Here is a 57,671-nt window from a genome sequence, read left to right on the forward strand (position 1 = left end):
AGTGGCGCGACGCGATCTCCGGTGTCGTGGCCTCGGCGCTGTACTTCGAGAACTGGCACCTGGCGCTCAACTCGGTCGACTACCTCGCGCAGAACAGCGGGGCGGGCCCGGTGCAGCACTTCTGGTCGCTGTCGGTCCAGGGCCAGCTCTACCTGCTGTGGCCGGTGCTCATCGCCGCCGCGGCCGCCCTGGGCCGGGCCGCGGGACTGCCGCTGCGGGGCGCGGCCGCGGCGGCCCTGGCGCTGGTCTTCGCCGCCTCGCTGGCCTACTCCGTGGCCATCACCCGCGCCGACCAGCCCTGGGCCTACTTCGACACCGGCGCCCGCCTGTGGGAGCTGGCGCTGGGCGGGCTGCTCGCGCTGGCTCTGCCCTACCTGCGCCTGCACCGCGCGCTGCGGATCCTCCTCGGCTGGGCCGGGCTGGCGGCGCTGGTGTCCTGCGGCCTGCTGCTCCAGGTCTCCACGCTCTTCCCGGGCTACGTGGCTCTGTGGCCCACCCTCGCCGGAGCCGCGGTGATCGCCGCGGGCACCACCGGCTCCCCGCTGGCCGCCGACCGGCTGCTCAACCTGCGGCCCCTGCACTACGTCGGCGACCACGCCTACGCGCTCTACCTCTGGCACTGGCCGGTGCTGGTCTGCTATCTGTCCGTCACCGACCGCACCCAGCCCAGCCTGACCGGCGGCTGCCTCATCCTGGCCCTGTCCATGGCCCTGGCGGTGGCGACGCGGTGGGTCGCCGAGACCGGCGTCGAGGCGTTCACCCGCGCCCGCCCGAGCAACCTGTGGTCGCTGTCGGTGGGTGCGGCCTTCATCGTCCCGGTGCTGGCCGCCGCGGGCGTGTGGTCGGGCTACCTGGCCGAGCAGCAGCGCCAGCAGGAGCTGGCCGCCGCCCAGGCGACCGACTACCCCGGTGCCGCGGCGCTGGGCGCCCCCTCCGCCGAGCCGGTGGAGAACAGCGCGCCCATCAACCCCGACCCCGCCAACGCCGCCGCGGACGTCCCGGTGACCTACGCCGACGGCTGCAACCAGGAGATCCGCGGCTCGGAGGTGCTGACCTGCACGTACGGCCCCCGGGAGTACGAGCGCACCGTCGCGCTGATCGGGGGCTCGCACGCGGCCCACTGGTTCCCGGCCCTGCAGGAGATCGCCGCCGAGAAGCGCTGGCGCCTGGTCAACATCATCAAGGGGTCGTGCCTGTTCACCGGTGTCGAGCAGTACCGCGCCGGGCAGGTCTACCACTCGTGCATGGAGTGGAACGCCGGCGTCATGGCCGAGCTGGCCGAGCTGCGCCCCGACGCGGTGTTCACGACGGCCACCAGCACCAACGTCGACCCGGGCGCCGGCCCTGTCGGCGAGAAGGTCGTGGAGGGCTACGTCGAGCGCTGGCGCGAGCTCGACGCGATGGGCATCACCGTCATCGCCGTCCGCGACACCCCGCGGCTGGAGTTCAGCGCCCCCGACTGCCTGGCGGAGGCCCGCCCCGCGGACTGCGTCGGCCGCCGCTCGCCCTCCATGGACCGGGTGTCGCCGCTGAAGAGACTTCAGGGCGTGCCCGGCAACGTCGCGCTCCTGGACCTCACCGACCAGCTGTGCCAGGGCCGGAAGTGCCCGACCGTGATCGGCAACATCCTCGTCTACTGGGACCGCGGCCACATCACCGCCACATACATGCGCACCCTGGCCCCGGTCCTGCGCGACCGCATCGAGGCCGCCACCGACCTCTGAACAGGAAAGTTCCTGCACGGGCGAATTGCGCAGAGGTCGATGACTGCGGCGATTCGGCCGGGGTTCAGCGCTGGGCGTCCCGTTCTCTGCGTTGGAGGAGGCGCAGGGCCTTCTGCTTCTCGAAGTCCATGGCGCGGGCCGGGGCGGGGGCGAGGCGGCCTACGCGTTCGCCGAAGGAGCGGACCCGGGCGAGGACCGCGGGCTCGGCCAGGACGCGGAGGGCGAAGGCCAGGGCCGCCGGCGGGATGCCGTAGGCGCGTTCGAGTTCCAGGCCGGCGGAGACCGCGCTGAGGTCGTTCTCGCTGAACCGGCGGTGGCGGTGGCCGCGGCCGGTGGGCTGCTCCTTGGTCGGCGGGACCAGTCCCAGCGCCTCGCGGTAGCGCAGCATCCGCGCGGTCGTGCCCAGGCGCTCCGCTGCGGCCGAGATCGGCAGTGCGGGCGGCGCCTCGCCGCCCGCGCCGGGGCGCGGCGCCGACGCGTGCCGGGGGGCCGCGGAGTGCCCGACGTGAGCGGAGTCACTCACCTCGGCGGCGGGGTGGCGGCCGGTCGGGTCCGAGGGCGCGGAACCGGAGGTTGTCGCGCGGTTGTCTGGGTGCGCCATGGGTAGTCACTGTAGCCCTTTCCCGGCCTTTCGGGCGAGTGAATCTGACACTGCGGCGTCAGATTCGGCTTCGTGGTCGTGCTTCGGGCGGCCGCCCCGTTCTAGACTCGGTGCGCATCCACCCAGGAGGAGTAAAGACGCATGTCCTTCGACTACAAAGTCGCTGACCTGTCCCTCGCCGAGTTCGGGCGCAAGGAGATCCGGCTCGCCGAGCACGAGATGCCGGGGCTCATGGCCACCCGCGCCGAGTACGGCTCCTCGCAGCCGCTCAAGGGCGCCAAGATCATGGGCTCGCTGCACATGACCGTGCAGACGGCCGTGCTCATCGAGACCCTCGTCGCCCTCGGCGCGGAGGTCCGCTGGGTCAGCTGCAACATCTTCTCCACCCAGGACCACGCCGCCGCCGCTGTGGTGGTGGGCCCCAACGGCACCCCCGACAATCCCCAGGGAGTCCCGGTCTACGCCTGGAAGGGCGAGACGCTCGAGGACTACTGGTGGTGCACCGAGCAGGCGCTGACCTGGCCCGGCGGCGACGGCCCCAACATGATCCTCGACGACGGCGGCGACGCCACCATGCTCGTGCACAAGGGCGCGGAGTTCGAGAAGGCCGGCGCCGTGCCGTCCCCCTCGGAGGACGACGCCGAGGAGTTCAAGGTCTTCCTGCGGCTGCTGAAGAACAGCGTGGCGGCCGACCCGCAGAAGTGGACCCGCATCGCCTCGCGCATCAAGGGCGTCACCGAGGAGACCACCACCGGTGTGCACCGCCTCTACGAGATGCACCGCGAGGGCAAGCTGCTCTTCCCGGCGATCAACGTCAACGACTCGGTCACCAAGAGCAAGTTCGACAACAAGTACGGCATCCGCCACTCGCTGCCGGACGGCATCATGCGCGCCACCGACGTCCTCATCGGCGGCAAGGTCGCGCTGGTCGCCGGCTACGGCGACGTCGGCAAGGGCTCGGCCGACGCGCTGCGCGGCCAGGGCGCCCGCGTGGTGGTCACCGAGATCGACCCGATCAACGCCCTCCAGGCCGCCATGGACGGCTACGAGGTCGCCCGGGTCGAGGACTACGTCGAGACCGCCGACATCTTCATCACGACCACCGGCAACTTCAACATCTTCACCGCCGAGCACATGCAGCGGATGAAGCACCAGGCCATCGTCGGCAACGTCGGCCACTTCGACAACGAGATCGACATGGCCGGCCTGGAGAAGATCCCGGGCATCAAGAAGACCGAGATCAAGCCGCAGGTGCACGAGTACACCTTCCCCGACGGCCACTCCATCCTGGTGCTGTCGGAGGGCCGCCTGCTCAACCTGGGCAACGCGACCGGCCACCCCAGCTTCGTGATGTCCAACAGCTTCACCAACCAGACGATCGCCCAGATCGAGCTGTTCACCAAGACCGACGAGTACCCCCTCGACGTCTACGTGCTGCCCAAGCTCCTCGACGAGAAGGTCGCCCGGCTGCACCTGGACGCCCTCGGCGTCCGGCTGACCGAGCTGACCAAGGAGCAGGCCGCCTACATCGGCGTGGACGTGGCCGGCCCCTACAAGCCCGACCACTACCGCTACTAAGCGGTACCCGATCACGCGGAATCTGGGAAACTCCCCGGATGGCACTCCCAGACAGTGATGTCGCGGACCTCGGCCTGGCCCAGGCCGGGGTCCGCCGCGTCGAATGGGCCGAACGCGCGATGCCGGTGCTGCGCAAGGTGCACGACCGCTTCGCCGCGGAACGGCCGCTGGCGGGCATGCGCGTCGCCGCCTGCATGCACGTCACGGCCGAGACGGCCAACCTGCTGCGGGCGCTGAGCGGCGGCGGCGCCGAGATCGCGCTCGCGGCCTCCAACCCGCTGTCCACCCAGGACGACACCGCGGCCGCCCTGGTCGCCGAGTACGGGATCTCGGTCTACGCGCGGGCCGGCATGGACCCCGCCTCCTACGACCGGAACCTCGCCACCGTCCTGGAGCGCCGCCCCCACCTGGTGCTGGACGACGGGTGCGATCTGATCAACCTCGCCCACATGGAGCGGCCGGAACTGCTCGGCCATGCCGTCGGCGGCTGCGAGCAGACCACCACCGGAGTCATCCGGCTGCGGCGGATGAGCGCCGAGGGCGTGCTGAAGCTGCCCATGGTGGCGGTCAACGACACCGCCACCAAGCGCATGTTCGACAACCGCTACGGCACCGGCCAGTCCACCCTCGACGGGATCATGCGCGCCACCAACGCGATGATCGCCGGGCGCACGGTGGTGGTCGCCGGGTTCGGCTTCTGCGGGCGGGGCCTGGCCGAGCGCGCCCGCGGCCTGGGCGCCCGGGTCATCGTCACCGAGGTCGACCCGGTCAAGGCTCTCGACGCGGTGATGCAGGGCTACACGGTGCTGCCCATGGACCAGGCGGCGCCCGCGGGCGACGTGCTGGTGACCGTGACCGGCAACCGCGACGTGATCCGCGCCGAGCACCTGGCCTCACTCAAGGACGGCGCCGTGCTGGCCAACTCCGGCCACTTCGACGTCGAGATCGACCTGCCGGCGCTGGAGGCGATGGCGGTGGACATCCGGCGCGAGGTCCGCCCGCAGGCCGACGAGTACGTGCTCGCCGACGGCCGCCGCATCGTCCTGCTCGCCGAGGGGCGGCTGGTCAACCTGGGCGCGGCCGAGGGCCACCCGGCGGCGGTGATGGACATGTCGTTCTCGGTGCAGGCGCTGACCGTCGCCTGGCTGGCCCGCGCCAGCGGCGACCTGGCGCCCGGCGTGCTCGACGTGCCCGCCGGCATCGACACCCAGGTGGCCGGCCTGGAGCTGGAGGCCCTGGGCGTGGGCATCGACCGCCTCACCCCCGACCAGGAGGACTACCTCAGCTCCTGGCGGGAGTAAGCGGAGCCCGCGCCCGCACCGGCCGCTACCCGAACGGATGCTGCCGGCCGGCGCCGCTGGAATCCGCGCCGGGCGGCGGACCGTACCCGCCGCCGCGGTCCCACGGCTGCTGCGGGGCGCCCGGCTGCCCCTGCGGCGGCGCGCCGCCGGGCCCGTAGCCGTAGCCGTCCGCGGGCGCGCCGGCTCCCGGCCAACCGCCCTGGGCGGCGGCGCGGCGCCGGGCCAGCCGCTCCTCCTCGCGGCGGCGGCGCTCGGCCAGCACCGCCGCGAGGTATTCCGGGGGAGTGGTTCCGGGCGGCGGTGGCGGGCTCACCGCCGCGGCGACCAGGTCGGCGATGCGCACCCCCATCCGGTAGCGCGGCTCCTCGGACAGCTCGTCGAAGCGCAGCAGGTACTGCCGCGCCATGGCCGCGGTCTCCGCCGAGAGCTGCGACAGCTCGGCGCCGCGCGCCCACTCGGCCAGGTGCGGCGGCATCGCGAAGGCGTCGTCGGGGCGCCGCGCGGCGCGCTCCTGCACCACCAGCGTCCCCGCCACGAAGTCGCCCACCCGGCGGCCGTCGCGGTGGATCAGCGAGGCGATCAGCGCGACGACCGGCAGCGTCCAGATCTCGACGACCGCGGTAAGCGCGCGCCCCAGGGCCTGGCGGAACCGCTCCGGCGAGCCGTCGGTGCCCACCACCCGCAGCCCCAGCGCCATCTTGCCCAGCGAGCGCCCGCGGGTCAGCGACTCCATGGTCGCGGGGTAGCCGACCAGCACCAGCACTGTCAGCGCGAGGTTGACCGCGGCGGTGGCCGCCGCGTCGAGGCCCCGCCCGATCAGCGCCACCAGCACCACGCCGGCCAGTAGTCCGGCCAACTGCACCACCGCGTCGACGATGAACGCCGCCATGCGGGTCGCGAAGCCCGCCGGGCGCAGGTCCAGCACGACGGCGTCGCCGGTGACCACCGACGACTGCTCGTCGGGATGTGCACCGCCCGGGTATGCCACCGTTGTCCGCCTCCGTAGGTCCGCACGGCCGCGCCGCTGTGCCTGTGCCGTTCTCCCCCAGTCTGTCAGGAGACGGCGGCGGCCCCGCACCCTCCCGAGGTCCGCCCCCGTCCAGCACCGCCCCGCCGGGCGGCCCGGTAGAGTCGCCCGCGTGGATCTGGACGTCTTCGCCGCCGCGCACCGGCCGGACTGGGAGCGCCTCGACGCCCTCGTGCGCAGGCGCCGCCGCCTCAGCGGCCCGGAGGTCGACGAACTCGTCGAGCTCTACCAGCGTGTGTCCACCCATCTGTCGGTGGTGCGCTCCTCGGGCCAGGACCCCCGGCTGGTGGGCTATCTCTCCGGACTGGTGGCCCGGGCGCGCTCGGCGGTCACCGGCGCCCACGAGGCCGCGTGGCGCGACGCCGCGCGCTTCTTCACCGAGACCTTCCCCGCCGTGCTGTACCGGTTGCGGTGGTGGTGGATCGCCGCGGGCCTGGGCACCGTGGCCTTCTCCGCCGCGCTGGCGGTGTGGCTCGTGGCCGACCCGCGGGTGCTCAGCGCCGTGGGCACGCCCGAGCAGATCCGCGCCTACGTCGAGAACGACTTCGCGAACTACTACGTGGAGCACCCCGGGGCGTCCTTCGCGGCACAGGTGTGGACCAACAACGCCTGGGCGGCCGCGCTGGCGCTGATCTTCGGCGTGTTCCTGTGCCTGCCCACCGTCTACATCCTGGCGCTCAACGGCGCCAACCTGGGGGTGGCGGCCGGAGCGATGTTCGCCCACGGCAAGGGCGACGTCTTCCTCGGGCTGATTCTGCCGCACGGCCTGCTGGAGCTCACCGCGGTGTTCGTGGCCGCCGGAGTGGGGCTCAAGCTCGGCTGGACCCTCATCGCGCCCGGTCCGCGCCCCCGGCTGCGGGCGCTGGGCGAGGAGGCCCGCCCGGCCCTCGCCGTCGCGCTGGGCCTGGTGCTCGTGCTGTTCGTCTCCGGGCTGATCGAAGGGTTCGTGACCGGCTGGGTGCACATCACCTGGCTGCGCATCGGCATCGGCGTGCTGGCCGAGCTGCTCTTCCTCGCCTACGTCTTCGTGGTCGGCCGGGCCGCCCACAACCGCGGCGTCACCGGCGACATCGCCGCGGCCCCGCAGGCGGCCCCGGTCGCGGGCTGACGCGCGGGCGGCCGGAGCAGCCGTCCGCCGGCGTCAGCCGGTCTGCGGCCCGCCTCCTCCTACAGCCTCCCTTGGGCCTTCAAGGCGATGTAGGCGTCGGCCAGCGCCGGGGCGATGTGCTCGGGGTCGGCGTCGACGACCTCCACGCCGTGCCGGCGCAGCTCGGCCGTGATACGGCTGCGCTCGCCGAGGGTGCGCTCGGCCGCGGCCGCGTCGTACACCGACCGTGCGCTGCCGCGCGCGGCGGCCATCTCCGTGACGCGGGGATCGCCCACGGCGGCCACCATCAGCAGGTGGCGCGAAGTGAGCGCGGGCAGCCGCGGGAGCAGGCCCTCCTCCAGCGAGGCGGCGTTCAGGTCGGTCAGCAGTACCACGAGTTGGCGGGTGCGGCTGTGCCCGCTGAGGACGGTGGCGACCAGGCCCGCGGGGTCGGACTCCACCAGCTCGGCCTCCAGCGGGGCCATGGCCTGCACGATCTGCGGGATGCGGCTGCCGCGGCCGTGGCTGCGCACCTGGGCGCGCACCCGGCGGTCGTAGGCGAGCAGGTCCACCCGGTCCCCGGCCCTGCCCGCCAGCGCCGCGAGCAGCAGGGCGGCGTCCATCGCGTGGTCCAGGCGGGGCACGTCGCCGACCCGCCCGGCCGAGGTGCGGCCGGTGTCGAGAACGATCAGGATCCTGCGGTCGCGCTCGGGCCGCCACGTGCGCACCACGACCGCGTCGCGGCGGGCGGTGGCGCGCCAGTCGATCGAGCGCACGTCGTCGCCGGGGACGTACTCGCGCAGCGAGTCGAACTCGCTGCCCTGCCCGCGCACCAGCGCCGCCTGCCGGCCGTCGAGCTCGCGCAGCCGCGACAGCTTGCCCGGCAGGTGGCGGCGGCTGTGGAACGGCGGCAGCGCCCGCACGGTCCAGGGCACGGAGTGGGTCGCCTGGCGCGCGGCCAGGCCCAGCGGGCCGACGCTGCGCACGGTGACCCCGGCCGCCGCCTGGTCGCCGCGGCGGGTCGGCGTGAGCGCGGTGGTCAGCCGCACCCGGCCGCCCCCGGGCACCCGGATCCGCCGGCGCCGCGGTTCGGCGCACGCGCTGGGCGCCCACGCGTCGCGCAGCAGGCCCCGCACCGCGCGGCGCGCGGGGTTGGCCACCACCAAGGCGACCTCGGCGCGCTCCCCGAGCCGGACCGAGGTGTCGCCGGAGCGCTCGAAGCGCAGCGCACGCGGGCTGGGCGCCAGCAGCACGTCGGCCAGGACCGCCGCCGCCAGCAGCACCAGCACCGCGGTGACCAGCCAGGTGAAGACCGACCCCGCGACGAGCACCACGAGCGCGGCGGCGAAGGCGGCCAGCACCGCCCGCCCCGTGATCGCCATCCTCGCTCCCCTCCGTCGCTGTTGCCTGTGCGTCGAGCCGCCTCGCGGCCCCGGACTCCGGCCCGCTGCCGGACTTTCGCCTCAGCGGGGGACCGGCACCGATGCCAGCACGCCGTCGAGCACGCCCGCGCTCGTGGCGCCCTCCAGTTCGGCCTCGGGGCGCAGCGCGACCCGGTGCCGCAGTGTCGCCTTGGCCAGCGCCTTGACGTCGTCGGGGGTGACGTAGTCGCGGCCCGACAGCCACGCCCACGCGCGGCTGGTGCGCAGCAGCGCGGTCGCACCGCGGGGCGAGGCGCCCAGCTGCAGCGACGGCGACATGCGGGTGGCGCGGCAGATGTCGACGATGTATCCCAGCACCTCCGGGGCGACGGCGGTGGCGGCCACGGCCGCGCGGGCGGTGCGCAGGTCCTCCGCGCCGGCCACCGGGCGCAGGCCGGCCGCGTCCAGGTCGCCGGGGTCGAAACCCTGGGCGTGGCGGCCGAGCATGTCGACCTCCTGGCCGCGTTCGGGCAGCGCCACCATCAGCTTGAGCAGGAACCGGTCGAGCTGCGCTTCGGGCAGCGGGTAGGTGCCCTCGTACTCCACGGGGTTCTGGGTGGCGGCCACCACGAAGGGATCGGGCAGGGCCTTGGGCTCGCCCGCCACGCTCACCTGGCGCTCCTCCATGGCCTCCAGCAGCGCCGCCTGGGTCTTGGGCGGCGTCCGGTTGATCTCGTCGGCCAGGAACAGGTTGGTGAACACCGGGCCCTCGTGGAACTCGAACTTGGCGGTGCGCGAGTCGTAGACCAGGGAACCGGTGACGTCGCCCGGCATCAGGTCCGGCGTGAACTGGATGCGCTTGTGGTCCAGCGACAGCGCTGCGGAGACCGCGCGCACCAGCAGCGTCTTGGCGACGCCCGGCACGCCCTCCATCAGCACGTGGCCGCGGCACAGCAGCGCGACGACCATGCCGGTCACGGTCTCTTCCTGGCCCACGACGGCCTTGGCGACCTCGTGGCGCAGCGCGGTCAGCGCGGCTCGGGCCCGTTCGGCCTGCTCGGGCGCCGGGCGGCCGTCGGCGGGGAAGGCGGTCAATTGGGGTCTCCCTCGGTCAGCGGAGTCGGCAACTGCGGTCTCGGGGGTGAGGGCGGCGGCGCGCCCGGGCGGACGGGTGTCACCGCAGGCGCTCCTCCAGTCCGTCCAGTTCCTCGGCCAGCCGCACCAGCCCGTGGTCGTCGGCGGTGTAGGGATCGGCGGCGCCCGGCTCGCCGGGGCCGTGCAGCAGCGCGCCGAGCCGTGCGGGGGCCTCGCCCGAGCGTGCGGCGGCCGCGGCCACCACCGCGGCGGGGGCGGCGTCGGGGCCCAGCCCCAGGCCGGGGCGGATCCGGCGCAGGGTCCCCGAACGCAGCGCGGCCGCGGCGCGGTCGCGGGCCCGCCGCGACGCATACAGCCCGGCGCGCCCCTCGGTGGTCTCCGACGCGCGCACCACCACGGGCAGCCGCTCGGTGACCAGCGGGCCCAGCCGGCGGCCCTGCCACAGGGCCAGCAGCACCAGCGCGGCGCCCAGCGGGACCAGGCTCATCCGCAGCGATCGGGGAACCAGCTCCCACAGGCCGGTCCGGCCCGCCTCGGGGACGGGGTCGGGGCGCAGCCAGACGACGTCGCGCTCGCCGATCAGCGAGAGCGCGAGCGCGGCGTTGCCCTCCTCGTCCAGGCGGTCGTTGGTCAGCGGTGCGGGACTGCCCAGCACGGTGGCCGTGTGGCCGCCCGCGGAGGCGCGCACCAGGGCGTGGCCGCCGGCGGCGGGGTAGCAGGCCCGCCCGCGCGGGGCGGTGTAGACCTCGCCGCCGGTATCGGCCGCGCCCGCCGCCTGCGCGGCGTCGAGCCGGCACCGGGGGTCCAGGGTCTCCTCCTCGGTGCGGCCGGTCATCCGCACGCCCGGGGCCAGCGCGCGCAGCACCGGTGTGGTGGGGCGGACGAGGATGCGGTCGCCCAGGCCCCCGGCCAGCCGGTCGACGTGCGCGGGCGGGAGCCGGTGCGAACCGACCACAACGGTGACCGTGCCGGGGCCGGCGGCCTCCAGCGCGTCGGCGGTCGTGCGGGCCACGGCGACCTCGTTGCCGCGCTCCCGCAGGATCTCCACGAGGGCGCGGGTGCCCTGGGGGCCGGGGTTCTCCGGCTCCAGCGGCCCTTCGCGCGGCTGCCGGGCGCCCAGCGACACCAGCACCGCGAGCACCAGGAGTCCGGCGATAAACGCGGCGGGGCCGCGCGCTCTCCGCCACAGTTCCCCGGCCCCCGGCGAACTGGGCGCGGACGGTGCGGAGGGGGGTGCGGGCGCGGTGGCGGGGGCGCTCACAGGCGGCCTCCCGGCGTCTGCGCGGCGGGGGTCGCGGCGTCCGCGGGCCGGGCCCGGCGCACCTGCTCGTCGAGGTCGGCCAGGAGCGCGTAGCCCTCGGCGGTGGCCGTGCGCTGCCCGTAGGCGGAGTCGTTGAAGGTGTCGGCGGCGGCGTGGAGTCCTTCGCGCAGGTGGGGCAGCACCGCCGCGGTCTCGGCGGCGAGCTCGGTGGCGGTGCGGCCGGGGCGCGGGGTGATCACGGCGCCGTCTTCGAGTTCGCGGGTGATGGCGCGCAGGCGCTCGCGGATCGCGGCGCCGAAGTCGCCCTGCCGGGCGTGCTGTTCGGCGGCGGCGCGGTGGTCGGCGGCCGTCAGCGGCGCGCTTTCGTCGATGGGCGCCCGGCGCCGGGAGCGGCGGGCGGGGCGCAGGTATACCACCAGGGCCACGAGCAGGAGCGCCAGCACGACCAGCACCGGGCCGAGCACCCACCAGCCGCTGGGCCCGGGGACCTGCAGCCCTTCGAGCCATTCCGCGATGCGCTGCCGGAGGAGTTCGAGCAGGCTCGGCTCGGCCTCGCCGTAGATGCGCTCGGACAGCTCCTCGCGGGCCAACCGCTGCCCCTCCCCGCGCTCGACGACGGCCGCCGGGAGCAGGAGGGTGCCCATCAGGAGAGGGCTCCGGTACCGCCCTGGCCGTAGCCGCCCCGCGGATACCCGCCCTGACCGGGCCCGGGCGGCGGGTGGCCGCCGCCGGGGCCGTAGCCGCCCGGATCCGCGCCCGCCCCCGGTGCGGTCGGCGGTTGCGGGCCGGAGGGCGGTCCCGCCGGCGCCGTCTCCTCGGGCAGGTAGATTCCGGCGTCGACGTGCTGCCCCGACTGCGCGGCGGCCTGCAGCCGCAGGTCGAGCCCCTCGCGGCGCATGCGCAGGTCGATGTAGAGCAGGGTGGTGACGCCGACGATGAACGGGATGCCCAGCGTGCCGGCCAGCACGGTGCCCACGAACGACGCCGCGGTGGCGGCGACCGGCATCCAGGCGGCGTCGGGAGCCAGGAAGGACAGCACCATCGCCCCTCCGGTGAAGGGGGTGGAGAGCAGGTTCACCACCATGGAGACCAGGATCTGGGCGACCAGCAGGATGCCGAAGACCCGCCACCAGCTGCGCTGGGTCAGCCGCCACGATCGCCCCAGTGCCGCGGCCGGGCCGGAGCGCTCGAGCACCGCCACCGGCATGGCCAGCGAGGTGCGCACATAGACCCACACCGCCAGCGCGATCAGGCCCAGTACGCCCAGCAGCCCCGCCGGGATGCCCGCGGCCGGGTGGACGGCGACCCCCAGCAGGACCGCGCCGACCACGACGCCGACCAGCAGCACCGTCCACAGCAGTGACAGCAGGAACAGCAGGACGGCGACGCCGAAGACCGCGCCGAGCCGTCCGCGCACCGCCTGCAGGGCCTCGCGCATCGACAGCCTGCGCCCCAGCACGGCCAGCCCGACGACCGCCGCGAGCAGGCCCGTGAGCAGGATCTGGCCGATGTAGGTGAGCAGGGCGCCCGCGTAGACGGTGATGACGCTCCACGCCTCGAAGGGCATGGGGTCGTTGGCGACGGGCCCGGTGGGGTTGTTCAGCGTCTCCCGCATCACGGTGCCGTAGTCGCTGAGGTAGCCGCCCATGCCGATGGAGCTGACGATGCTGAACAGGGCGCTGACGACCAGGGCCAGGCCCAGGGTGGCCTTGGGGTTCTGCCGGATGTAGCCGAAGGCGCCGTTGAAGACGTCGCCGAGCGTCAGCGGCCGCAGCGCGATCACGCCGGGGCGCGGGGCCCAGGGGCGGCCCACACCCGGGGGAGGACCGGCGGGGGCCGGGCCGCCGGGAGCGTCGCCGTAGGGGCCACCGGGGGCGTACCCGCCGCCGTGGCCGTAGACGGGGGGCGGGGGCGTGCCGGGGGCCTGGCCGGAGCCGCCCGGAGCCGCCCAGCCGTTCCCGGCCGCGGGGACGCCCGCGCCGGGGTCGTCCCACCAGCCGCCGGCGGCCGGACCGCTCGCCGCCTCGCCCGGCTGCCCGGAACCGGACCGGGATCCGGGCGCCCGCCAGTCCCGGCCGTCGTCGTGGCTCATCGGTATCGGTCCTCCGTGCTGCAGTCGTCGGCGGGCGATGGCGGTTCCCACGTTATGCCACAGGGACGGCGCGGCCGCCGACGGTGCAGGTCCGCAAAAGCCCGCGGCGCTTTGAGAACGCCGCTCCGGTTCATTCGTTTTGTATGCTTTCTGTTATCTGCCGGCCAAGTCGGCGCGGGCTGCGCACCCGTCGCGGGTCCCTGTCTGGACGCGCGGCGGTGCAGGCGGCAGGGTGGCGCGCGGGCCGCCGAGCGAAAGCGGCCACCGGGGCGGACGTGCCGTCCGGCAGGGGCCGATTCGCGGGTGAGCCCGGGCGAAGCCCGGTCCGAAGATGGCAAGGTTAGTGGGGAGGACGGCTCCCACGAGGGACCCGGCGAAAGTGTCCGAAGTTCTGCCGCTTGAGTGTCCAGAAAGGAGAAGGCGCGAGTCGCCGCGCCTCCGAGGTGGGAGGAGGGCCTCGTGCCGGATACACCCATGAAGGGACGCGTACTGGTCGTCGACGACGACCTCGCTCTCGCTGAGATGTTGGGCATCGTCCTCAGAGGCGAAGGCTTCGAGCCGTCGTTCGTGCACGACGGCGACAAGGCCCTGGAGGCCTTCCGCGAGACCAAACCCGACCTCGTGCTGCTCGATCTGATGCTGCCCGGTGCCGACGGCATCGACGTGTGCCGCCAGATCCGCGCCGAGTCGGGCGTACCGATCGTGATGCTCACCGCCAAGAGCGACACCGTGGACATCGTGCTGGGCCTGGAGTCCGGCGCCGACGACTACATCGTCAAGCCGTTCAAGCCCAAGGAGCTGGTCGCGCGCGTGCGGGTGCGCCTGCGCCGCACCGAGGAGCCGGCGCCCGAGGTGCTGCAGATCGGCGACATCACCATCGACGTCGCGGGCCACTCCGTGCGCCGCGACGGCGAACCGATCAGCCTCACCCCGCTGGAGTTCGACCTGCTGGTGGCGCTGGCGCGCAAGCCGCGCCAGGTCTTCACCCGCGAGGTCCTGCTGGAGCAGGTGTGGGGATACCGGCACGCGGCCGACACCCGGCTGGTCAACGTGCACGTGCAGCGGCTGCGCGCCAAGATCGAGAAGGACCCGGAGCACCCGGAGGTCGTCGTGACCGTTCGGGGCGTCGGCTACAAGGCGGGCACCGCCTGATCCCCTCGCGATGGCACAGGTGACGGGCGATGTCGAGACCGAGTACGCGGCGCAGCCGGAACAGGACCGGGCCGCCGCGCGTTCGCGTTGGCACCGCTTGGCCGCGCTTCCGCTGCGCTGCTACCTGAGTGCGCAGCGCGGCGCCCGCGCGCTGGTGCGCGGCGTGCACTCGCGCTGGCGGCGCTCGCTGCAGCTGCGCGTGGTCACCACGACACTGCTCATCTCCGCGCTGGTCACTGCGGTGCTGGGCTTCTTCCTGGTCCAGCAGGTACTGACCGGCCTGCTCGACGCCAAGCGCGAAGCCGCGCTCAACGACCACAAGGCCGGGTTGGACCAGGCCGTCAGCATCATGCAGGAGGGCGACCAGAGCGCCGACCAGGACGGCATGGCCCGCGAGATCACCGCCGAGCTGAGCAACCACAGCGGCACCACCGGCCTGTACGAGGTGGCCATGCTGCCCGACGTGGGCGGGCTGCGGGGCTATGCCACCGTCGACGAGGCCAGCGTCCCCGAGCGGCTGCGCGAAGAGGTCGGCGACAGCCCGGAACTGGGCACGCAGTACGTCACCTACACCCAGATCGTGCGCGACGACTCCCGCTCACCCGGCCTGGTCGTGGGCGCGCGGCTGTCCAACGCCTACGAGCTGTACTACCTCTTCCCGATGGACCACGAGCAGCAGATGCTCGACCTCGTGCAGAACACGGTCTTCCTCGTCGGCACCGCGCTGATCCTGCTGCTGGCCGTCATCGCCTACGTGGTGACCCGCCAGGTCGTGATCCCGGTGCGCGCGGCGGCCGGCTCGGCGGAGCGGCTGTCCTCGGGCGACCTCTCGGAGAGGATGAAGGTGCGCGGCGAGGACGACCTCGCCCGCCTCGCGCTGTCGTTCAACGACATGGCCGGCAATCTGCAGGAGAAGATCCGCGAACTGGAGGAGCTGTCCCAGGTCCAGCGCCAGTTCGCCTCCGACGTCTCACACGAGCTGCGCACCCCGCTCACCACCATCCGCATGGCGGGCGACCTGCTGTATGAGGACCGCGACGAGCTGGAACCGCACATGAGCCGCTCGGTGGAGCTGCTGCAGAGCCAGCTGGAGCGCTTCGAGGAGCTGCTGGCCGACCTGCTGGAGATCAGCCGCCACGACGCCGGCGCGGCCACGCTGTCGATGGAGTCGGTCGACGTGCGCGACGCGGTGATGAAGGCGGTGGGCGACGCCGAGCAGATCGCCGAGAAGACGGGCATCAAGGTCGTGATGCGGCTGCCCGCCGAGCCCTGCACCGCCGAGTTCGACGTGCGCCGCATCAACCGCATCCTGCGCAACCTCATCGTCAACGCCATCGAGCACAGCGAGGGCAAGGACGTCATCGTCACCGCCGCGGGCGACCGCGATGCCGTGGCCGTGGCCGTGCGCGACTTCGGCGTCGGCCTCAAGGAGGGCGAGGAGCACCTGTGCTTCGACCGCTTCTGGCGTGCCGACCCCGCGCGGGCGCGCACCACCGGAGGCACCGGGCTGGGCCTGTCCATCGCCAAGGAGGACGCCCAGCTGCACGGCGGTTGGCTGCAGGCCTGGGGCATGCCCGGCAAGGGGTCGCAGTTCCGGCTCTCACTGCCGCGCCGGGAGGGCCAGGAACTGCGCGGGTCCCCGCTGCCGCTGGCTCCGCCGGAAATGGCCACCGGGCGCGTCCGCGGCCTGTCCGCGGCGATGGGCGAGCGCACGTCGAACACGACCGGCGCAGGCGCAGGCACCACCGAGGAGGTCTCGTGAGCAGCACGGCCGGCGCCCCCTGGGGGCGCGCGCGGCGCACCGCCGCCGCGGCGGCCGCCGCGGCACTGGCTCTGGGGCTGTCGGCGTGTGCGACGGTGCCCAGCAGCGGCCCCGTCGTCGAAGGGGCCGGCGGTGACGCCGGCTCGGCCTCCGGCAGCGGCTACGTGCGCCAGCTGCCGCCCGGCCCCCAGCCCGGCGTCGACCCCGAAGGGCTCGTGCGCGGCTTCCTCAAGAGCATGGGCAGCTTCGAGGAGAACCACAGCGCCGCCCGCGAGTACCTGGCCTCCGAACCCAGGACGGACTGGGCGCCCAACGGCCGGGTGCTGGTCTATGAGGACACCGACAAGCTCGCCATCGACACCCGGGTGGGCGACGACGGCGAGACGGCGACGGTGCGGCTGCTCGGCAGCCGGATGGCCCTCATCGACCGGGGCGGGCAGTACCTCCCCGCCGACGCCGGCCAGGTCATCGACATCACGCTGGAACTGGTGCGCAACGGCGACGGCCAGTGGCGGATCTCCGACCCGCCCGAGCACCTGGTGCTCAGCCGCAGCGACGTCGACCTGGCCTACCGGCCGCTGAACCTGTACTTCTTCAACCGCGACCGCAGCACCCTGGTGCCCGACCCGGTGTTCCTGCCGGTCAGCAGCGACCGCTCGGCCACCCGGCTGGTGAAGATGCTGGTCGACGGCCCCACGAGCTGGCTCGACGCGGCCGTGGAGTCGGCCTTCCCCGAGGACGCGACCGCCGATGTCGCCTACGACGCCGGCGCGGTCACGGTCGAGGTCCACTCCGCCGCCGGCGGCGCCAAGCAGCGCTTCGGCATGGGGGCGCAGCTCGTGTGGACGCTGCGCCAGCTCCCCGAGGTCCAGGAACTGACACTGCGGGTGGGCGGCCAGGAGATCGAGATCCCCGGTGACGAGAGCCAGAACCTGCTCACCGGCGGCGGCGACTGGGAGTCGGTCAACCCCTCGGGGGTCACCGGCAACCTGCGCGCCTACTTCGTCCGCGACGGGGAGATGTGGTCGCTGGAAAGCGACAGCCGCGACACCATGCCCCAGGAGAACCGCGTCCAGGGCGCGGCCGGTACGGGCCGGATCCCGCTGGAGCAGCACGCCGTCTCCCTGGACGAGGACCAGGTGGCCGGCATCCGCGCCGGCGGCCGGGAGGTCGTCGTCGCCGCGACCGACCAGGGCAGCGAATACGCCACCGTGCTCTCGGGAGGCCGCTACACGTCGCTGTCGTGGGACGGCTACGGGAACCTGTGGGTGACCGAGGACGTCTCGACCGGCGGCGACGGGCCCGGGCAGCAGGAGGAGGCCCAGTCCCTCGCCGAGGACACCGAGCGCGGCGACACCACCCCTTCGCCCTCCCCCTCCGGCGACGGCGGCGGAGACCCCGGCACCCGCGTGTGGATGCTGCGCGGCGGCGCCGACCCCGTCGAGGTCGACGTCCCCGACCTGGCCGACACCCAGGTCAGCGCGCTGCGGCTGTCGCGCGACGGCACCCGCGCGGCGGTGCTCAGCAACGACGGCGAGGGCACCGGGACCGAGCTGACGGTGGGCCGCGTCGTCCACTCCGACGGCGGGGTCACCCTCAGCGGGGAGCTTCCGCTGGCCACGGAGCTGGAGGAGATCTCCGACGTCTCCTGGCGGGGCGGCGACCAGCTCGCCGTGCTCGGCCGCACCGAGGAGGACGCCGCCAAGGGCTACCTGGTGTCGCTGGACGGCAGCACCGAGACCACGAGCGCCGGTGCGCCCTCGGGTACCGACATGGTCGGGATCACCGCGGCGCCGGGGCTTCCGCTGCTCTCCAGCACCGAGGACGACCACGTCTGGATGACCAACGACCGGATCAACTGGCAGCGGGTCATCGACGGCACCAACCCGGTGTACCCCGGCTGAAGCCGCCGGGCCGGCGCCCTCCTGCGGTCGGGAGGGGCCGCGAGGAAGCCGGCCGCCGGGGGACCCGGGGCCGGGGCCGGGCTCGTCGTCCACAGGCGCCGGATCGGTGTGGCGGAGCCGGGCGGCGGGAGCCGAACCTGAGGCCATGAGCGAAGCGACCCCCTCCCCGCCCACCCGTTCCGCACGTACCGGCCCGCCCGCACCCGCGGGCGGGCCCGGGTCCCGCGCCCGGCGCCGGGCACCCCGTGCCCTCGACTCCCTCGCGGCCGCCCTGGCCGGCCTTCTCGGGCTGCTCCTCGGCGACCACTGCGCCGGGTGCTCGCGGCCCGGCGGCCGGCTGTGCGCCCACTGCGCCCGCGCGCTGGGCTCCCGCGCCCGTCCGTGCCGCCGCCGCGCGGGCTGCCCGCCGGTGTGGGCGGCGGGCGGCTACAGCGGTCTGGAGCGCAGCGTGCTGCTGGCGTTCAAGGAGCACGGTGCGCGCGCCCTCGCGGCGCCCCTCGGAGCCCGCCTGGCCCCGGCCGTGCACGCGGCGGCTGCCCGCCGGAACGTGCTGCTCGTCCCCGTCCCCGCCCGGCGGGCCGCATTGCGCCGGCGCGGCTACGATCCCGTGCTGCTGCTGGCGCGGGCCGCCGCGCGCCGCTGCGGTCCGGGCGTTCCACCCCCCGCCCCGGTTCTCGCCCACCGCCGCCGCGTCAGCGACCAGGTCGGACTGGGCCGCGACCGGCGCCGCGCCAACCTCACCGGAGCCCTGGCGGTGCGTGCTCCCGCGGACGTCGCCGGGCGGCGGGTGATGGTCGTCGACGACGTGGTCACCACCGGTGCCACCCTTGCCGAGGCCGCGCGGGCGCTGCGCTGCTCGGGCGCCGTGGTCGTCGGCGGCGCCGTCCTCGCCGAGCGCTCTTGATCGCGACCGCCGGCCCCGAGCGCATCCGCAGGGCCGGTCGCGCGGCACCGGCGATCCGGGGGCCGGGCGCAGCGCGGCCGCGCCGTCGGCGGCGGGATCGGGGGGCGAACAGGAAATCGGGCGGCGCCGAGCGCCGCGAATGCGGGCGGAGGCGGGCGCTGCGCGGTCGACTCGGGTGCCCCGATGGGCATACGGAGCGATATCAGCACCTGACATCCGGCGGAACTCGGGTTAGCGTTCAAGACATGGCACCCGTCCGGGTCCGTGGTTGCGCCGCGTACGGCGCCCTCTCGTGGGGGGCGCCGACTCGGCAAGCCGATGCCAGCCGCAGGCGAAACGGCCCACGTAAGGCGACTTTTCGTCGACCGATCACGGTGCGGCTTAGAGGTAAGTCCTGCCCCGCAGAGGGTCCCGATGTCCCTCGGTCGCGGGAGAAGGGCAGTAGTCGCGCTCAAGCGCGGCGGGCCCCTCAGCAGGCGGATGTGGGGACGAAGACCAGGTCGGCCGGACGGGTGGCATCCACGGCCGGTGCGCGGATCGGGGCAGGCGCCCCTCCGCGCGCCGGCTCCGGAGCCCCTGTTCTCGCCCCGCACGCCCCCGCCGGCGCCGTAGTGCGCCCGTCTGCGCCGCGTGTCCGGTTCCCTCCGCTGACCAGTGCCGATCCCTGCCCGCGGAGCGGATATGAGCCGTGATCTTGTGGGTATACGCAGAGCCAAACCAAAGACCGGCCGAGTCGCCGCGCGGCCCCGCAGGGGCGGCCGCGAGGCGGCGGAGAGGAGGGCAGCGGAGTCCTAGCGAGCTCCGCGCCCTTGCGCGGAGCGGCAGCACGAAAGCCGTGCCACCGCCATCGGTGGCCACGCGTTGAAGGGGGTCTTGTGGACATCATCGTCAAAGGTCGACGCACCGGTGTCAGCGACAAGTTCCGGCAGCACGTCGAGAACAAGCTGACCAAGCTCTCCAAGTGGGAGAAGAAGGGCATGAGCGTCGATGTGGAGGTGTCCAAGGAGCGGAACCCGAAGCTCGCCGACATGTGCGAGCGGGTCGAGCTGACCATCCGCTCCACCGGCCCGGTGATCCGCAGCGAGGCGTCCGCCGACGACCGCTACAACGCCCTGGACATGGCGATCGACCGTATCGAGTCGCGGCTGCGCAAGCTGGCCGATCGCAAGAAGGTGCACAAGGGCAACCGCGCCCCGGTCTCGGTGGCCGCGGCCACCGCCGAACTCGCCGGCAACGGCCCCGGTGCACCGGCCGATACGGTGGATTCGGCCGTGGTCCCCGCACCTGCCGCGAGCCCCGATGAGAGCCCTGAGGAGTTCGACGGCAGCGCCGTCGACGAGCAGTTCTCCGAGGACTTCGTCGAGCTCGACACCCAGGGCGACGGCCCCGTCATCGTCCGCGAGAAGTTCCATTCGGCCAAGCCGATGACCATCGACCAGGCCCTCATGGAGATGGAACTCGTGGGGCACGACTTCTACCTGTTCCACGACGAGGACCGCAACGCCCCCAGCGTGGTCTACCGTCGCAAGGGCTTCAACTACGGGGTGCTGCGCCTGGTCGACTGACCCGTCGGCCGGACCGGGGCGCCCGCCCTCCGAGGAGGCCGCGGGCGCGCCGGGCGCCTACCGCAGGCAAGGGCCGGGCGGGGCGCCCCCGCCCGGCCCCGGTGTGCCGGGTCGCCCGCGGCCTTCGCCCGCGCCGCCCGGAGGAGAGGCAGGCGGCGGCGGATGCCGGCTCGACGGGCTCAGGCCTCGGTTCTCCTGCCGTGATCGGCTCTGTCGTCGGTGGCGGGGCGATGGCCCTCCTCGCCCTCCGCGGTGCGCCGGTCCTCGGACTTGATGCGGTGCAGGGGCGTGTTGTGCGGTTCCTCCGACGCGTCGTGGGGGTCGTCCAGCACCACGTCGGTGAAGATGTCGGTCACCAGGAACAGCACACTTCCCACCGCCATCAGCCCCAGGCCGATGCCGATCAGCCACCAGTTCACGCTCAGCGAAATTCCGACCCCGCCGAGAACGAACCCGACGAGGAACACCGACACCGCGATCCACGAGCCCAGGCGGCCGCGGTGGGTCTTGGTGGGCGCGAAGTCCCCGGCTTCGCCCTGGTAACCGCGAACATAGCGCTGGGGCGTCTGGGGAGGACCCGGGCGCTGCAGCTCCTCGTCCGCCGGCGGCGCGGCGGGGATCCCCTCGGCCCGGCCGCTCGGGCTCTCGCCATCCGTCATTGCGGCACCTCCCAGGTACCAGTCGGTGTGCACAGCCCGTTTAGGGGCGGAATAACCCGAAGTGCGGGCGGCAAACCGGGCGTCCACCGGCGGGTATGCAGCCGTGACGGGGATGTGACCATCCGTGCATGCACGCGGGGGCGGGCGGGTCGCCTAGGATGGAACGCTGGGGGTCAAGGATCCGTCCGCCTCCAGATGCGGGCCCAGATCTGCGAGGAGCGCATAAGAAGTGCCAGCCATACTCGACAAGGTCCTCCGCGCAGGCGAGGGCAAGATCCTGCGCAAGCTGAACAAGCTCAAGGACCAGATCAACTCCATCGAGGACGACTTCGTCGATCTCAGCGACACCGAGCTGCGCGAGCTCACCGACGAGCTGCGCGAGCGGCACAAGGACGGCGAGTCGCTCGACGACCTCCTGCCCGAGGCGTTCGCGGCGGTGCGCGAGGCGGCCAAGCGGACCCTCGGCCAGCGCCACTTCGACGTCCAGCTCATGGGCGGCGCGGCACTACACTTCGGCAACATCGCCGAGATGAAGACCGGTGAGGGCAAGACGCTGACCTCCGCCCTCGCCGTCTACCTGAACGCGCTGACCGGCGACGGCGTGCACGTGGTCACCCCCAACGACTACCTGGCCAAGCGCGACGCCGAGAACATGGGCCGCATCTACCAGTTCCTCGGCATGAAGGTCGGCGTGCTGGCGCCGGAGATGCCGCGCGGCGACCGCCAGGCCGCCTACGCCGCCGACATCACCTACGGGACCAACAACGAGTTCGGTTTCGACTACCTGCGCGACAACATGGCCATCTCGCTGGAGGAGTGCGTCCAGCGCGGCCACGCCTACGCGATCGTCGACGAGGTCGACTCCATCCTCATCGACGAGGCGCGCACCCCGCTGATCATCAGCGGCCCCGCCGAGCAGAACTCCAAGTGGTACTCCGAGTTCGCCAAGATCGCCCCGCGACTGGTCCGCGACACCGACTACGAGGTCGAGGAGAAGAACCGCACCGTCGGCATCACCGAGAGCGGTGTGGCCAAGGTCGAGGACTGGCTGGGGATCGACAACCTCTACGAGTCGGTCAACACGCCCCTCATCAGCTTCCTGAACAACGCCATCAAGGCCAAGGAGCTCTACCGGCGCGACAAGGAGTACATCGTCAAGGACGGCGAGGTGCTCATCGTCGACGAGTTCACCGGCCGGGTGCTGCGCGGGCGCCGCTACAACGAGGGCATGCACCAGGCGATCGAGGCCAAGGAGCGCGTCCGGATCAAGGACGAGAACCAGACCCAGGCCAAGATCACCCTGCAGAACTACTTCCGCCTCTACGACAAGCTGGCCGGCATGACCGGTACCGCCGTCACCGAGGCCGCGGAGTTCAACCAGACCTACGGCATCGGCGTCGTGCCCATCGCCACCAACAAGCCGATGATCCGCTCCGACGAGCGCGACGTCATCTACAAGGGCGAGGACGCCAAGTTCGAGGCGGTCGTCGACGACATCGCCGAGTGCAACGAGAAGGGCCAGCCGGTCCTGGTCGGCACCACCAGCGTCGAGAAGTCCGAGCTGCTGTCGAAGATGCTCAAGCGGCGCGGCATCGCCCACGAGGTCCTCAACGCCAAGAACCACGCGCGTGAGGCCGCGATCATCGCCCGGGCGGGCAAGCTCGGCGCCGTCACCGTCGCCACCAACATGGCCGGGCGCGGCACCGACATCATGCTCGGCGGCAACCCCGAGTTCATGGCCGACGAGGAGCTGCAGCGGCGCGGTCTGACCCCGCTGGAGACCCCCGAGGAGTACGAGGCCGCCTGGCCGGAGGCCCTGGAGAAGGCCAAGAAGGAGGTCGAGAGCGAGCACGAGCAGGTCGTCGAGGCCGGCGGGCTCTACGTGCTGGGCACCGAGCGGCACGAGTCCCGGCGCATCGACAACCAGCTGCGCGGCCGCTCCGGCCGCCAGGGCGACCCGGGCCTCTCGCGCTTCTACCTCTCCCTTGAGGACGACCTCATGCGCCTGTTCAACAGCGCGCGGGTCGAGCTCATCTACGACCGGCTGAACATCCCCGACGACCAGCCCATCGAGTCCAAGGTCGTCACCAAGGCCATCCAGTCGGCCCAGGCCCAGGTCGAGGCGCAGAACTTCGAGATCCGCAAGAACGTCCTGAAGTACGACGAGGTCCTCAATCGCCAGCGCAAGGTCATCTACGCCGAGCGGCGCAAGGTTCTGGAGGGCGCCGATCTGCGCGAGCAGGCCGAGGGCATGCTCGACGACGTGCTCGACGGCTACGTCCGCGCCGCCACCTCCGAGGGCGACGCCGGCGACTGGGACCTCGACCGGTTGTGGAAGGCGTTCAAGCAGATCTATCCGATCAGCTTCAGCGTCGACGACCTGATCGAGGAGAACGGCGGCGAGCTCAGCACGCTGACGCCCGACATCATCTCCGAGCGGGTGCGCGAGGACGCCCACGAGGCCTACGCGCGCCGCGAGGAGGAGCTGGGCTCGGAGGCCATGCGCGAGCTGGAGCGCCGGGTGATCCTGGAGGTCATGGGCCGCAAGTGGCGCGAGCACCTCTACGAGATGGACTACCTCCAGCAGGGCATCGGCCTGCGCGCCATGGCCCAGCGCAACCCGCTGATCGAGTACCAGCGGGAGGGCTTCGACATGTTCCAGGAGATGCTCGAAGCCATCAAGGAGGAGTCGGTCGGCTACCTCTTCAACGTCGAGGTGCAGGTCCGCGGCCGCAGCACCGCGTCGGTCACCCCGGCCGGCGCCGCCGCCACTGCGGCCGGCGCCGCCGGCGCGGTGGTCACCGCGGCTCCGGCGGAGGGCGCCGTGGCCACCGAGGAGCGCGAGGAGGCCGAGGCGCCCGAGAAGACCGGCGCCGAGTCGGCCGGCCTGGACGCCGAGGACGTCGTCGAGGCCGAGGCCGCAGCCGAGCGCGAGGCGGCGGCCGACAAGGACGCCGTCGACGACGGCGGCGAGGAGATCGTGGTCCCCGGATTCGGCCAGAGCCGCCCCAGTCGGCTGCAGTACTCGGCGCCGTCCGAGGACGGCGGTGTCGACACCCGCACCGAGACCGCCGAGGACGCCTACGCCGGCACCTCCCGCAACGCCCCGTGCCCCTGCGGGTCGGGCAAGAAGTTCAAGAAGTGCCACGGCGACCCGCGCAACCGCAACGCCTAGAGCGGGTGCCGATGCGGTGAACCTGCGGCGGCGGCCGCGGTCGGAGTCCTCCGGGCTCCGCCGCGGCCGCCGCCACTCCATCGGGGACGCTTCGCGTCACGTGCCCGCCCGCCGGCCCGCCACCACCCCATCGGGGACGCTTCCCGTCACGTGTTTCCTTGCCGCCGAGCGCACGCGGTACCTGCCGGATGGAGCCGCGCCCCCGGTGGCCGGGTTCCAGCGCATAAGGTGCACCGTGCGCTCGGCGGCAAGCCGGCGCGCGGCGCTTCGCGCATCTCAGCCCCATTGCCGCAGCCGCTGTGGTGCTCGCCTTGGGTGGTTCCCGGTGGGTTCCTGCTGTCGTCGGGATAGAGGAACCCTCCGGGTACCACCCGGGGCGGCCACCGTCGGGGTTGCGGCAATGGGCGCGGTTCGCGTAGCGCGGTCGCAGCTTGCCGCCGAGCGCACGCGGTACCTGCCGGATGGAGCCGCGCCCCCGGTGGCCGGGTTCCAGCGCATAAGGTGCACCGTGCGCTCGGCGGCAAGCCGGCGCAGAACAAGTACGTGGCGCGAAGCGACTCCGTTAGCGGCGGTGGTCCGCGGTGGTTCCTGCGGTCCCGGCGGAAGGCTGGAACCGCGCCAAGACCCCGCGGGGCGGCCCGCCCCACGGGGTCCCGGTCGTGTCGGCCTGGACTCCGGCCCGTGTCAGCCGCTCGAACGGCTGCCGCCGCTGCCGCCGCCGCTGCTGTCGGCCGCCTCCGATCCCGTGCCCGTTCCCGACGACGACGCCGAGGCGTCGGGGTCGGTGGCCACCGAGGCCTGCTCCTCCACGGGTTCGCGGCCCGGGGTGGGCAGGTTCAGCCGGGTGATGAGGACGTAGAAGACCAGGTAGTACAGCACGGCGTAGACCAGCCCCATGCCCAGGATCCAGCCCAGTCCGGTCGTGTTGGACTTGAACGCGTTCAGCACCAGGTCGATGAGCCCCGCGGAGAACCCGAAGCCCAGGTGCGCGTCGAGGGCGTTGAGTATCGCCATCGAGACGCCGGTGAGGACGACGTGCACGACGAACAGCACCGGCGCGATGAAGATGAACGCGAACTCGATCGGCTCGGTGATGCCTGTGACGAAGGCGGTCAGCGCGGCGGAGATCATGATGCCGCCGACCGCGGCCCGCTGGCTCGGGTGGGCCGCCCGCCACATCGCGAAGGCCGCCGCGGGCAGGCCGAACATCAGCACGGGGAAGAAGCCGGAGAGGAAGCCGCCGGCGGTGGGGTCGCCGGCCAGGTAGCGGTTGATCTCGCCGTGGATCACGGCGCCGGTGTCGGGATCGGTGTAGCTGCCGAAGACGAACCACACCACGGAGTTGACGATGTGGTGCAGGCCGAAGGGCAGCAGCAGCCGGTTGACCACGCCGTAGACCCCGGCGCCCACCGCGCCCGAGCCGACGATCCACTCGCCCAGGCCGTTGATCCAGCCGCCCACGGTCGGCCAGACGAAGCCGAACACCACGGCGACCAGTAGCGCCGCCACGGCGGTGATGATGGGCACGAACCTGCGGCCGCCGAAGAAGCCCAGCCATGCGGGCAGCTTGATGCGGTAGTAGCGCTGCCAGAGCAGGGCGGCGATGAGGCCGATGACGATGCCGCCGAGCACATCGGTCGGGTTCTTAACGCCCCAGTTGATGACCTCGGCGCCCTCGGCGTCGAAGGCGGTCACCCGCTCGCGCAGTTCGCCGCTGGGGTCGAAGTTGAAGAACATGTAGCGCGTCACGCGGTCGAAGACCACGTAGCCCACCACGGCGGCCAGGGCGGTGGAGCCGTCGGCGCGCTTGGCGAAGCCGATGGCCACGCCCACGGCGAACAGCAGCGGCATCGCCTGGAACAGCGCGTCGCCGGCGGTGCCGATGACGCCGGCGACCGGCTGCATCCAGCCCATGCCGCCGACGTCGGCGAGCCCGCCGGGCTCGCCCCCGTTGCTGCCGAGCATGTCGCCCTGGCCCAGGCGCAGCAGGATCGCCGCCGCCGGCAGGACGGCGATGGGCATCATCAGGCTGCGGCCGATGCGCTGCAGTACGCCGAGGACCTTCGAGGAGGATCCGGTGGCGGGTGGACCACCGGAGGCTGTCGACGTGGAACTCACGGGTTCCTCCCTGTTTCGAACGGGTCGGATGGTGGGTGCGCGCGGACGCGCGGTGGGGCCGGGCGGTGGTCAGGAGCCGCCCGGACGTCGGGGGTCGAGGCGCGAGTGCAGCGTGTAGCGGTCGGCTCGGTACCGCGAGGTCGCCAACTCGACGCAGCGGCCGTTGGCGAAGCTGCGGCGCCGCATCGACAGCACCGCACTGTTCTGCGGCAGGCCGAGCAGCTTGGCGTCGGCCGGGTCGCAGACCGCGGCCTCGATGGTCTGCTCGCCGGAGTCGAGGATGATTCCGTAATCCTGCTCCAGCACCGCATACAGCGACCGGCCGGCCAGGTTGCGCTTGTCCAGTCCGGGCGCCAGGTCGACGGGGATGTTGGACCGCTCCACCGCCATGGGCTCGCCGTCGGCGGTGCGCAGCCGCTCGATGTGGTGCACCGGGGTCTCGGGCGCCAGGCCCATGTCCCGGGCGGTGCTGCCGCTTGCGGGCAGGACCCGGCGCACCAGGTCCTGGGCGCCGGGGCGGAAGCCGCGGGCGCGCATGTCCTCGGTGAATGAGGCCAGCGCCAGCGACATCTCGATCTTGGGCCGGGCCAGGAAGGTGCCCTTGCCCGGGACGCGGTACAGCTTGCCCTCCGAGACCAGCAGGTCGATGGTCTGGCGCACGGTCATCCGCGACAGGCCGTAGCGCTGGCCCAGTTCGCGCTCAGAGGGGATCGGGTCGTCCACCGAGAGGCCGGTTTCCACGATCCAGTCGAGTAGCAGGTCCCTAAGCTGCGAATACTTGGGAACGGGACTCGTGGGATCGATCGCCATGGAGGTTGCCTGTTCGGTCGTGTGACATTCTGGTAGGACTGGTATAGGCCGGACTAGACCACAGCCCGGCCATGTGTGTCAATATGTGGACCCCGGCACACCCAGGCCATCCCGCAGCGTGCCGTAACCGCTGGCCACAGCGGCCTCATCGGCACTGAGACGGACCCGAGGGAAGACATCTGATGACAACCACGACAAGCGTCATGCGCTCGGAGATCGCCGAGCAGCCCGAGGCGCTGCGCGCGACCCTGGACACGCTGCTGCCGCTGACGCCGGAGATCGCCGCCCTCGGCAGCCAGACCCGGCAGGTGCTGTTCATCGCCCGCGGCTCCTCCGACAACGCCGCCGTCTACGGCAGCTACCTGCTGCAGGCCCACACCGGGCGCCTGGCCACCCTCGCATCCCCGTCCATCGCCACCACCTACGGCGCCAAGGTGGATCTGACCGGGGTGCTCGCCGTGGCCATCTCCCAGTCGGGCCGCACCGAGGAGATCGTCGACACCATGGCCTGGGCCGCCGACTGCGGCGCCCGCACCGTCGGCGTCACCAACGGCGAGGGGTCGCCGCTGACCCGCGCCGCCGACCTCGCCCTGGTCACCCGCGCCGGCAGCGAGCTCGCGGTACCGGCCACCAAGACCTACACCACCCAGCTGGCCGCCCTCGCCGTGCTCGCCCTGGGCCTGGGCGCCGATCTGGACCCCGCTGAGTTGCAGGCCGTCCCCGAGGCCATCGACCAGGTGCTCGCCCAGCCCGGCGACGACACAGACGCCATCGTGGAGCGCCTCGTCGGCGTGCAGGGCGCGGTGGTCTCCGGGCGCGGCATGGCCTTCTCCACCGCCCTGGAGGCCGCCCTCAAGCTCAAGGAGGCCTGCTACCTGCACGCGATGGGGCTGTCCTACGCCGACCTGCTGCACGGCCCCATCGCCGTCGTCGACCGCTTCACCCCGGCGCTGCTGACCGCCGCGAACTCCGGCCCGACGCTCGCCGGCACCGTCGCGCTGGCCGAGCGGGTGACCGCCGCCGGCGCGCCCGCCTACGGCATCGGCGGGGGAGCCGCGCTCGCCGGCGCCTGCGATTTGTCCGTGCCGGTGCCCGACCTTCCCGAGTGGCTGGCACCCATCGCGCTCATCGTCCCCGCCCAGCTGATCACCGAGCGGCTGGCCCGGAGGCTGGGCTACAACCCCGACGCACCGCGCGGCCTGGGCAAGGTCACCCAGACGTCCTGACCCGGCGCGCGGTCCGGCGCGCAGGAGGGCCGCCCCGGCACCCGGCTGGGCGCCGCCCGCCGGGCCGCTTAAGCTCGAAACATCCCCGGAGCCACGGCACCCCGGCCGCGGATCCCTCCGCGCGCGGCGCACCGGGTACCGCACCACGCACGAGTCGAACTGGAGGAACACATGGCCGACAAGGCAGCGGCGATCGTCGCCGGGCTCGGCGGCGCCGACAACATCGAGGACATCGAGGCGTGCATCACCCGGCTGCGCACCGAGGTCGGCGACCCCGGCAAGGTCGACGAGCCGGCGCTGAAGGCGGCCGGCGCCCACGGCGTCCTCATCTCCGGAAACGTCGTGCAGGTCGTGGTCGGTCCCGAAGCCGACTCGCTCACCGACGACATCAACGACCTGCTCGACTGACGTCCGCCCGCCTCGCCCGAACCCCCAACCGGGCGCGGCCCGCCGCCGGCGGCCGCGCCCCGTCCGCAGGAGGTGCTGCGTGCTCCACGTGCTCGCCCCCGTCCCCGGGACCGCCGTCGCGATGGCGGAGGTCCCCGACCCGGTCTTCGCCCAGGGCATGGTCGGCCCCGGCGCGGCCGTGCAGCCCGCCCCCCGGCCGCAGGAGGCCGTGGCACCGGTCAGCGGGCAGGTGGTCAAACTGCACCCGCACGCCTTCATGGTGCTGGCCGACGGCGCCCGCGGCGTCCTGGTGCACCTGGGCATCGACACCGTCAAGCTCGACGGGGCCGGATTCGAAAAGCTCGTCGAGGAGGGCGCGCACGTCGAGGCGGGCACTCCCGTCATCCGGTGGAACCCCGCCGACGTCGAGGCCAAGGGGCTCTCCGCGGTGGTGCCCGTCGTCGCGCTGGACGCCGACACCGGCGCGGTGGACGCGCCGGCCCGCGGGGAAGTGGCCACCGGCGACGCGTTGTTCTCCTGGTCATGACCGACACCGACGACACCGCCCCCCGCGCCGCCCTCTTCGACCTCGACGGGACGCTGATCAACAGCGAGCCGCGCTCCATGGAGGTGTGGTCCCGGCTGCTGGACATGCACAACGTCCCCCACGACGAGACCACCCTGCACCGCTTCATGGGGCGCCGCGGCGCCGACGTGCTCACCGAGGACCCCCAGCTCTTCCCCGGCGTCACCTGGGACGTGCTGCTGGCCGAGCTGCAGCTGATCCAGTCCGCGCCCGACCTGCCCGACTCCCAGGAGCTGCCGGAGTCCGTGGCGTTCCTGCACCGCCTGCACGCCCGGGGCGTGCCCTTCGGCCTGGTCACCTCGGCCGGGCGGGGATGGGCGCGGACCGCCCTGGACCGGCTCGGGGTGCTGGGGATGTTCCGGGGCCTGGTCACCGCCACCGACGTCACCGCGGGAAAGCCCGATCCGGAGGGCTACCTCAGCGGTGCGCGGATGCTGGGCGAGGACCCGGCACGCATCGTCGTGTTCGAGGACACCCCCGCCGGCATCGAGGCGGGGCGGCGCGCCGGCATGCGCGTCGTCGCGATCACCACCACCCACGAGCCCGCGGTGCTGGGCAGGGCCGACCTGGTCGTCGACCACCTCACCGAGGTCGACTGGCCGCGCATCGGCCGCAGAGAACGGCTCCAGCCGTAGTAGCAGTAGCAACCCGAAGAAAGGTGCCTCCCGTGGCGCAACGCCGAGTCACAGTCCAGTCCGAGGTCGGCCTGCACGCCCGCCCCGCCGCCCTGTTCGTCGAGGCCGCCGCCAAGGCCGGCGGAGAGGTCACCGTCGCCAAGGGCGAGGGCACCCCGGTCTCGGCCAAGAGCATCCTGGCCGTGATGGGCCTGGACGTCCGCAAGGGCGACGAGATCGTCATCAGCGCCGAAGGGGACGACGCCGACGCCCTGCTCGACCGGCTCGTCGAGATCGCCGAGGCAGGCTAGAGGGGGCGAGCATGCCGCAGAGGTTCAAGGGCGCCGGGGTCAGCCCCGGCGCGGGATACGGGCCCGCCAAACGGCTGGTCCGCGACGTCCCGCGGCCCGACCCCGACGCCCGCCACGGCGGCGACGCGGCCGCCGAAGCCGAGCGCGCGGCCGCGGCGATGGAGGAGACCGCCCGCGCTCTCGGCGAACTGGGCGAGCGCGCCGGCGGCGACGCCGCGGAGGTCCTCAACGCCCAGGCGCTGATGGCCCGCGACCCCGCCCTGGCCGAGGACGTGCGCAAGCGCGTGGGCGAGGGCGCATCGGCGGCGCGCGCCGTCTCCGAGGCGATGGCGGTCTACCGGGAGATGCTTGCCGGGGCGGGGGAGTACCTGGCCGCCCGCGTGGCCGACCTCGACGACGTCCGCGACAGGATCGTGGCCCGGCTGATGGGGGCGCCGATGCCGGGCGTGCCCGACTCCGACGTCCCCTTCGTGCTGGTCGCCGAGGACCTCGCGCCGGCCGACACCGCCGCCCTCGACCCCCGGCGGGTCGTCGCGTTCGTGACCCGCGAAGGCGGGCCGACCAGCCACACCGCCATTCTCGCCCGCTCGCTGGGCCTGCCGGCCGTCGTCGCCTGCCCCGGCGCCGACACCGTGGCGGAGGGCACCATGCTGCTGGTCGACGGCGCCACCGGCGAAGTGGCCGCCGACCCCGAGCCGGGGGTCGTCGAGACCGTCACCGCGGCCGCGCAGGCCCGCGCCGCCGCCGCTGCCGGCGCCGGCGGGCCCGGGCGCACCGCCGACGGGCACGAGGTGCCGCTGCTCGCCAACATCGGCGGCCCCAAGGACCTGCCGGCGGCCTTGGAGCACGGAGCCGAGGGAGTGGGGCTCTACCGCACCGAGTTCCTGTTCCTCGACCGCGCCGACGCGCCGGGGCACGCCGAGCAGGTGGCCGCCTACCGGGCGGTGCTGGAAGCCTTCCCCGGCGGCCGGGTCGTGGTCCGCACGCTCGACGCCGGCGCGGACAAGCCGCTGGAGTTCCTGCCGCCCGGCGGCCGCGACGAGCCCAACCCGGCGCTGGGCGAGCGCGGACTGCGCATGATGCGCCGCCTGCCCGAGACCCTGGACGCCCAACTGGCGGCGCTAGCCGAGGCCGAGCGCGACACCGACGCCCACCTGCAGGTCATGGCGCCCATGGTGACCGACGCGGCCGACGCCGAATGGTTCGCCGCGGCCGCGGCCAAGGCCGGGGTGCAGCACGCCGGGGTGATGATCGAGGTCCCCGCCGCGGCGCTGCGGGCCCGCCACATCGCCGAGCACGTCGACTTCTTCAGCATCGGAACCAACGACCTCACCCAGTACACCTGCGCGGCCGACCGCGAGACCGGGGGACTGGGCCGCTTCCAGGACCCCTGGCAGCCGGCGGTGCTGGACCTGGTGGCGGCCTCGGCCGCCTCCGCCGCCGATGCGGGCCGCACCTGCGGGGTGTGCGGGGAGGCCGCCGCCGATCCGCTGCTGGCCTGCGTGCTCACCGGGCTCGGCGTCACCAGCCTGTCCATGGGCCCCTCGGCGCTGCCGCTGGTGCGGGCCGCGCTCGCCCGCGCCGAACTCGCCCAGTGCCGTGCCGCCGCCGAGGCGGCCCGCGCCGCCCGCGGTCCCGAGGAGGCGCGCACCGCCGCGGCCGAGCGGCTCCCGGGCCTGGCCGAACTGGGCCTGTAGCCCGAGTGCCCGGCCGGCGGCGCCCGGATGCCCGGCGGCCTGGAGGGTGCTTGTGGACGACGGGGCGGCGCCGGTGGCGCAGGCGCTATCGTGGGGCGGGCCGCGACCGGTGAGCCCGCCCCACGGCGCAGACTCCGCAGCGCACCCGCGCCCCCGCACGCGCCGCCCGGTCTACGCGGCCTTCCCCCGCCGTGCCCCTGTCCCGCCGCGTCCGCCACCGGAAGGTCCGCATGCCGTTTCGCCGCCTGTTCGCGCTGATCGGAACCGCCGTGCTGCTGCTGGCCCCCGCACTGTCGGGGTGCAGCCCGGATTCGCCCGGCCGGCCGGGCGAGGCCACCGGTTCGGCCACCCCCTCGCCCGGTCCCGACGAGGCCCGGCAGCAGGCCCGCGAGCGCCTGGCCGAGATGTCGCCGGAGGAGAAGATCGGCCAGCTGCTGGTGCTGCTCGCCCAGGGCACCACGGCCGAGGAGAGTGCCGACCTGGTCTCGGCCTACCACCCCGGCGGCCTCATCTACTTCCCCGAGAACCTGAACGGCCCCGAGCAGATCGCCCGGATGTCCAACGGGCTCCAGCAGACCGCGGCCGAAACCGGCGCCGGCGTCCCGCTGTTCCTCGGCATCGACCAGGAGCAGGGCATGGTGGCCCGGCTTCCGGTGGGCACGCGCTTCCCCGACGCGATGGCGGTGGGTGCGACCCGCGACACCGCCCACGCCCGGGCCCTGGCGCGCGCCACCGCCGAGGAGCTCACCGCCTTGGGCATCAACCTCGACTACGCCCCGGTCGCCGACGTCAACACCAACCCCGACAACCCCGTCATCGGCATCCGCTCCTTCGGTTCCGACCCCGATCTGGTCGCCGACATGGCCACCGCCGAGGCCGCCGCCTTCAGCGAGGGCGGCGTGGTGCCCGTCGTCAAGCACTTCCCCGGCCACGGCGACACCGACGTCGACAGCCACACCGGGCTTCCCGTCATCGAGAAGTCCCGTGCCGAGTGGGAGAAGGAGGACCTGCCGCCCTTCCGGGCCGCGGTCGACTCCGGCGTCGACGCGATCATGACCGCCCACGTCCTCATGCCCGCCCTCACCGACTCCGGCGAGCCCTCCACCCTCTCGCCCGACGTCGTCCAGGGCATCCTGCGCGAGGAGCTCGGCTACGACGGCATCGTCACCACCGACGCGCTGAACATGGAGGGCGTGCGCCAGACCCACTCCGACGGCGAGGTGGCGGTGCGCGCCGTGCTCGCCGGCGCCGACCAGCTGCTCATGCCGCCCGACCCGCAGGCCGCCTTCGACGCGCTGCGCACCGCGGTCGACGAAGGCCGCATCACCACCGAGCGGCTGGACCGGTCGGTGCTGCGCATCCTCACCGCCAAGGCCCGACGCGGCCTCTTCGACGCCGGCGCGGCAAGCCCCGCGGCCGCCGCCCAGGCCGTGGGCACCGAGGAGCACCGCGCGGCGGCGCGCGACCTCGCCGACGACTCGGTCACGCTGCTGCGCAACAGCGGCGGCGTGCTGCCGCTGGCCGAGGGAGCCACGGTGAGCGTCACCGGCTCCGGTGCCGAGGAGATCGGCGCGGGCCTGGAGGAACTGGGCTACACGGTCACCGCCGATCCCGCCTCCGCCGACGTGGCCGTGGTGGGCACGCTCGACGCCCGGGGCGACGCCGAGCAGCGCTCCCTCGTCGCCTCGGCCGGGTCGTCGGGCACCCCGGTGGTCGTCGTCGCCCAGGGCAACCCCTACGACATCGCGGAGTTGGAGGGCGTCGACGGCTACCTGGCCACATACTCGGCGGTGGACGCCTCGCGCGCGGCCGCCGCGCGCGTGCTGGCGGGGGAGGTGTCCCCCTCGGGCAAGCTGCCGGTCGGCATCCCGGGGACCGATCTGGGGTTCGGCGACGGCCTGTCCTACTGAGCGGGACGACCACCGCCCCGGCCTCTCCCCAGTCCCGCGGTGCTGCGTCCTCGGGAACCGCCCGGCGACCCGGTCCCGGGCCGTTGCGGGGCGGGGATGGCGGCCGGCGGGCGTGCAGCGCCGCGCGCGTCCCGCCGCCGATGCCGCCGCCTCGATCGCGACCGCCCCCGGACCGTCCCCGGGGGCGGCCGGCGCTCGGCGGCGCAGGCGCCGCTTACGCGTGCCGCTTGGCCTCCTGGCGGGCCAGCGCGCGCAGGTGCACCTCGTCGGGGCCGTCGAAGATCCGCATGGCCCGCGCGTGGGCGTACATCTCGGCCAGCGGGAAGTCGTCGCTGACCCCGGCTCCGCCGTGCACCTGGATGGCGCGGTCGAGGACCTCCACCGCCACCCGGGGAGCGGCCACCTTGATCGCCGAGATCTCCGTGCGCGCCTCCTTGGTGCCGCGGTGGTCGATCAGCCAGGCCGTCTTGAGCACCAGCAGCCGCGCCTGCTCGATCGCCAGCCGCGACTCGGCGATCTGCTGCTGGACCACGCCCTGGGCGGCCAGCGGCTTGCCGAACGCCACCCGCTGCTCGGCGCGGCGCACCATCAGCTCCAGCGCGCGCTCGGCCATGCCGATGGCCCGCATGCAGTGGTGGATGCGGCCGGGCCCCAGCCGGGCCTGGGCGATCGCGAAGCCCTCGCCCTCACCGGCGATCAGATTGGCGGCGGGCACCCGCACGTCGGTGAACCGCAGCTCGCAGTGGCCCTCCTGGTCCTGGTAGCCGAAGACCGGCAGGGCGCGGACGATCTCCAGGCCGGGTGTATCGCGGGGCACCAGGATCATCGACTGCTGCCGGTGCGCGGGGCCCTCGGGGTCGGTCTTGCCCATCACGATGAAGATCTCGCAGCGCGGGTCGGCCGCGCCGCTGATCCACCACTTGCGCCCGTTGATCACGTAGTCGTCGCCGTCGCGGACGATGGAGGTGGCGATGTTGGCGGCGTCGGAGGAGGCCACGTCGGGCTCGGTCATGGCGAACGCGGAGCGGATGCGCCCCTCCAGCAGCGGCTCCAGCCACCGCTCGCGCTGCTCGGGGGTGCCGAACATGTGCAGCACCTCCATGTTGCCGGTGTCGGGCGCCGAGCAGTTGAGGGCCTGGGGCGCCAGCACGGGCGAGCGGCCGGTCAGCTCGGCCAGCGGCGCGTAGTCGGTGACGCTCAGCCCGCCCACATCGGGCAGGAACAGGTTCCACAGGCCGCGGCGGCGCGCCTGGGCCTTCAGCTCCTCCATGACCGGCGGCAGTTCGTGGCTGTCCCACCCGGCTTCGGCGCGCTGGCGGTGGTAGACGGGTTCGGCCGGGTACACGTGCTCGTCCATGAACGACTGCAACTCGGCCAGGCGGCCGCGGGCGGTGGCGCTGAGATCGAAGTCCATGCCCGCAGTATGCCATCAGACCGACTGGTCGGTACTGTGTGGGCGGCGTGCCGCGCGCCGGCTCCCCGGGCGGCCGGGGGTTAGCGGGGCCGCTGCCAGGGAACAAACGCTGCCCCGGCGCGCGCCGGTGCGAAGCGCGCGGGGGTCCGCGCCCGAGGCGGGCGCACAGCGAGCGATGGAGGCATGTATGACGACTCTGTGTCGCGGCATCATCACCGACTGGGGCGGGGTGCTGACAACCCCGCTGCGCGAGACCATCACCGCCTGGCTGGCCGCCGACGGCATCGACGACACCCGCTACCGCGACGTGATGCGCTCCTGGGTGCAGGGCGCCTACAACGGCGGCGCCGTGGAGGGCAACCCCATCCATGCCTTGGAGCGCGGCGAGATCACCACCGCCGAGTTCGAGCGCGTCCTCGCCGCGGAGCTGCGCCTGGTCGGCGGCGGCCCCGTCCCCGCCGAAGGGCTGATCCACCGGATGTTCTCGGGCTTCCACCCGGTCGAGGAGATGTACGCGGCGCTGCGCCAGGCCCGCCAGCAGCAGGTGCGTACCTGCCTGCTGTCCAACTCCTGGGGGAACGGCTATCCGCGCGACCTGTTCGCCGAGGCCCTCGACGACGTGGTCATCTCCGGCGAGGTGGGCATGCGCAAACCCGAACCGGAGATCTTCCGGCACGCGATCGAGCTGGTGGGCCTGGCTCCCGAGGAGTGCGTCTTCATCGACGACATGGAGGACAACGTGCACGCGGCCGTCGAGCTGGGCATGATCGGCATCCTGCACCGCGACCCCGCCGAGACGCGGGACCGGCTCGCCGAGACCTGCGGCATCGAACTGGACCCGATGCCCTCCTGAGCGGCCGTGCCGGAAGCTCTCCTCCGGTCGGCCGCCACCGCCCGACCGAGCCTGCGCGCCGCCCACGGCCGCCTCGCCGCGGGCGGCGCGCCGTCTCCAGGGCCTCCGGCGGGGCGCTGCGCCGGACCGGACAACGGGCGCCTCTGGCAGACTTGCCCACGCCCCTGCTCCGACCACCCGAGACGATCCGCGGGACCGCGATGCGCATCTACCTGCCCAGCACCTTCACCGACCTGGCCGCCGTCCTCGACGCCGGCGGGATCAGCGGCCCGCCGCTGACCGCCTTCGCCGTCACCGACCGGCTCGCCGGCCCCGAGGGAGCCGGCGATGACGAGGAGCTGGAGTACGAAGCCCTGCGCAGCGCCGCCGCCGAATCCCTGCGCCTGCTGCACGCCGACCCCGCCGCGCCGCGCCGGCGCGCGGTGATCGCCGCCGAGGCGCCTGAAGCCGTCGTCGAGCCGGCCGCCGACGACGACCGCCCGGCCGCCGTCACCCTCACCGGCGCGCTGCCTCTCAAGCGCGTCGCCGCCCTGCACGTCGACGCCCCCGAGGCCGAAGCGGCCGTGACCGAAGCCGCGGCCCACCCCGGGTCCGACCCCGAAGCCGGTCCCCTGGCCGACCACGAACTGCTCTGGTACGCCACCCAGGAACTGCCCTACCTGCTCGACCGCGGCTAGGTTCCGCTCCTGCCGACAGGCCGGGAGGGACCCACCGGGAATCCCAAGAGCCGGGAACCCCAGAGGTTGCGGCAATGGGCGCGGTTCGCGCAGCGCGGCCCGCCCGTCAGCCCGCCACCGCCCCAACGGAGACGCTTCGCGTCACGTGTTTGCCTGCCGCCGAGCGCACGCGGTACCTGCCACATGGAGCGGTACCCCCGGTAGCCGGGTTCCAGCACATGCCCGCCACCACCCCATCGGAGACGCTTCGCGTCACGTGTTTCCTTGTCACCGAGCGCACGCTGTACTTTTCCGATGGAGCCGCGTCCCCGGTGGCCGGGTTCCAGCGCATAAGGCGCGTCGTGCGCTCGGCGGCAAGCCGGCCCAGAACAAGTACGTGGCGCGAAGCGCCTCCGTTTGGGGCGGTGGCGGGTGAGGGGTGGGATTCGCGCCTTTCAGCCCCATTGCCGCAGCTTTTGTGGTGCGCGCCCTCGGGCCTCGGCGGGTTCCCTGCTCGAAGCTGCGGCGGGAACCTCGGTGCGCGCTGCGCGGAGACGATTACCGCCCCCTGCCGAGCGGGTATGGATCACCGCGCGGCGCCCGCCGCCGGGATGCGCCCACCCCGCGTCCGCCCGGTCCGGGCCCGCCGACCTACCCCGATCGGGAGGCAGTGCGATGGATGCCGTGACCAACGTCCCCGTTCCCGTCAACGAGCCCAACCTCACCTACGCCCCGGGCTCCCCCGAGCGGGTCGAGCTCGAAGCGGAGATCGCGCGCCAGTCGGGTGAGGAGACCGAGCTGCAGCAGGTGATCGGCGGCGAGCACAGCCTCGGCGCCGGCGAGCTGATCCCGGCGCTCAAGCCCCACGGCCACGCCCACGTCCTGGGCCGGATGAGCAACGCCACGCCCGGCGAGGTGCAGCGGGCGATCGACGCCGCCCGCGAGGCCGCACCCGCCTGGCGCGCCATGTCCTTCGACGACAGGGCCGCCATCCTGCTGCGCGCCGCCGACATGCTGGCAGGCCCCCACCGCGCGCGGGTGAACGCCGCCACCATGCTCGGCCAGTCCAAGTCCGTGCAGCAGGCCGAGATCGACGCCGCCTGCGAGCTGATCGACTTCTGGCGGTTCAACGTCTCCTTCGCCCGCCGCCTCTACGCCGAGCAGCCCATCTCCGTGCGCGGCGTGTGGAACCGGCAGGAGCTGCGGCCGCTGGAGGGGTTCGTGCTGGCGATCACCCCGTTCAACTTCACCGCCATCGCCGGCAACCTGCCCACCGCCCCCGCGCTGATGGGCAACGTGGTGGTGTGGAAGCCCTCGCCCACCCAGACCTACTCCGCCCACTACGTCATGCGGGTCCTGGAGGAGGCCGGGATGCCGCCGGGCGTCATCAACATGGTCACCGGCGACGGCCGCGCGGTCTCCGAGACCGCCCTGGCCCAGCCGGACCTCGCCGGCATCCACTTCACCGGCTCGGTGGGCACCTTCCAGCACCTGTGGCGCACCGCGGGCGAGCACATCGCCCAGTACCGCTCCTACCCGCGCATCGTCGGCGAGACCGGCGGCAAGGACTTCATCGTCGCCCACTCCTCGGCCGACCGCGACGTACTGCGCACGGCGCTGATCCGCGGCGCCTTCGAATACCAGGGCCAGAAGTGCTCGGCCGCGTCGCGCGCCTACATCCCCCGCAGCGTGTGGTCGTCCCTGCGCGACGACCTCCTCGGCGAGGTGGAGCAGCTGACCATGGGCGACGTCACCGCCGACGTCTCGACGTTCATGGGAGCCGTCATCGACGACCGCGCCTTCGCCAAGAACGCCGGCGCCCTCAAGCGGGCCCGGGACACCGACTCCATCACCGTCCTGGCCGGCGGGGGAGCCGACGACAGCGTGGGCTACTTCGTCGAACCCACGGTGCTGGAGTGCGACGACCCCGAGGACGAGGTCTTCAGCACCGAGTACTTCGGCCCGATCCTGGCCGTGCACGTCTACGACGACTCCCGCTACGAGCAGGTGCTGGCGCAGCTCGCCGACGTCGCGCCCTACGCGCTGACCGGCGCGGTCATCGCGCGCGACCGCGCCGCCGTCGCCGCGGCCGACGCCGCGCTGCGGTTCTCGGCCGGCAACTTCTACATCAACGACAAGCCCACGGGCTCGATCGTGGGCCAGCAGCCCTTCGGCGGCGCCCGCGCCAGCGGCACCAACGACAAGGCCGGCTCGGTGTTCAACCTGGTGCGCTGGGTCAGCCCGCGCGCGGTCAAGGAGACCTTCACCGCGCCCACCGACTGGCGCTACCCGCACATGGGGTGAGGGCGGCCGGGTCGCAGCGGGCCCGGCACGGCCGCGGCGAGTCCGCTCAGGCGCCCCGCAGCAGCTTGCGCACCGCGGGGAGGTCGTCCGAGGCCTGCTGGGCCGCGGTGTCGGCCTGGCGGTGCAGTTCACGGCACTCGGCCGCCCCTTCCTCCGCCTTGTCCCGCAGGCGGCGGCCGGCGCTCTCGACCGCCGCCCGGTTGCGGGCCCGGTCCTGGCGGTCCCGGTAGACGACCACTCCGGCCACCGCCAGCGCCGCCACCACGGCCAGCCAGAGCCCGGCCGTCTGCGCCGCCAGCGCCAGGACGGCCAGCAGGACCGCGGCGCCGCCGGCGGCCCCGGCCCAGGCGAGGCGGGTGCGGTCGGGCGCGTAGGAGGCCTCGACCGCCTCGCGCGCCGCGCGCAGCGACGCCTCGTCGACCCCGCCGGCGGTCACGCGCACCCGCTTGCCGTGGTAGACCACCTCGGCCTCGGCGTCGACCTGTTCCGCCGCCCGCCCGGCCAAGTCCTCGGCCGCTTGCGCGATCACCGGCGAGTAGACCCCGATGGCCAGCGCCCGCCGCCCCGGCGAGCACAGGCGGCTGACGGCGTCCGCGCGCACCAGTTCGGCGGTCGACCCTGCCGGGTCCGTCCAGGCGGGGACGGGATTGTCGGCCGAGGCGGTGCCGCTGCTCTCGATGACGGCGCGCAGCTGCGTGGCGCGGGCCAGATGCGGGGCCTCCTCCGCCGTCCCCTCGTCGATCAGCAGCCGCAGCGTCTCGGCCGCCTCCTCATCCAGGCCGCCCTGCCCGCCGGCCGCACCGCCGCGGCCGTCCGCGGCCGCCGAGTCCGCTGCGCCGGCCTCCTCCGCGGCGTCCTCCTGCGGCATCAGCGCCTCCTCCAACCACGCGCGCAGCGACGCCAGCCGGGCGGCCGCCTCCACCTGCCTGCGGGCCCCCTCGCACCCGCTGAGCACCCGGCTGCGCGCGGGCGGCGCCGGGGCGGGTGCCGCCGAGATCCAGAACTCGGGACGTGCCGCCGGGTCGCCGTCCGCGTCCGCCCGCCGCACCGCATCGGCCGCCGCCTGCTGCACCGCCGCATAGGCGTCGTCACCCAGCAGCCCGTCCCCGGCAGCGATCCACAGCGCGCGCTGGTAGCGGGTGACCTCGTCGGGCAGTTCCGGCAGGATCTTGGCCAGGATCCAGTCGGCCATCAGCGGCGCCTCGTCGGGCGCGGCCGCCGCGGTGCCCAGCAGGGCGAACGTCCCCGCCCGCAGCGCGTCGACCGCGGCGGCCGCCGCCATGTGCGAGCGCGCGCCGCTCGTGTCGCCGCGCACGGCGGCCGACAGCCCGCGCGCCGCAGGGCACAGCCAGTACCCCGCCACGTCGTCGCGCCCGCCGTCGTCGTCGGCCGCACCCTCCAGGACGCGGTGCGTGCGGTAGCGGACGGCGGCCGGTTCGGTGAAGACCGCCAGCAGCGCCCGCAGGTCGCTCAGCTCCACGAACGCGTCGAAGGAGGTCGACAGCCGGTCCAGGCGCTGCTCCAGGCTGCCGCTGATGCGGCGCATCTCGGAATTCAGCCGGTCCCGCGTGACCGAGAGCTGCGCGTCGAGCGCGTGGATCGCCTCGTTCTGCCTGCGGTTGTGGGTGACGTGCGAGGTGAAGAAGTACTCGTCGGGGAGATCGTGCGCCATCGGGGGTCCTTCGCGGGCGGCCGCCGCATCAGGGCAGGGAATCGAAGATGGACTACCGTGTTCTGACGCGGCGCCCCTCGGGAGCGTTCCGGCCTCCTGCCACCGCCTTCGCGCGACGGCGGCCCGTGCGCCGGGCCGCGGACACCGCCGCCGTAGGGGCGGTTCCGGCGTGAGGCAGGATTATGGTGGAAGGCCCGCACGCTCTTTCCCCTGAGGAGACTGCCATCAGCCGGCTGGTGTTGTGGAATATCGACCTGACGCTCGTCGACGTCGCCCAGGTGACCCGCTCGGCCTACGCCGAGGCGTTCGAGCAGGTCACCGGCGTGCCACTGGTGTATCTGGCCTCCACCGGAGGCCGCACCGACTCCGAGATCTTCTTCGAGTTCCTGGCGCGCAACGACGTGCGCCTGGAACCGGGTGAGGAACCCCTGTCCGACTTCGTCGACGCCCTGGGCGAGGCGTTCGCGCGCCGCCGCGACCAGCTCACCGCGCGCGGACGGGCCATGCCCGGCGCCCAGGAGGCGCTGGCGGCCGTCGCCGGACTCGACGACACGGTGCAGACCGTCGTCACCGGGTCGATCATGGCCAACGCCGTGGCCAAACTCGCCGCCTTCGGGCTCGACGGCTACCTCGACCTGAGCATCGGCGGGTTCGGCTCCGAGCACTACCCCAAGGCGAGCCTCATCCAGTTCACCCGGATGCGCGCGGCCCAGGCCCACGGCTTCGAGTTCCCCGAGTCGGCCACCGCCTACATCACCGACTCCCCCCGCGACGTCGAGGCCGCCATCATCGGCCACGCCACCCCCGTCGCCGTGGTCAGCGGATCGGCGACCGAGTCCCAGCTGCGCGCCGCCGGCGCCAAGTACGTGCTGGAGGACCTCACCGACACCCCGCGGCTGCTCAGCGCCGTGCGCGAGGCCACGGCCGCCGGCGCCGCGTGAGGCGCCCGTACCCCGCTCGGCGCGGCGGATCACGCGCCTGACCGGCAGCGGCCGAGGCCCTTGCCGCGCGCCTGCGCGGGCGTAGGTTGGACGGGACCGACCTTGGACGACCGCCCGAACCCGCGGCCGCGCAAACCGCTCCTAACCACCGAAACGCACAGTTAACGGTGTTGATCACAAAACCGCGGCACTCGAACCAGTAATCTGGGCCGCGGCGGGGCCGGACAACGGAGTCCGGCCGTTCCACCGCACCTGTGCGCACAGGTTTCCCGCTCCGGCAACCGGAGAGCGGGAACCCCACGGGGCCCACCCGGCGCCCGCACAACTCCATAACGACCCGACGTCCCGGACCAGCCCGCCGGTCCGGGGCCGGCCCCCTACGACTCACAAGGGAGTGAGGTCGCACGATGCCCGGCCAGCACGACGCCGTCCAGGACCGATTGCTCCGCGACGCCATAGCCCGCTGCTCCGATCGTCCTCCGTTCACCGGCGACTCCGAGCACACCGCGCGGTTCCTGGGGCACTACTACCGGCACGTCGCCACCGAGGAGCTGCAGGAGCGCGACCCCGCCGAGGTCTGCGGCCCGGCGGCATCCCACCTGGAGTTCGCCCAGCACCGGCCGCAGGGGCGGGCCAAAGTGCGCGTCTACACCCCCGAGCGCGAGCGCGACGGCTGGGAGACCGGCCACTCCGTCGTCGAGATCGTCACCGACGACGCTCCCTTCCTGGTCGACTCGGTCACCATGGAGCTGGGTCGGCGCGGCATCGGCTACGACCTGCTCATCCACCCCCAACTGCGGGTGGCGCGCGACGTCGCCGGCACTCTGCGCGAGGTCGAGCCCCCTTCCGGCGCCGACCCCGGCGGTCCCAGTCCCCTCCGGGAATCCTGGATGCACCTGGAGATCGACCGGCTCAGCGGACCCGCCGCCCACAAGGAGCTGACCGCCGACCTCGAACGCGTGCTGAGCGACGTGCACAGCGTCGCCGAGGACGCCGGCCGGATGCGCCGCAAGGCCCTGCTGCTGGCCGACGAGCTCGCCGGCGCCGCCGACCGCCTGGCCGCCGGCGGCGTCGACGCCCGCGAGATGTCGGAGAGCGTGGAGTTCCTGCGCTGGGTCGCCGACCGCCACTTCCACTTCATGGGCTACCGGGAGTACACCCTGGTCAGCGCCCCCGACGACAGCGACGCCCCCACCGAACCCGGCGAGCGGCTGGGCCTGAGCCCCCGCCCCGGCACCGGGCTCGGCCTCCTGCGCGCCGACGCCCCCGCCTCCGAGAGCTTCGCGGCCCTCCCGCCCGAGGCCCGCGCCAAGGCGCGCGAAGCCCACGTGCTGGTCCTGACCAAGGCCAACTCCCGCGCCACCGTGCACCGCCGCCGGTACCTCGACTACGTCGGCGTCAAGCGCTTCGACGAGCAGGGCCGCGTCGTGGGCGAGTACCGCTTCCTGGGCCTCTACACCCACGAGGCGGTCACCGCCGGCATCGCCCAGATCCCCATCCTCAAGCGCAAGCAGGCCGAGATCCTCGACCTCGCCGGGTTCGACCCCGACAGCTACGACGGCAAGGACCTCATCGAGATCCTGGAGGGCTTCCCGCGCGAGGAGCTGCTGCAGGCCCCCGTCGACCAGCTCTACGACATCGTCCTGGGGGTGCTGCGCCTGCGCGAGCGCCGCGGCACCAAGCTCTTCCTGCGCCGCGACCCCTACGGCAGGTTCATGTCGTGCCTGGTCTACATGCCGCGCGACCGCTACAACACCGACGTGCGGATGAAGATCCAGCAGGTCCTCAGCCGCGCCTTCGAAGGCGCCACGATGGACCACAGCGTCGCGGTCGGCTCGGCTCCCTTCGCCCAGCTCTACCTGGTGGTACGCGCCGAGAGCGGCAGAATCCTCGCCGACGTCGACCACGCCGCCCTGGAGGCCGAGGTCGTCGCGGCCACCCGGTCCTGGGACGACGACCTCGACCGCGAGCTGCGCGCCCGCTTCGGCGCCGAACGCGCCGAGGAGCTGATGCAGGCCTACGGCGCCGCGCTGCCCGAGGGCTACAAGGTCGACACCGAGGCCGCGGTCGCCGTCGACGACGTCCACCGGCTCGACCGCCTCGACGACGACGAACTCGCCGTCAACCTCTACCGCCCCGAAGGCACCGAGCCCGGCGAGTGGCGGCTAAAGGTCTACCGCAAAGGCGACCCGATCTCCCTCTCGCGGGTGCTGCCGCTGCTGGAGCACATGGGCGTGGAGGTCCGCGACGAGCGTCCCTACGGCGTCGCCGGCGCCGAGTCCGGCCGCGCCTGGATCTACGACTTCGGCCTGGCGCCCGTCGCCGACGCCGTCGAGCTGCCGCCCGACCAGCTGAAGTCCCTGTTCGAGGAGGCCTTCACCGCGCTGTGGCAGGGCCGCGGCGAGTCCGACCGGTTCAACGCCCTGGTGATGCGCGGCGGGCTGCACTGGCGCCAGCTCACCATCCTGCGCGCCTACGCCAAGTACCTGCGCCAGACCGGCAGCACGTTCAGCCCCGCCTACATCGCCGACGTGCTGGTCGCCAACGTGCGCATCGCCAACCTGCTGGTGCGGCTGTTCGAGTCCCGCTTCGACCCCGGCCGCGAGGCCGCGCGCCAGGAGCGCACCGACGCCCTCACCGAGGAGCTCCGCAGCGAGCTGGACCAGGTCGCCAGCCTCGACCAGGACCGCATCCTGCGCTCGTTCCTGGCGGCCATCGAAGCCACCCTGCGCACCACCTACTTCCAGGGCGGCGCCGAGGGCCCCAAGCCCTACCTGGCCTACAAGCTCGACCCGCGGCGCATCCCCGACCTGCCGGCGCCCCGCCCCCGTTACGAGATGTACGTCTACTCGCCGCGCATGGAGGGCGTCCACCTGCGCTTCGGCGCGGTCGCCCGCGGCGGCCTGCGCTGGTCCGACCGCTTCGAGGACTTCCGCACCGAGGTCCTGGGCCTGGTCAAGGCGCAGACCGTGAAGAACTCGGTGATCGTGCCCAGCGGGTCCAAGGGCGGCTTCGTGTGCAAGCAGCTGCCCGCCGGCGGCGACCGCGACGCGGTCCAGGCCGAGGTCATCGCCTGCTACAAGGACTTCATCAGCGGGATGCTCGACCTCACCGACAACCGCGTCGGCGGCCGGGTGGTCCACCCCGACGACGTCGTGCGCTACGACGGCGACGACCCCTACCTGGTGGTCGCCGCCGACAAGGGCACCGCCACCTTCTCCGACATCGCCAACGGCATCGCGATCGAGCGCGGCTTCTGGCTGGGCGACGCCTTCGCCTCCGGTGGTTCGGTGGGCTACGACCACAAGGCCATGGGCATCACCGCCCGCGGCGCCTGGGAGTCGGTCAAATACCACTTCCGCGAACTCGGCGTCGACGTGCAGAACGAGGACTTCACCGCCGTCGGGGTCGGCGACATGTCCGGCGACGTCTTCGGCAACGGCATGCTCCTCTCCCGGCACATCCGGCTGGTGGCCGCGTTCGACCACCGGCACGTCTTCCTCGACCCCGACCCCGATCCCGAACGCTCCTTCGCCGAGCGGCAGCGCATGTTCGACCTGCCGCGCAGCACCTGGGCCGACTACGACACCGCGGTGATCTCGGCGGGCGGCGGCGTGCACCCGCGCACCGCCAAGTCGATCCCCCTCACCCCGCAGGTGCGCCGGGCGCTGGGCATCGGCGCGGAGGTCACCGCCCTGGCGCCGTTCGAGCTCATCCGGCACATCCTCACCGCGCCGGTGGACCTGCTGTGGAACGGCGGCATCGGCACCTACGTCAAGGCCTCCACCGAGTCCGACGCCGACGTGGGCGACAAGGCCAACGACCCGGTGCGGGTCGACGGCGCCGACCTGCGCTGCAAGGTCGTGGGCGAGGGCGGCAACCTCGGGCTGACCCAGGCCGGGCGCATCGAGTTCGCCCGCAACGGCGGCCGGATCAACACCGACTTCATCGACAACTCCGCCGGTGTGGACACCTCCGATCACGAGGTCAACATCAAGATCATGCTCGATCGCGAGGTCGCCGAGGGCGATCTCGCCAAGGAGGAGCGCGACGAGCTGTTCATGAGCATGACCGGCGAGGTCGCCGACCTGGTGCTGGGCAACAACTACGCGCAGAACGTGGTGCTGGCCGCCGCCCGCAAGCAGGCCGGCGCCATGATGCACGTCCACGCCCGCTACATGCGCCGCCTCGAACGCGAGGGCCGGCTCAAGCGCAAGCTTGAGGTGCTGCCCGACGACAAGGAGATCGCCTCGCGGCGCTCCGCCGGCCAAGGGCTGACCGGCCCGGAGTTCGCCACCCTGCTCGCTTACACCAAGAACACCCTCAAGGACGAGGTCGCCGACTCCGAGCTGCCCGGCGACCCCTACTTGCGCGCGACACTCGTGGAGTACTTCCCCACGGCGCTGCGCCGGCGCTTCGCCGAGGTCATGCCCGAACACCCGCTGGCGCGCGAGATCGTCGCCAACCAGGTCGTCAACGACATGGTCAACCGGGGCGGCACCACCTTCGCCTTCCGCATCGGCGAGGAGCTGGGGGCCGCGCCCGACGACATCGCGCGCGCCTACCTGGTGGTGCGCGAGGTCTTCGGCCTGCGCCGACTGTGGGAGGAGATCGAGGACCTCGACCACTGGATCGGCGTCGACGTGCAGCTCGCGCTGCTGCTGGAGGTGCGCAAGCTCACCGAGCGCGGCGCCCGCTGGCTGCTGCGCAACCGCAAGTCGCCCTTCGACCTGGGCTCGGAGATCGACTTCTTCGCGGCGGGCGTGGCCGAGATCGTGCCGCAACTGCCCGAGCTGCTGCAGGGCCGCGACCTGCGCCTGTTCGCCGAGCGGCGCGACCGCTTCACCAAGGACGACGTCCCGCGCGAACTGGCCGAGCGGGTGGCCAGCATGGTTCCGGCCTACTCGACCTTCGACCTGGTCTCCATCGCCCACCGCACCCGGCGCCCGGTACCCGAGGTGGCCGAGGTCTACTTCGACCTGGCCGAGAACCTGCAGATCGGATCCCTGCGCGAGCGCATCATCGCGCTGCCGCGCACCGACCGGTGGGTGACCATGGCGCGGGCCGGACTGCGCGACGACCTCTACGCCGCACACGCCGGGTTGACCCGCGCCGTGCTGCAGAGCGGCGGCGCGGGGGAGGCGCCCGACACCCTGCGCGAGCGCTGGCTCGAACGCAACCGGGTGGCCGTCGAGCGGGCCGACCAGACGCTGCACGAGATCTGGGAGTCCGAGCAGTTCGACCTGGCCACGCTCTCGGTCGCACTGCGCTCGGTGCGGTCGCTGCTGGTGTCGGCCGAGGAGTAGGGCGGCCGCCGCCGCCCCAACGGAGGCGCTTCGCGCCGCCCGCCCGCCCGTCGCCCTAACCGAGGCGCTTCGCGCCACCTGCTTGCCCGCCCGTCGCCCACCGCCGCCCTAACGGTGGCGCTTCGCGCCGCCCGCTCGGCGAGGGCCGGCGGGCGGGCGGCGTGGCAGGCAGGGGGTGTGTGACGCCCTAGACTTGGGCGTGTGGCAGACCTAGACCCCGCAGACAAGATCAAGGAACTCTCCTCCACCCTGGCGAGCGTGGAGGCCGTCCTGGACCTCGATGCCAAGCAGCGCGAGATCGACGAGCTGCGCGAGCAGTCTGCCGACCCCGAACTGTGGAACAACCCCGACCACGCCCAGCAGGTCACCCGCAAGCTCTCCCACCTGGAGTCCACGGTCAGCAAGGTCGGCACGATCCGCCGCCGCCTGGACGACCTGAGCGTGCTGTACGAGCTCGCCGCCTCCGAGGACGACGCCGACACCCGGACCGAGGCCGACGCCGAGCTGGAGTCGCTGCGCGCCGACGTCGGCGAACTCGAGATCCGCACGCTGCTCAACGGCCCCTACGACGAGCGCGAGGCGCTGGTGAGCATCAACGCCCAGGCCGGGGGCATCGACGCCGCCGACTGGGCGCAGATGCTGCAGCGGATGTACCTGCGCTGGGCCGAGCGGCACGGCTACCCCACGGAGATCTACGAGACCTCCTACGCCGAGGAGGCGGGCATCAAGTCCACCACCTTCGCGGTCAAGGCCTCCTTCGCCTACGGCATCCTGCGCGGCGAGCACGGCACCCACCGGCTGGTGCGGATCTCGCCGTTCGACAACCAGAACCGGCGCCAGACCTCGTTCGCGGGGGTGGACGTGGTGCCGGTCGTGCAGCAGAGCGACCACATCGAGATCGACGAGAACGAACTGCGTATCGACGTCTACCGCTCCAGCGGCCCGGGCGGGCAGAGCGTCAACACCACCGATTCCGCGGTGCGCATCACGCACGTGCCCACGGGCATCGTGGTCACCTGCCAGAACGAGAAGAGCCAGATCCAGAACCGCGCCACCGCGATGGGGATGCTCCAGGCCAAGCTGCTGGAGCGCAAGCGGCGCGAGGAGCAGGCCGAGATCGACGAGCTGCGCGGCGAGAGCGTGAGCAGCTGGGGCACGCAGATGCGCAACTACGTGCTGCACCCCTACCAGAGCGTGAAGGACGTGCGCACCGGCGTGGAGAGCGGCAACACCGGCGGTGTTCTCGACGGCGAGATCGACGGATTCATCGACGCCGAGATCCGCTGGATGCGCAGCCGCGAGGGCGGCGAGGAGTGACGGCGCCGGGCGGCGGCGCCCGCGCCGCCGCTACCGTGCCGCGGCAGGGGCGCCTCCAACCTCGGTATACGTGAACGTTACCACTGGTTGACACTTTCGATATGCTCTAGTCTGCTGTTCGGTGAACAGCCGAGGCCGATCCGCCGTGTATGGTCGAGGCCGCCCGTATATCCCCCGCCCTCGGGCCGCTCCGCGAGGTCGCGGGCCGATCTGGACATTCCGGGTTGCGATCACCTCTACACTGACGATTGGCCCTGTGGCCGGTACTGCCTCCTGTGGACCCAGTCATCCGCTGAGGCGCCCCTACCTTTGAGAACCTTGTGATGCTGCCGTGATCCACTTTGAGAACGTCACCAAGGTCTATACGACCCAGAAGCACCCGGCGCTGGAGAACGTCTCCATCGACGTCGACAAGGGGGAGTTCGTCTTCCTCGTCGGACCGTCCGGCTCGGGCAAGTCGACCTTCCTCAGGCTCGTCCTGAAGGAGGAGAAGCCCACCCGGGGCCGCGTGCACGTCGCCGGCAAGGACCTGGCGCGCCTGTCCAACTGGAAGGTCCCGCACCTGCGGCGCCGGATCGGCTGCGTCTTCCAGGACTTCCGGCTGCTGCCGAACAAGAACGTCTTCGAGAACGTCGCCTTCGCCCTTGAGGTGATCGGCAAGCCGCGGAGGTTCATCCGCAAGGTCGTCCCCGAGGTCGTCGAACTCGTCGGCCTCGAAGGCAAGGCCGACCGCATGCCCGACGAGCTGTCGGGTGGCGAGCAGCAGCGGGTCGCCATCGCGCGGGCGTTCGTCAACCGCCCGCAGATCCTGCTCGCTGACGAGCCCACGGGGAACATCGACCCCGCTACCTCGATCGGCATCATGAAGGTGCTCGACCGAATCAACCGGACCGGGACGACCGTTGTCATGGCGACCCACGACGCCGCCATCGTCGACTCGATGCGCAAGCGCGTGATCGAGCTCGAAGAGGGCGAGGTCGTGCGCGACCAGACCCGCGGCGTCTACGGACAGGCGTACTGACGCTCGGGCCTGCCAGCGCTCCTGCGTTGGTCAGTGCAGCGCGGCGAAGCCCACAAGGATGGACCCTTAACTCTCATGCGTGCACAATTCGTACTTTCCGAGATCTGGATCGGTCTGCGTCGCAACCTGACCATGACCGTGGCGGTCATCACCACGGTGGCCATCTCGCTCGCCCTCTTCGGCGGCGGTCTGCTGATCAACCAGCAGGTGTCGCAGATGCGCCAGTACTGGGACGAGCGCGTGACCCTCACCATCTACATGTGCACGGAGATCTCCAACTCCCGCACGTGTGAGGAGAACGGGCCGGCCACCGACGAGCAGCGCCAGCAGATCCAGCAGGACCTGGAGTCGATGGGCCAGGTCAAGAGTGTCGAGTACGTCACCGCTGAGCAGGCCTACAAGGACTTCCAGGAGCGCTTCTCCAACAACCAGGCCATGGTGGACGCCGTCCGCAAGGGCGACATCCCCGACAACTTCCGGGTGCAGTTGGAAGACCCGACCAAGTACCAGGCCGTGGCCGACGAGATGGAGGGGCGCCCGGGCATCGACACGATCTACGACGACCAGGCGGTGCTGGAGCAGTTCTTCGGGCTGCTCGACGGCCTCACCGCCGCCGCGCTGACCGTGTCCTTCGTGCAGTTGGCGGCGGCCGCGCTGCTGATCGGCAACACCGTGCGCCTGGCCGCCTACAACCGCCGCAAGGAGACGGGCATCATGCGGCTCGTGGGCGCGTCGAACTTCTACATCCAGCTTCCGTTCCTGCTCGAAGGCGCGATCGCCGGCCTGATCGGCGGCATCATCGCCTCCGGCTTCATCGTGGCCGCCCGGTTCCTGCTGCTGACCAGGATCCAGGAGTGGTTCCAGTTCGACGTCACGCTCTCGACGGGCTCGCTGCTGTCGGTCATCGGCGTGTCGCTGATCCTGGGTGTGCTGCTCTGTACTGTCGCATCGTTCCTGACACTGCGGCGCTATCTGCGGGTATAGCCCGCGTAGCGGGCCGCGGAGGCCCGCGCAACGGAGCGGTCGAGAAGGGGAATACCTGTGCCACGCGAAAAAGGGCGCAAGCTCGTCGCGCAGAACCGCCGTGCCCGGCACGACTACCACATCGACGACACCTACGAGGCGGGCATCGTGCTCACCGGCACCGAGGTGAAGTCGCTGCGCGCCGGACGCGCCTCCCTGGTCGACGGATTCGCCCAGGTCAAGGACGGCGAGGTGTGGCTGGAGAACGTCCACATCCCCGAGTACGCGCAGGGCACCTGGACCAACCACGCCGCCCGCAGACCGCGTAAGCTGCTGCTGCACCGCGAGGAGATCGCCCGGCTGATCGGCAAGACCCAGGAGGCCGGGCGCACCCTGGTCCCGCTGTCCCTGTACTTCAGCGAGGGCAAGGCCAAGGTCGAGATCGCACTGGCCCGCGGTAAGCGCAGTTACGACAAACGCCGCGACATCGCCGAGCGCGAGGCCAAGCGCGACATCGAGCGCGCGCTGCGGCGCCGGCGCTGAGGCGTTGTGAAAGGATCGCAAGGGTGTCCCCCCGTCACCTTCGCCGTCTGCTAGCAGCAGGGACCGGGCTCGCCGTCGCGGCCGCGGCGGCCGGCTGCACCACCCAGCCCTCCCCCGAAGTGGCGGTGCGCAACTTCCTGCTGCGGTGGCAGGCAGGCGACTACTCCTCCGCGGCGGCCTACACCGACGGCGACCAGGAGAAGGTCGCCGACGAGTTGCAGGACGCCGCCCGCCAGCTCGACCTGGCCGGGATGCGCTTCTCGCTGGGACCCATCACCCAGGACGGCGCCTCCGCCCGAGCCGAGTTCGGCGCGCAGGCCGACCTGGGCATCGGCGACCCCGTGTGGAAGTACACCGGCTCCATGCCGCTGCAGGAGGGCCCGCAGGGCTGGCTCATCGAATGGTCGCCCTCGGTCATCCACCCCGAACTCGGCGCCGACGAGCGCATCGCCGTCAGCTACGACATCCCCGACCGCGGGCAGATCTACGACCGCGGCGGTGATCCCCTGGTCGGCACGACCAAGGTGACCGCCTTCGGCGTCGTACCCGCCGACATGCCCGACCCCGACCGCGGCGTCGCCGAGCTGGCCGAGCTGCTGGGCGAGGACGCCGACCCGCTTTTGGACCGGGTCCGCTCCGCGCCCCCCGAGGAGTTCCAACCGCTGGTGCTGATGCGCCAGGGCGAGGTCGGCGACCGGCTGCGGCGCCGGGCCACCTCGATCCCGGGTGTGCAGACTCAGCCGCTGGACATGCGGCTCAAACCGCGCGCCGCCGCCCCGGTCGTCGGAGAGGTCGCCGGCACCGCCGAGCACAACGTCTCCTCGCGCGTGGCGGGCACCTACCAGGCGGGCGACACGGTCGGGCTCACCGGTCTGCAGAACGTCTTCCAGCAGCGCCTGGCGGGCACCGCCACCACCAAGGTCGTCACCCTCGACGGCAAGGGTGACCAGACCGGAGTGCTGCAGTCGTGGCCGGGGCTGCAGAGCGGCTCCCTGCAGACCACCCTGGACCTGCGCGTGCAGGAGGCCGGCGCGGCGGCCCTGGACACCCTGCCGGGGCGGGGCTACCTCGTCGCACTCGACGCCCGCTCCGGCGAGGTCCTCGCGGCGGTGGGCAACCGCGGCGGGACCGACGACGACGGCGCGTTCACCGCGGAATACCGCCCCGGAGAGGCGTTCAGCATCGTCTCCTACACCGCCGCGCTGCAGCACGGCTACTCCCCGGGCGACACCATGGCCTGCGACAACCAGACCAAGGTGGGCGGGCGCACGTTCACCACGCCCAACAACACCGGCCTGTCGGGCAGCCCGGACCTCACCACCAACTTCAGCTACGCCTGCACGACCGCCTTCGCGCAGATGGGCGAGAAGGTCGGCGGCGAGGCGATCGAGGCCGCCGCGCACGACTTCGGGATCGGCGGGGACTGGCGGCTGTCGGTGCCGACCTTCAACGGCGGCTTCCGCACCCCCGGTTCGGCCGGGGAGGTGGCCGCGGCCATGGCCGGGACCGACCAGGTGCGCGTCAGCCCGCTGTCGATGGCCCTGGTGGCCGGTGCCGTGAGCGACGGCACCTGGCACCCGCCGCGGCTGGTCGCCGACGACGAGGCCGCCAACGTGCCCCAGGGATCGGCCCGCAAGCTCGACCCGCAGGCCGTGAAGCGGGTGCAGGAGATGATGCGCTCGGCGGTGGAGACCAGCGCGGCCACCGCCGACGTCGGTACCGTCCCGGTACACGCCCAGGTCGCCAACACGACGCAGAAGGTGGGCGGGCGCCAGACGGCGGTCCAGTGGTTCGTGGGCTACCAGGGCGACCTCGCCTTCGCGCTGGTGGCCGAGGTGCACCCCTCCATCCAGCTGTGGGAGCAGTATGCGGTGACCGCCGCGGGCTCGTTCCTGCAGCAGCTGCCCTACGGCTACGTCGAGGACCTCGCCGAGCAGGCTCCGCAGCCGCCCGGCGCCGGCGCCGGCCAGGACCAGGCGGGCCAGTCCGGCGCGGCCGGGGCCGCGCCCAGTGCCACACCGTCCAGCGTGCCGGGCCTGCCCCCCGAGTAGGCGGCCGCGGGCCCGGTCCCGCTCGGGCGCCGGCGGCGCGGGTACCCGACTTTGGGAATCACCCTGGGATGCGGTGTGTTGTCCCGAGTGCGAAAAAAATCCCGTGGAGGAGCAACCCCTGTGGGGGCAGGGTGCGTCTCCACGGGTGACTGGGACCGCAAAGGGGGTTGCGGACCAGTCGGATGCAGGACCTCGTCTCGGGGGAGGCCCTGCCGAAAGAAAAGGCCGGCCCGACCCTGCCGGCCGCCCTCGCGGGCAGCGTCGATGGTTCCCGTCCGCGCCCGCGGGGGATTCTTTTGCGTCCCCCGTCCGGGCAGCGGTGACCGCGCGTGACCGCTCCGGCGCCGCCGAGCAGAAGATCGCGAATCGGCTGCGATAGCGGGAATCATCTTGGACTCCGCTCCGTTGTACCGGTAGCGTTGGATCGCACGGGGCCACTGCGGTGGACCCGGTTGCGGGCCGCGGCCCGTTGAAAACTGCACAGGGGGTGATCGGTTTCGACTTTGATCGCCGTATCAGGGGAAGCGAGCCGAGGGTTGCGACGTAACCTCGTAAATCCTGCCTCGCGCTAAACACAAGTGCCAATTCCAAGCGCACTGAGTTCGCTCTCGCTGCCTAAGCGATAGCGACTCTGTCGGCCTGGACCCGTCCTCGGTCCAGTGTCCGGCATCGGTTTGAGGACTTACCGCTCAGACCAGGCCACGGGGTCTGAGCGGGACATTCACGTGGCTGGGCTCGTCAGCGACTCGTTCGCGGGAGCGCTGGAGCCGAGCAGAACGCCAACGCGAACTGCGCTCGGAGAAGCCCTGGTACGTCATCGAAGGACGCGGGTTCGATTCCCGCCACCTCCACGAGCGGGCCCACGTGTGGTCGACGACGACAGTCGTCTTCCCCGTGGGCCGCTGTATTTCCCGGGGGGCGACCCCCGGACCCCCGCTTGGGCCGGCCCACGTGTGGTCGACGGCGAGTGTCGTCTTCCCCGTGGGCCGCTGTATTTCCCGGGGGGCGACCCCCGGACCCCCGCCGGGCTCGACGGGACGGTCCTGCCGGCACGCGGAGCGTGTCCCGGCGGCCGTCCCGTTGTGGTCTCCGGCTGTCACGACGTCGTGTGTGCCCGCACGACCTCGGCGAGCTCGCGGCGGCTGTTGACGCCGAGCTTGGCGAACATGTGCAGTACGTGGGTCTCCACCGTGCGCCGCGAGATGAACAGGCGCTCGCCGATCTCCCGGTAGAGGAGTCCTCGCCAGACCAGCTCCGCGACCGCGCGCTCGGTGGCCGTGAGGCTCTCCCACCCGGTCTCGGGCCTGCGCCGCGGGCCGCGTCGTCCCCGGCACACCCCCAGCTCCCGTAGCGCCGCATCGACCCGGGCCGCGTGCCGGGCGGCCCCCATCCTCTCGTAGGACTCCGCGGCGGCACGCAGGTGCTCCCGGGCGTCGTCACGGTGGCCCCGGCCCGCCAGGGCGCCGCCGGCGGCCTCCCGGCACTGCGCGAGCTCAACGATGCGCGGGGTATGCCGGTACTCCTCGACCGCGGCCGTCAGTGCGTCCGGGTCGCCGGCCACGAGCCCGCGGGCGAACAACCCGGCCGCGGCAGCCGAGGGGACCCCCGCGGTATCGGCCAGCCCGGCCACCGAGGCGGCGATCGACTCGGCCATGGCATGGTCGCCGGCCTCCAGGCACACCGGCAGCCACACCGTCCACGTGTCGCGCAGCAGGTGCCGTGACAGGGGCTCGGCGAGCAACTGCTTGCGCGCGGCGGCGATGCGCTCCTCGGCGGCCTTCCGTCGCCCCAGGGCCTGGTCGAGCTGAGCGGCGACGCTCTGCGCCGCCAGGTCTGCCGGGGCGGCGTCGGCCGCGACCCGTTCCGCGTCGTCGAGCCGTCCCCGGCCGATCGCGACCAGCCCGCGGACACAGACCGTGTCGCTCCGGCTGCCCCACGCGCTGTCCAGGTCGTCGGCGGCCGCGATGGCGGTCTCGGCGGCCGCCGAGGCGTCGTCCCACTCGCCGCGCGTGTAATGCATGGCGGCCAGAATCGACTGGCGCAGCGGCTGGTGCCTGCCGCGCTGCCAGAGCGGGTGCCTCAACCGGTCGGCGACCTCGGTGTAGCGGTCGGCGGCGCACAGGTGCTTCATCGGGGGCAGCCACCGCACCGCCTGCTCCCTGCGGTGCATTTCCAGCAGGATCGAACCGGCGGCGGCGGCCTGGTCGGCGGCGTAGCTCAGACGGCCGCGGATCATCTGGCGGCTGGCGTCGGCGACCAGTGCGAAGTACCGTGCCTCGCGGTCGGTCGCGCCGCTGCTCAGCGCGCCGTCGACCAGCGGGTCCGCGCCCGTCGGATCCAGCCACGCCTGCAGGAACGCGTACCACGCCGCCAGGAGGGAGCCTCCGGGGCCGGAGCCGGCGTTGCTCTCACCGGCGACGAGGGGTGCGAGCATCGCCGCCGCATCGGCGAACCGCCCCTGCCACAGCCGCGCCTCCGCCACCGCGCGGCGGACGCTCTCCTCCTCCGGCGCCGGCGGACGCTCGGCCAGCATCGACTCGCCCAGGCCTACCGCCTCGTCCAGGGCGCCGGCCTCCACCTGCAGGTGCAGCAGCCGCCGACGCAGCGGCCTGCGGCGGGGGGAGTCGGTGCCGGCGACGGCCACGGCTCGCTCCATCAGCTCCGCCGCGGCGCCCGGGGCGTGGTCGCGCGTGTCGTCGGACGCCCGAACGAGCCAGGTGACCACCTCCGGATCGCCGGGAGACGCCCCGCGGTTCAGGTGCGAGGCCACCGTCAGCGCATCCCGGTCCTGCTCGGCCAGCACCCTGCCGATGTGCGTGTGCAGCGCGGCCCGGATCGGGCGGGGCGTGGCCCCGTAGACGGCCTCGCGCAGCAGGTCGTGGCGGAACGCGTACCGGTCGCCGGCCTCGGTCAGCACGCCCAGGGCGATCGGGTCCCGCAGCAGGTCGAGCAGTGCCGGGACGTCGCGGCCTGTGACCAGCGCGAGATCGGCGAGGCCGAACGGGGCGTCGAACGCGGCCGCGTAACGCAGCACGTCCAGCGACGGGTCCTCCAGCAGACCGATGCGGGCCAGGATCGCCTCGTTCACGGATGCGGGGAGACCGGCGGCGACCGGCCCGGACCCTTCGGGGCCGCGCACCAGCTCCTCGACGAACACCGGGTGGCCCCCGGCGGCGTCGACGCGCTCGCGCGTCCGCGCATCGAGCGGTCCGCCGAGCAGATCGGCAGCCATCCGCCGGGCGTCTTCGGCGGTGAGCGGGCCCACCCGGAGGTACGGGGCGCCGGCCGCGGCCAGGGCGCGCCGCAGCCGGGCCAGTCCGGGCGGCCGGGGTGCGGGGCGGAAGCAGAGCAGGAGCAGCAGCGGCGTGGTCGCGGCCGATCGGGCCAGGCGGTGCAGCACCGCGGCGGAGGACCAGTCCGCCCACTGCAGGTCGTCGCAGGCGAGCACGAGCGGGTGCGCAGCCGCAAGCCGCTCCGCGGCCTCCACCACGCGGTCGGCCAGTGCGGACTCGGCGCCTTCGGGAGTGCGGTCCCGTCCGTGCGGCGCCGGTTCGGCCGGATCGATCCCCAGCGCCCGGGTGAACAGGGCGAAGGGGCGTCGGGACGCGAACTCCTCGGCTGCCGCCGCTCGTACCGAGCACCCGTGCCGCCGCGCGTGGTCGCAGGCGTCGCCGAGCAGGCCGGTCTTGCCGATGCCCGGTTCCCCTTCGAGCAGCGCCGCCCCGCCGCGCCCGCCGGCCAGTTCGCCGACGAGCCGGTGCAGCACGCTGCGCTCGGTTTCGCGGCCATACAGCGTCGGCATCGCGACCTCCCGGAACGGCCCGCCGGCCCCGCCGCGCTCCTCCCTGACCGGCCGCGGGTGCGGCGGTGCGCTCCTGCCTGGCATTCTCGCACCGGCAGGGGCGTCTGCCCAGGGGCGATGTCCGTAGTCGTACCGGATGTCTGCGGCGCCGCGGCCGACGAGGGTGGGACCCGGCATCGAAAGCGGCGGGAGCGCCTCCTGCGGATTCCGCGGTGTTCGGCCCCGGCCCCGTCGGCGGGGCACCGGCCGCGCCCGGGTGATGGGGAGAGCGGACCGCCCCGGTCGCGGGAGAGGAAGCGCCATCATGACGACGGCAGACGCCTTCGAGGACATCAAGGCGAAACAGCAGCAGACGTGGAGCAGCGGGGACTACAATCGGATCGCATGGTTGACGGTGCCGCTGGCCGATCGGCTCTGCGACGCCGTGGACCTTCGCCCGGGCTCCCGGGTGCTCGATGTCGCCACCGGCACCGGTCACGTGGCGCTCGCCGCGGCCCGCCGGTTCTGCGACGTCACCGGCATCGACTACGTGCCCCGGCTCGTGGAGACCGCGCGCCGCCGGGCGGCCGCCGAGAGCCTTCCCGTGCGCTTCGAGGAGGCCGACGCCGAGCGGCTGCCGTTCGCAGACGCCGAGTTCGACTACGTGCTCTCGGCGATCGGGGTCATGTTCACCGCCGACCACCGGCGCGCGGCCGGCGAGCTGGTGCGCGTGTGCAAGCCGGGCGGCGTGATCGGGCTGCTCAACTGGACACCCGAGGGTTTCGTGGGGCGGCTGCTGGCGACCGTCTCCGGCCACGTCCCGCCGCCGGCCGGCGCGCAGCCGCCGGTGCGGTGGGGCAGCGAGGAGGTCCTGCGCGAGCTTCTGGGTGACCGGGTGTCGCGGCTCGGCGTCGAGAGGGGGTCCGTCACGCAGCGGTTCCT

Annotated in this window: 41 protein-coding genes and 1 other RNA gene (2 of these 42 cut by a window edge); 29 read left to right on the plus strand and 13 right to left on the minus strand. The window is 73.1% G+C overall.

Annotated elements, in window-relative coordinates:
- On the plus strand, positions 1-1,724 hold the 3' portion of the coding sequence (locus tag FZ103_RS01950) for an SGNH hydrolase domain-containing protein (RefSeq protein WP_186355664.1). The gene continues 379 nt to the left of window position 1, outside the view; 1,724 of the gene's 2,103 nt are visible here — the last part of the coding sequence; its start codon lies off the left edge, out of view; the stop codon is at positions 1,722-1,724.
- Between the two features lie 64 nt (positions 1,725-1,788).
- On the opposite strand, the gene FZ103_RS01955 is transcribed toward FZ103_RS01950, so the two are convergent.
- Positions 1,789-2,157 (minus strand): MerR family transcriptional regulator, encoded by a 369-nt coding sequence (locus FZ103_RS01955; protein WP_255429718.1) that lies wholly within the window; start codon positions 2,155-2,157, stop codon positions 1,789-1,791.
- Positions 2,158-2,466: 309 nt separating this feature from the next.
- Between FZ103_RS01955 and ahcY (FZ103_RS01960) the strand changes: the two genes are divergently transcribed.
- Positions 2,467-3,903: an adenosylhomocysteinase gene (gene ahcY, locus FZ103_RS01960; RefSeq protein WP_155998247.1), complete on the plus strand. Its 1,437-nt coding sequence runs from the start codon at positions 2,467-2,469 to the stop codon at positions 3,901-3,903.
- 38 nt (positions 3,904-3,941) lie between these two features.
- A complete protein-coding gene (gene ahcY, locus FZ103_RS01965) occupies positions 3,942-5,204 on the plus strand; it encodes an adenosylhomocysteinase (RefSeq protein WP_155998248.1) in 1,263 nt (420 codons plus the stop codon).
- A gap of 25 nt (positions 5,205-5,229) precedes the next feature.
- Here ahcY (FZ103_RS01965) and FZ103_RS01970 read toward each other — a convergent pair whose 3' ends face one another.
- Entirely contained in the window at positions 5,230-6,192 is a 963-nt protein-coding gene (locus FZ103_RS01970; protein WP_186355665.1) for an RDD family protein, read from the minus strand.
- Between the two features lie 151 nt (positions 6,193-6,343).
- On the opposite strand from FZ103_RS01970, the gene FZ103_RS01975 reads away from it, so the two are divergent.
- Complete coding sequence (locus tag FZ103_RS01975; RefSeq protein ID WP_186355666.1) at positions 6,344-7,339, plus strand: stage II sporulation protein M; 996 nt, start codon at positions 6,344-6,346, stop codon at positions 7,337-7,339.
- Positions 7,340-7,398: 59 nt separating this feature from the next.
- On the opposite strand, the gene FZ103_RS01980 is transcribed toward FZ103_RS01975, so the two are convergent.
- The 5 genes from FZ103_RS01980 to FZ103_RS24795 form a co-directional block, all read right to left on the minus strand.
- Positions 7,399-8,700, minus strand: coding sequence for a DUF58 domain-containing protein (locus tag FZ103_RS01980; RefSeq protein WP_155998249.1), 1,302 nt, complete (start codon positions 8,698-8,700; stop codon positions 7,399-7,401).
- A gap of 81 nt (positions 8,701-8,781) precedes the next feature.
- Entirely contained in the window at positions 8,782-9,774 is a 993-nt protein-coding gene (locus FZ103_RS01985) for a MoxR family ATPase (protein WP_155998250.1), read from the minus strand.
- 79 nt (positions 9,775-9,853) lie between these two features.
- Positions 9,854-11,035 (minus strand): DUF4350 domain-containing protein, encoded by a 1,182-nt coding sequence (locus FZ103_RS01990; RefSeq protein ID WP_186355667.1) that lies wholly within the window; start codon positions 11,033-11,035, stop codon positions 9,854-9,856.
- Positions 11,032-11,679, minus strand: a complete 648-nt coding sequence (locus tag FZ103_RS01995) for a DUF4129 domain-containing protein (protein WP_155998251.1) — start codon at positions 11,677-11,679, stop codon at positions 11,032-11,034. Before FZ103_RS01995 ends, FZ103_RS01990 begins: the two co-directional genes overlap by 4 nt.
- Complete coding sequence (locus tag FZ103_RS24795) at positions 11,679-13,127, minus strand: hypothetical protein (protein WP_186355668.1); 1,449 nt, start codon at positions 13,125-13,127, stop codon at positions 11,679-11,681. The genes FZ103_RS01995 and FZ103_RS24795 overlap by 1 nt, the downstream gene beginning before the upstream one ends.
- A gap of 474 nt (positions 13,128-13,601) precedes the next feature.
- On the opposite strand from FZ103_RS24795, the gene mtrA reads away from it, so the two are divergent.
- The 5 genes from mtrA (at position 13,602) to hpf (ending at position 20,414) form a co-directional block, all read left to right on the plus strand.
- On the plus strand, positions 13,602-14,279 hold the full coding sequence (mtrA, locus tag FZ103_RS02010) for an MtrAB system response regulator MtrA (RefSeq protein ID WP_040272122.1): 678 nt from the start codon (positions 13,602-13,604) through the stop codon (positions 14,277-14,279).
- Positions 14,280-14,289: 10 nt separating this feature from the next.
- The gene (gene mtrB / locus FZ103_RS02015; protein WP_155998252.1) at positions 14,290-16,041 is read left to right on the plus strand and encodes an MtrAB system histidine kinase MtrB; all 1,752 of its coding nucleotides are present in this window, start codon (positions 14,290-14,292) and stop codon (positions 16,039-16,041) included.
- Positions 16,038-17,945 (plus strand): LpqB family beta-propeller domain-containing protein, encoded by a 1,908-nt coding sequence (locus tag FZ103_RS02020; protein ID WP_186355669.1) that lies wholly within the window; start codon positions 16,038-16,040, stop codon positions 17,943-17,945. The genes mtrB and FZ103_RS02020 overlap by 4 nt, the downstream gene beginning before the upstream one ends.
- A 145-nt stretch (positions 17,946-18,090) precedes the next feature.
- Complete coding sequence (locus FZ103_RS02025) at positions 18,091-18,849, plus strand: ComF family protein (RefSeq protein ID WP_155998253.1); 759 nt, start codon at positions 18,091-18,093, stop codon at positions 18,847-18,849.
- A gap of 875 nt (positions 18,850-19,724) precedes the next feature.
- Positions 19,725-20,414, plus strand: coding sequence for a ribosome hibernation-promoting factor, HPF/YfiA family (hpf, locus tag FZ103_RS02030; RefSeq protein ID WP_186355670.1), 690 nt, complete (start codon positions 19,725-19,727; stop codon positions 20,412-20,414).
- A gap of 179 nt (positions 20,415-20,593) precedes the next feature.
- Here hpf and FZ103_RS02035 read toward each other — a convergent pair whose 3' ends face one another.
- Positions 20,594-21,073 carry a hypothetical protein gene (locus FZ103_RS02035; protein WP_255429689.1) on the minus strand — a complete coding sequence of 160 codons (480 nt, stop codon included), beginning with the start codon at positions 21,071-21,073 and terminating at the stop codon, positions 20,594-20,596.
- Positions 21,074-21,302: 229 nt separating this feature from the next.
- Here FZ103_RS02035 and secA point away from each other — a divergent pair, with 229 nt between their 5' ends.
- The gene (gene secA, locus FZ103_RS02040; RefSeq protein ID WP_186355671.1) at positions 21,303-24,248 is read left to right on the plus strand and encodes a preprotein translocase subunit SecA; all 2,946 of its coding nucleotides are present in this window, start codon (positions 21,303-21,305) and stop codon (positions 24,246-24,248) included.
- A 684-nt stretch (positions 24,249-24,932) separates the two neighbouring features.
- Here secA and FZ103_RS02045 read toward each other — a convergent pair.
- Positions 24,933-26,366 (minus strand): PTS transporter subunit EIIC, encoded by a 1,434-nt coding sequence (locus FZ103_RS02045; protein ID WP_186355672.1) that lies wholly within the window; start codon positions 26,364-26,366, stop codon positions 24,933-24,935.
- Positions 26,367-26,435: 69 nt separating this feature from the next.
- The gene (locus FZ103_RS02050; RefSeq protein ID WP_155998255.1) at positions 26,436-27,176 is read right to left on the minus strand and encodes a GntR family transcriptional regulator; all 741 of its coding nucleotides are present in this window, start codon (positions 27,174-27,176) and stop codon (positions 26,436-26,438) included.
- A 182-nt stretch (positions 27,177-27,358) separates the two neighbouring features.
- Between FZ103_RS02050 and FZ103_RS02055 the strand changes: the two genes are divergently transcribed.
- The 7 genes from FZ103_RS02055 (at position 27,359) to FZ103_RS02085 (ending at position 33,907) form a co-directional block, all read left to right on the plus strand.
- The gene (locus FZ103_RS02055) at positions 27,359-28,402 is read left to right on the plus strand and encodes an SIS domain-containing protein (RefSeq protein WP_155998256.1); all 1,044 of its coding nucleotides are present in this window, start codon (positions 27,359-27,361) and stop codon (positions 28,400-28,402) included.
- Positions 28,403-28,573: 171 nt separating this feature from the next.
- Positions 28,574-28,810 carry a glucose PTS transporter subunit EIIB gene (locus FZ103_RS02060; protein ID WP_155998257.1) on the plus strand — a complete coding sequence of 79 codons (237 nt, stop codon included), beginning with the start codon at positions 28,574-28,576 and terminating at the stop codon, positions 28,808-28,810.
- Between the two features lie 79 nt (positions 28,811-28,889).
- The gene (locus FZ103_RS02065; protein WP_186355673.1) at positions 28,890-29,336 is read left to right on the plus strand and encodes a PTS glucose transporter subunit IIA; all 447 of its coding nucleotides are present in this window, start codon (positions 28,890-28,892) and stop codon (positions 29,334-29,336) included.
- The gene (locus tag FZ103_RS02070) at positions 29,333-30,010 is read left to right on the plus strand and encodes an HAD family phosphatase (protein WP_155998259.1); all 678 of its coding nucleotides are present in this window, start codon (positions 29,333-29,335) and stop codon (positions 30,008-30,010) included. Before FZ103_RS02065 ends, FZ103_RS02070 begins: the two co-directional genes overlap by 4 nt.
- Before the next feature lie 32 nt (positions 30,011-30,042).
- Positions 30,043-30,300 carry an HPr family phosphocarrier protein gene (locus FZ103_RS02075; RefSeq protein ID WP_186355674.1) on the plus strand — a complete coding sequence of 86 codons (258 nt, stop codon included), beginning with the start codon at positions 30,043-30,045 and terminating at the stop codon, positions 30,298-30,300.
- Between the two features lie 11 nt (positions 30,301-30,311).
- On the plus strand, positions 30,312-31,997 hold the full coding sequence (ptsP, locus tag FZ103_RS02080; protein ID WP_155998261.1) for a phosphoenolpyruvate--protein phosphotransferase: 1,686 nt from the start codon (positions 30,312-30,314) through the stop codon (positions 31,995-31,997).
- A gap of 230 nt (positions 31,998-32,227) precedes the next feature.
- Positions 32,228-33,907, plus strand: a complete 1,680-nt coding sequence (locus tag FZ103_RS02085; RefSeq protein ID WP_155998263.1) for a glycoside hydrolase family 3 protein — start codon at positions 32,228-32,230, stop codon at positions 33,905-33,907.
- A 214-nt stretch (positions 33,908-34,121) separates the two neighbouring features.
- Here the strand turns inward: FZ103_RS02085 and FZ103_RS02090 are convergent, their stop codons facing one another.
- Positions 34,122-35,321, minus strand: coding sequence for an acyl-CoA dehydrogenase family protein (locus tag FZ103_RS02090; RefSeq protein ID WP_155998265.1), 1,200 nt, complete (start codon positions 35,319-35,321; stop codon positions 34,122-34,124).
- Positions 35,322-35,508: 187 nt separating this feature from the next.
- On the opposite strand from FZ103_RS02090, the gene FZ103_RS02095 reads away from it, so the two are divergent.
- From FZ103_RS02095 to pruA, 3 genes are all read left to right on the plus strand, one after another.
- Positions 35,509-36,174: an HAD family phosphatase gene (locus FZ103_RS02095; protein ID WP_155998267.1), complete on the plus strand. Its 666-nt coding sequence runs from the start codon at positions 35,509-35,511 to the stop codon at positions 36,172-36,174.
- Between the two features lie 200 nt (positions 36,175-36,374).
- Entirely contained in the window at positions 36,375-36,851 is a 477-nt protein-coding gene (locus tag FZ103_RS02100; RefSeq protein ID WP_155998269.1) for a DUF6912 family protein, read from the plus strand.
- A gap of 654 nt (positions 36,852-37,505) precedes the next feature.
- Positions 37,506-39,134, plus strand: coding sequence for an L-glutamate gamma-semialdehyde dehydrogenase (pruA, locus tag FZ103_RS02105; protein WP_155998271.1), 1,629 nt, complete (start codon positions 37,506-37,508; stop codon positions 39,132-39,134).
- A gap of 46 nt (positions 39,135-39,180) precedes the next feature.
- Here the strand turns inward: pruA and FZ103_RS02110 are convergent, their stop codons facing one another.
- Positions 39,181-40,806, minus strand: a complete 1,626-nt coding sequence (locus tag FZ103_RS02110) for a hypothetical protein (protein ID WP_155998273.1) — start codon at positions 40,804-40,806, stop codon at positions 39,181-39,183.
- 182 nt (positions 40,807-40,988) lie between these two features.
- Here FZ103_RS02110 and FZ103_RS02115 point away from each other — a divergent pair, with 182 nt between their 5' ends.
- From FZ103_RS02115 to ssrA, 8 genes are all read left to right on the plus strand, one after another.
- Positions 40,989-41,747, plus strand: coding sequence for an HAD family hydrolase (locus FZ103_RS02115; protein ID WP_155998275.1), 759 nt, complete (start codon positions 40,989-40,991; stop codon positions 41,745-41,747).
- Between the two features lie 407 nt (positions 41,748-42,154).
- On the plus strand, positions 42,155-47,053 hold the full coding sequence (locus tag FZ103_RS02120) for an NAD-glutamate dehydrogenase (protein ID WP_155998277.1): 4,899 nt from the start codon (positions 42,155-42,157) through the stop codon (positions 47,051-47,053).
- Positions 47,054-47,254: 201 nt separating this feature from the next.
- Positions 47,255-48,370, plus strand: coding sequence for a peptide chain release factor 2 (gene prfB / locus FZ103_RS02125; protein ID WP_186355675.1), 1,116 nt, complete (start codon positions 47,255-47,257; stop codon positions 48,368-48,370).
- A 331-nt stretch (positions 48,371-48,701) separates the two neighbouring features.
- Positions 48,702-49,391 (plus strand): cell division ATP-binding protein FtsE, encoded by a 690-nt coding sequence (ftsE, locus tag FZ103_RS02130; protein WP_186355676.1) that lies wholly within the window; start codon positions 48,702-48,704, stop codon positions 49,389-49,391.
- Positions 49,392-49,466: 75 nt separating this feature from the next.
- The gene (gene ftsX, locus FZ103_RS02135) at positions 49,467-50,375 is read left to right on the plus strand and encodes a permease-like cell division protein FtsX (RefSeq protein WP_186355677.1); all 909 of its coding nucleotides are present in this window, start codon (positions 49,467-49,469) and stop codon (positions 50,373-50,375) included.
- A gap of 57 nt (positions 50,376-50,432) precedes the next feature.
- On the plus strand, positions 50,433-50,897 hold the full coding sequence (gene smpB, locus FZ103_RS02140) for an SsrA-binding protein SmpB (RefSeq protein WP_186355678.1): 465 nt from the start codon (positions 50,433-50,435) through the stop codon (positions 50,895-50,897).
- 23 nt (positions 50,898-50,920) lie between these two features.
- Positions 50,921-52,948, plus strand: coding sequence for a penicillin-binding transpeptidase domain-containing protein (locus FZ103_RS02145; protein WP_186355679.1), 2,028 nt, complete (start codon positions 50,921-50,923; stop codon positions 52,946-52,948).
- 483 nt (positions 52,949-53,431) lie between these two features.
- Positions 53,432-53,802, plus strand: a transfer-messenger RNA (tmRNA) gene (ssrA, locus tag FZ103_RS02150).
- 242 nt (positions 53,803-54,044) lie between these two features.
- Here the strand turns inward: ssrA and FZ103_RS02155 are convergent.
- Complete coding sequence (locus tag FZ103_RS02155; protein WP_186355680.1) at positions 54,045-56,750, minus strand: AAA family ATPase; 2,706 nt, start codon at positions 56,748-56,750, stop codon at positions 54,045-54,047.
- A 304-nt stretch (positions 56,751-57,054) separates the two neighbouring features.
- Between FZ103_RS02155 and FZ103_RS02160 the strand changes: the two genes are divergently transcribed.
- On the plus strand, positions 57,055-57,671 hold the 5' portion of the coding sequence (locus FZ103_RS02160) for a class I SAM-dependent methyltransferase (RefSeq protein WP_155998283.1). Its footprint extends 196 nt past the window's final position; only the first 617 of its 813 coding nucleotides appear in the window; it begins with the start codon at positions 57,055-57,057; its stop codon lies off the right edge, out of view.

Source organism: Streptomonospora sp. PA3, from assembly GCF_009728995.1.
In the GTDB taxonomy this organism is placed as follows: domain Bacteria; phylum Actinomycetota; class Actinomycetes; order Streptosporangiales; family Streptosporangiaceae; genus Streptomonospora.

Bases quoted from the DNA above. Each gene is read 5' to 3' on its own strand.
- ahcY (WP_155998247.1), top strand. From the start codon at position 2,467: ATGTCCTTCGACTACAAAGTCGCTGACCTGTCCCTCGCCGAGTTCGGG.
- ahcY (WP_155998248.1), top strand. From the start codon at position 3,942: ATGGCACTCCCAGACAGTGATGTCGCGGACCTCGGCCTGGCCCAGGCC.
- FZ103_RS01980 (WP_155998249.1), bottom strand. From the start codon at position 8,700: ATGGCGATCACGGGGCGGGCGGTGCTGGCCGCCTTCGCCGCCGCGCTC.
- FZ103_RS01995 (WP_155998251.1), bottom strand. From the start codon at position 11,679: ATGGGCACCCTCCTGCTCCCGGCGGCCGTCGTCGAGCGCGGGGAGGGG.
- FZ103_RS24795 (WP_186355668.1), bottom strand. From the start codon at position 13,127: ATGAGCCACGACGACGGCCGGGACTGGCGGGCGCCCGGATCCCGGTCC.
- mtrA (WP_040272122.1), top strand. From the start codon at position 13,602: ATGAAGGGACGCGTACTGGTCGTCGACGACGACCTCGCTCTCGCTGAG.
- mtrB (WP_155998252.1), top strand. From the start codon at position 14,290: ATGGCACAGGTGACGGGCGATGTCGAGACCGAGTACGCGGCGCAGCCG.
- FZ103_RS02025 (WP_155998253.1), top strand. From the start codon at position 18,091: ATGAGCGAAGCGACCCCCTCCCCGCCCACCCGTTCCGCACGTACCGGC.
- FZ103_RS02035 (WP_255429689.1), bottom strand. From the start codon at position 21,073: ATGACGGATGGCGAGAGCCCGAGCGGCCGGGCCGAGGGGATCCCCGCC.
- FZ103_RS02050 (WP_155998255.1), bottom strand. From the start codon at position 27,176: ATGGCGATCGATCCCACGAGTCCCGTTCCCAAGTATTCGCAGCTTAGG.
- FZ103_RS02055 (WP_155998256.1), top strand. From the start codon at position 27,359: ATGACAACCACGACAAGCGTCATGCGCTCGGAGATCGCCGAGCAGCCC.
- FZ103_RS02060 (WP_155998257.1), top strand. From the start codon at position 28,574: ATGGCCGACAAGGCAGCGGCGATCGTCGCCGGGCTCGGCGGCGCCGAC.
- FZ103_RS02070 (WP_155998259.1), top strand. From the start codon at position 29,333: ATGACCGACACCGACGACACCGCCCCCCGCGCCGCCCTCTTCGACCTC.
- ptsP (WP_155998261.1), top strand. From the start codon at position 30,312: ATGCCGCAGAGGTTCAAGGGCGCCGGGGTCAGCCCCGGCGCGGGATAC.
- FZ103_RS02085 (WP_155998263.1), top strand. From the start codon at position 32,228: ATGCCGTTTCGCCGCCTGTTCGCGCTGATCGGAACCGCCGTGCTGCTG.
- FZ103_RS02090 (WP_155998265.1), bottom strand. From the start codon at position 35,321: ATGGACTTCGATCTCAGCGCCACCGCCCGCGGCCGCCTGGCCGAGTTG.
- FZ103_RS02095 (WP_155998267.1), top strand. From the start codon at position 35,509: ATGACGACTCTGTGTCGCGGCATCATCACCGACTGGGGCGGGGTGCTG.
- FZ103_RS02100 (WP_155998269.1), top strand. From the start codon at position 36,375: ATGCGCATCTACCTGCCCAGCACCTTCACCGACCTGGCCGCCGTCCTC.
- pruA (WP_155998271.1), top strand. From the start codon at position 37,506: ATGGATGCCGTGACCAACGTCCCCGTTCCCGTCAACGAGCCCAACCTC.
- FZ103_RS02110 (WP_155998273.1), bottom strand. From the start codon at position 40,806: ATGGCGCACGATCTCCCCGACGAGTACTTCTTCACCTCGCACGTCACC.
- FZ103_RS02115 (WP_155998275.1), top strand. From the start codon at position 40,989: ATGGTGGAAGGCCCGCACGCTCTTTCCCCTGAGGAGACTGCCATCAGC.
- FZ103_RS02120 (WP_155998277.1), top strand. From the start codon at position 42,155: ATGCCCGGCCAGCACGACGCCGTCCAGGACCGATTGCTCCGCGACGCC.
- ftsX (WP_186355677.1), top strand. From the start codon at position 49,467: ATGCGTGCACAATTCGTACTTTCCGAGATCTGGATCGGTCTGCGTCGC.
- FZ103_RS02155 (WP_186355680.1), bottom strand. From the start codon at position 56,750: ATGCCGACGCTGTATGGCCGCGAAACCGAGCGCAGCGTGCTGCACCGG.